Annotated in this window: 53 protein-coding genes (1 of these 53 only partly in view); 37 read left to right on the top strand and 16 right to left on the bottom strand. The window is 66.4% G+C overall.

What is annotated here, in order from left to right:
- Window positions 1–254 precede the first annotated feature (254 nt).
- The 3 genes from ASF14_RS09385 to ASF14_RS21870 form a co-directional block, all read right to left on the bottom strand.
- Window positions 255–1,061 carry a VCBS domain-containing protein gene (locus ASF14_RS09385; protein WP_056434383.1) on the bottom strand — a complete coding sequence of 269 codons (807 nt, stop codon included), beginning with the start codon at window positions 1,059–1,061 and terminating at the stop codon, window positions 255–257.
- A 247-nt stretch (window positions 1,062–1,308) separates the two neighbouring features.
- Entirely contained in the window at window positions 1,309–2,673 is a 1,365-nt protein-coding gene (locus ASF14_RS09380; protein ID WP_056434381.1) for a putative O-glycosylation ligase, exosortase A system-associated, read from the bottom strand.
- Window positions 2,666–2,827: a hypothetical protein gene (locus ASF14_RS21870; RefSeq protein ID WP_168371515.1), complete on the bottom strand. Its 162-nt coding sequence runs from the start codon at window positions 2,825–2,827 to the stop codon at window positions 2,666–2,668. Before ASF14_RS21870 ends, ASF14_RS09380 begins: the two co-directional genes overlap by 8 nt.
- Window positions 2,828–2,924: 97 nt before the next feature.
- On the opposite strand from ASF14_RS21870, the gene ASF14_RS09375 reads away from it, so the two are divergent.
- Together ASF14_RS09375 and ASF14_RS09370 are read left to right on the top strand one after the other, a co-directional pair.
- Window positions 2,925–4,127: a TIGR04063 family PEP-CTERM/XrtA system glycosyltransferase gene (locus tag ASF14_RS09375; RefSeq protein ID WP_056434379.1), complete on the top strand. Its 1,203-nt coding sequence runs from the start codon at window positions 2,925–2,927 to the stop codon at window positions 4,125–4,127.
- A gap of 4 nt (window positions 4,128–4,131) precedes the next feature.
- The gene (locus tag ASF14_RS09370) at window positions 4,132–4,812 is read left to right on the top strand and encodes a hypothetical protein (protein WP_056434377.1); all 681 of its coding nucleotides are present in this window, start codon (window positions 4,132–4,134) and stop codon (window positions 4,810–4,812) included.
- Window positions 4,813–5,056: 244 nt separating this feature from the next.
- Here ASF14_RS09370 and acnA read toward each other — a convergent pair whose 3' ends face one another.
- Window positions 5,057–7,744, bottom strand: a complete 2,688-nt coding sequence (gene acnA / locus ASF14_RS09365; protein ID WP_056434375.1) for an aconitate hydratase AcnA — start codon at window positions 7,742–7,744, stop codon at window positions 5,057–5,059.
- A 391-nt stretch (window positions 7,745–8,135) separates the two neighbouring features.
- Between acnA and ASF14_RS09360 the strand changes: the two genes are divergently transcribed.
- The 6 genes from ASF14_RS09360 to ASF14_RS09335 all read left to right on the top strand — a co-directional run bounded on the left by ASF14_RS09360 (window position 8,136) and on the right by ASF14_RS09335 (window position 10,895).
- Window positions 8,136–8,336, top strand: coding sequence for a hypothetical protein (locus ASF14_RS09360; protein WP_056434373.1), 201 nt, complete (start codon window positions 8,136–8,138; stop codon window positions 8,334–8,336).
- 152 nt (window positions 8,337–8,488) lie between these two features.
- Window positions 8,489–9,049 carry a helix-turn-helix domain-containing protein gene (locus ASF14_RS09355; protein WP_056434371.1) on the top strand — a complete coding sequence of 187 codons (561 nt, stop codon included), beginning with the start codon at window positions 8,489–8,491 and terminating at the stop codon, window positions 9,047–9,049.
- A 52-nt stretch (window positions 9,050–9,101) separates the two neighbouring features.
- Window positions 9,102–9,449, top strand: a complete 348-nt coding sequence (locus tag ASF14_RS09350) for a hypothetical protein (protein WP_056434369.1) — start codon at window positions 9,102–9,104, stop codon at window positions 9,447–9,449.
- Window positions 9,450–9,501: 52 nt separating this feature from the next.
- Window positions 9,502–9,960 carry a hypothetical protein gene (locus ASF14_RS09345; protein WP_056434367.1) on the top strand — a complete coding sequence of 153 codons (459 nt, stop codon included), beginning with the start codon at window positions 9,502–9,504 and terminating at the stop codon, window positions 9,958–9,960.
- On the top strand, window positions 9,957–10,415 hold the full coding sequence (locus ASF14_RS09340; protein ID WP_056434365.1) for a hypothetical protein: 459 nt from the start codon (window positions 9,957–9,959) through the stop codon (window positions 10,413–10,415). Before ASF14_RS09345 ends, ASF14_RS09340 begins: the two co-directional genes overlap by 4 nt.
- A 111-nt stretch (window positions 10,416–10,526) precedes the next feature.
- Window positions 10,527–10,895, top strand: coding sequence for a phasin family protein (locus ASF14_RS09335; protein WP_056434363.1), 369 nt, complete (start codon window positions 10,527–10,529; stop codon window positions 10,893–10,895).
- A 55-nt stretch (window positions 10,896–10,950) separates the two neighbouring features.
- Here ASF14_RS09335 and ASF14_RS09330 read toward each other — a convergent pair whose 3' ends face one another.
- Genes ASF14_RS09330 through ASF14_RS09320 form a run of 3 tightly spaced genes read right to left on the bottom strand, consistent with a single transcriptional unit; the run spans window position 10,951 to window position 16,971 of the window.
- A complete protein-coding gene (locus ASF14_RS09330; protein WP_082442154.1) occupies window positions 10,951–12,552 on the bottom strand; it encodes an efflux transporter outer membrane subunit in 1,602 nt (533 codons plus the stop codon).
- Complete coding sequence (locus ASF14_RS09325; RefSeq protein ID WP_056434359.1) at window positions 12,552–15,779, bottom strand: multidrug efflux RND transporter permease subunit; 3,228 nt, start codon at window positions 15,777–15,779, stop codon at window positions 12,552–12,554. Before ASF14_RS09325 ends, ASF14_RS09330 begins: the two co-directional genes overlap by 1 nt.
- A 7-nt stretch (window positions 15,780–15,786) precedes the next feature.
- The gene (locus tag ASF14_RS09320) at window positions 15,787–16,971 is read right to left on the bottom strand and encodes an efflux RND transporter periplasmic adaptor subunit (RefSeq protein WP_056434358.1); all 1,185 of its coding nucleotides are present in this window, start codon (window positions 16,969–16,971) and stop codon (window positions 15,787–15,789) included.
- A 264-nt stretch (window positions 16,972–17,235) separates the two neighbouring features.
- Here ASF14_RS09320 and rpiA point away from each other — a divergent pair, with 264 nt between their 5' ends.
- The 7 genes from rpiA to ASF14_RS09285 all read left to right on the top strand — a co-directional run bounded on the left by rpiA (window position 17,236) and on the right by ASF14_RS09285 (window position 24,323).
- Window positions 17,236–17,907, top strand: a complete 672-nt coding sequence (rpiA, locus tag ASF14_RS09315; RefSeq protein ID WP_056434355.1) for a ribose-5-phosphate isomerase RpiA — start codon at window positions 17,236–17,238, stop codon at window positions 17,905–17,907.
- Window positions 17,908–17,979: 72 nt separating this feature from the next.
- A complete protein-coding gene (gene tkt, locus ASF14_RS09310) occupies window positions 17,980–20,067 on the top strand; it encodes a transketolase (RefSeq protein WP_056434353.1) in 2,088 nt (695 codons plus the stop codon).
- Window positions 20,067–21,188: a transaldolase gene (gene tal, locus ASF14_RS09305; protein ID WP_056434351.1), complete on the top strand. Its 1,122-nt coding sequence runs from the start codon at window positions 20,067–20,069 to the stop codon at window positions 21,186–21,188. Before tkt ends, tal begins: the two co-directional genes overlap by 1 nt.
- 72 nt (window positions 21,189–21,260) lie before the next feature.
- Window positions 21,261–22,244 carry a phosphogluconate dehydrogenase (NAD(+)-dependent, decarboxylating) gene (gene gnd / locus ASF14_RS09300; protein ID WP_056434346.1) on the top strand — a complete coding sequence of 328 codons (984 nt, stop codon included), beginning with the start codon at window positions 21,261–21,263 and terminating at the stop codon, window positions 22,242–22,244.
- Window positions 22,241–23,074: a Cof-type HAD-IIB family hydrolase gene (locus tag ASF14_RS09295; protein WP_056434344.1), complete on the top strand. Its 834-nt coding sequence runs from the start codon at window positions 22,241–22,243 to the stop codon at window positions 23,072–23,074. The genes gnd and ASF14_RS09295 overlap by 4 nt, the downstream gene beginning before the upstream one ends.
- Window positions 23,071–23,817 (top strand): HAD-IIB family hydrolase, encoded by a 747-nt coding sequence (locus tag ASF14_RS09290; protein WP_056434341.1) that lies wholly within the window; start codon window positions 23,071–23,073, stop codon window positions 23,815–23,817. Before ASF14_RS09295 ends, ASF14_RS09290 begins: the two co-directional genes overlap by 4 nt.
- A gap of 53 nt (window positions 23,818–23,870) precedes the next feature.
- On the top strand, window positions 23,871–24,323 hold the full coding sequence (locus ASF14_RS09285) for a biliverdin-producing heme oxygenase (protein WP_236697007.1): 453 nt from the start codon (window positions 23,871–23,873) through the stop codon (window positions 24,321–24,323).
- A gap of 147 nt (window positions 24,324–24,470) precedes the next feature.
- Here ASF14_RS09285 and ASF14_RS09280 read toward each other — a convergent pair whose 3' ends face one another.
- Window positions 24,471–26,627, bottom strand: a complete 2,157-nt coding sequence (locus ASF14_RS09280) for a histidine kinase dimerization/phosphoacceptor domain -containing protein (RefSeq protein ID WP_056434339.1) — start codon at window positions 26,625–26,627, stop codon at window positions 24,471–24,473.
- A gap of 192 nt (window positions 26,628–26,819) precedes the next feature.
- On the opposite strand from ASF14_RS09280, the gene ASF14_RS09275 reads away from it, so the two are divergent.
- From ASF14_RS09275 to ASF14_RS09255, 5 genes are read left to right on the top strand one after another with little or no spacing between them, the layout of a single operon-like run.
- Entirely contained in the window at window positions 26,820–27,986 is a 1,167-nt protein-coding gene (locus tag ASF14_RS09275) for an acyl-CoA dehydrogenase family protein (protein WP_056434336.1), read from the top strand.
- A 16-nt stretch (window positions 27,987–28,002) separates the two neighbouring features.
- Window positions 28,003–29,601 (top strand): carboxyl transferase domain-containing protein, encoded by a 1,599-nt coding sequence (locus tag ASF14_RS09270; RefSeq protein ID WP_056434334.1) that lies wholly within the window; start codon window positions 28,003–28,005, stop codon window positions 29,599–29,601.
- A gap of 5 nt (window positions 29,602–29,606) precedes the next feature.
- Window positions 29,607–29,879 (top strand): barstar family protein, encoded by a 273-nt coding sequence (locus tag ASF14_RS09265; protein WP_168371514.1) that lies wholly within the window; start codon window positions 29,607–29,609, stop codon window positions 29,877–29,879.
- Entirely contained in the window at window positions 29,879–31,732 is a 1,854-nt protein-coding gene (locus tag ASF14_RS09260; RefSeq protein ID WP_056434331.1) for an acetyl/propionyl/methylcrotonyl-CoA carboxylase subunit alpha, read from the top strand. Before ASF14_RS09265 ends, ASF14_RS09260 begins: the two co-directional genes overlap by 1 nt.
- Window positions 31,729–32,178 (top strand): MaoC family dehydratase, encoded by a 450-nt coding sequence (locus ASF14_RS09255; protein WP_056434329.1) that lies wholly within the window; start codon window positions 31,729–31,731, stop codon window positions 32,176–32,178. The genes ASF14_RS09260 and ASF14_RS09255 overlap by 4 nt, the downstream gene beginning before the upstream one ends.
- A gap of 81 nt (window positions 32,179–32,259) precedes the next feature.
- Here the strand turns inward: ASF14_RS09255 and ASF14_RS09250 are convergent, their stop codons facing one another.
- On the bottom strand, window positions 32,260–34,323 hold the full coding sequence (locus ASF14_RS09250; protein ID WP_056434327.1) for a TonB-dependent receptor: 2,064 nt from the start codon (window positions 34,321–34,323) through the stop codon (window positions 32,260–32,262).
- Window positions 34,324–34,576: 253 nt separating this feature from the next.
- Here ASF14_RS09250 and ccmC point away from each other — a divergent pair, with 253 nt between their 5' ends.
- The 6 genes from ccmC (at window position 34,577) to ASF14_RS09220 (ending at window position 39,289) form a co-directional block, all read left to right on the top strand.
- Window positions 34,577–35,302 (top strand): heme ABC transporter permease CcmC, encoded by a 726-nt coding sequence (gene ccmC / locus ASF14_RS09245; protein ID WP_056434325.1) that lies wholly within the window; start codon window positions 34,577–34,579, stop codon window positions 35,300–35,302.
- A gap of 97 nt (window positions 35,303–35,399) precedes the next feature.
- Window positions 35,400–35,834 carry a cytochrome c maturation protein CcmE gene (ccmE, locus tag ASF14_RS09240; protein WP_056434323.1) on the top strand — a complete coding sequence of 145 codons (435 nt, stop codon included), beginning with the start codon at window positions 35,400–35,402 and terminating at the stop codon, window positions 35,832–35,834.
- Window positions 35,831–37,765 carry a heme lyase CcmF/NrfE family subunit gene (locus ASF14_RS09235; RefSeq protein WP_056434321.1) on the top strand — a complete coding sequence of 645 codons (1,935 nt, stop codon included), beginning with the start codon at window positions 35,831–35,833 and terminating at the stop codon, window positions 37,763–37,765. The genes ccmE and ASF14_RS09235 overlap by 4 nt, the downstream gene beginning before the upstream one ends.
- Window positions 37,762–38,289: a redoxin family protein gene (locus ASF14_RS09230; protein WP_056434319.1), complete on the top strand. Its 528-nt coding sequence runs from the start codon at window positions 37,762–37,764 to the stop codon at window positions 38,287–38,289. Before ASF14_RS09235 ends, ASF14_RS09230 begins: the two co-directional genes overlap by 4 nt.
- Entirely contained in the window at window positions 38,286–38,663 is a 378-nt protein-coding gene (locus ASF14_RS09225; protein WP_056434315.1) for a cytochrome c-type biogenesis protein, read from the top strand. Before ASF14_RS09230 ends, ASF14_RS09225 begins: the two co-directional genes overlap by 4 nt.
- Window positions 38,627–39,289, top strand: a complete 663-nt coding sequence (locus ASF14_RS09220) for a tetratricopeptide repeat protein (protein WP_056434313.1) — start codon at window positions 38,627–38,629, stop codon at window positions 39,287–39,289. The genes ASF14_RS09225 and ASF14_RS09220 overlap by 37 nt, the downstream gene beginning before the upstream one ends.
- A gap of 4 nt (window positions 39,290–39,293) precedes the next feature.
- On the opposite strand, the gene ASF14_RS09215 is transcribed toward ASF14_RS09220, so the two are convergent.
- Both ASF14_RS09215 and ald read right to left on the bottom strand, forming a co-directional pair.
- The gene (locus ASF14_RS09215; protein ID WP_056434311.1) at window positions 39,294–39,506 is read right to left on the bottom strand and encodes a DUF3072 domain-containing protein; all 213 of its coding nucleotides are present in this window, start codon (window positions 39,504–39,506) and stop codon (window positions 39,294–39,296) included.
- A gap of 378 nt (window positions 39,507–39,884) precedes the next feature.
- Window positions 39,885–40,991, bottom strand: a complete 1,107-nt coding sequence (gene ald / locus ASF14_RS09210) for an alanine dehydrogenase (protein ID WP_056434309.1) — start codon at window positions 40,989–40,991, stop codon at window positions 39,885–39,887.
- Between the two features lie 128 nt (window positions 40,992–41,119).
- On the opposite strand from ald, the gene ASF14_RS09205 reads away from it, so the two are divergent.
- From ASF14_RS09205 to ASF14_RS09195, 3 genes are all read left to right on the top strand, one after another.
- Complete coding sequence (locus ASF14_RS09205; RefSeq protein ID WP_042484883.1) at window positions 41,120–41,563, top strand: Lrp/AsnC family transcriptional regulator; 444 nt, start codon at window positions 41,120–41,122, stop codon at window positions 41,561–41,563.
- Between the two features lie 88 nt (window positions 41,564–41,651).
- Entirely contained in the window at window positions 41,652–43,325 is a 1,674-nt protein-coding gene (locus tag ASF14_RS09200; RefSeq protein ID WP_056434308.1) for an amidohydrolase, read from the top strand.
- A gap of 99 nt (window positions 43,326–43,424) precedes the next feature.
- Window positions 43,425–44,486, top strand: a complete 1,062-nt coding sequence (locus ASF14_RS09195; RefSeq protein WP_056434306.1) for a choice-of-anchor A family protein — start codon at window positions 43,425–43,427, stop codon at window positions 44,484–44,486.
- A gap of 88 nt (window positions 44,487–44,574) precedes the next feature.
- Here the strand turns inward: ASF14_RS09195 and ctrA are convergent, their stop codons facing one another.
- The 3 genes from ctrA to ASF14_RS09180 form a co-directional block, all read right to left on the bottom strand.
- A complete protein-coding gene (ctrA, locus tag ASF14_RS09190) occupies window positions 44,575–45,276 on the bottom strand; it encodes a response regulator transcription factor CtrA (RefSeq protein WP_042484892.1) in 702 nt (233 codons plus the stop codon).
- Between the two features lie 100 nt (window positions 45,277–45,376).
- Window positions 45,377–46,471, bottom strand: a complete 1,095-nt coding sequence (locus ASF14_RS09185) for an AI-2E family transporter (RefSeq protein ID WP_056434303.1) — start codon at window positions 46,469–46,471, stop codon at window positions 45,377–45,379.
- The gene (locus ASF14_RS09180) at window positions 46,468–47,391 is read right to left on the bottom strand and encodes a LysR family transcriptional regulator (RefSeq protein WP_056434301.1); all 924 of its coding nucleotides are present in this window, start codon (window positions 47,389–47,391) and stop codon (window positions 46,468–46,470) included. Before ASF14_RS09180 ends, ASF14_RS09185 begins: the two co-directional genes overlap by 4 nt.
- A gap of 141 nt (window positions 47,392–47,532) precedes the next feature.
- Between ASF14_RS09180 and ASF14_RS09175 the strand changes: the two genes are divergently transcribed.
- Complete coding sequence (locus ASF14_RS09175) at window positions 47,533–48,255, top strand: pirin family protein (RefSeq protein WP_056434619.1); 723 nt, start codon at window positions 47,533–47,535, stop codon at window positions 48,253–48,255.
- Window positions 48,256–48,284: 29 nt separating this feature from the next.
- Window positions 48,285–48,887 (top strand): NAD(P)H:quinone oxidoreductase, encoded by a 603-nt coding sequence (gene wrbA / locus ASF14_RS09170; RefSeq protein ID WP_056434299.1) that lies wholly within the window; start codon window positions 48,285–48,287, stop codon window positions 48,885–48,887.
- A gap of 156 nt (window positions 48,888–49,043) precedes the next feature.
- Here wrbA and ASF14_RS09165 read toward each other — a convergent pair whose 3' ends face one another.
- Window positions 49,044–49,826 (bottom strand): M15 family metallopeptidase, encoded by a 783-nt coding sequence (locus tag ASF14_RS09165; protein WP_056434298.1) that lies wholly within the window; start codon window positions 49,824–49,826, stop codon window positions 49,044–49,046.
- A 49-nt stretch (window positions 49,827–49,875) separates the two neighbouring features.
- On the opposite strand from ASF14_RS09165, the gene ASF14_RS09160 reads away from it, so the two are divergent.
- On the top strand, window positions 49,876–50,517 hold the full coding sequence (locus ASF14_RS09160) for an RluA family pseudouridine synthase (RefSeq protein ID WP_056434297.1): 642 nt from the start codon (window positions 49,876–49,878) through the stop codon (window positions 50,515–50,517).
- 11 nt (window positions 50,518–50,528) lie between these two features.
- Window positions 50,529–50,954, top strand: coding sequence for an alternative ribosome rescue aminoacyl-tRNA hydrolase ArfB (arfB, locus tag ASF14_RS09155; RefSeq protein WP_042484906.1), 426 nt, complete (start codon window positions 50,529–50,531; stop codon window positions 50,952–50,954).
- Between the two features lie 188 nt (window positions 50,955–51,142).
- On the opposite strand, the gene ASF14_RS09150 is transcribed toward arfB, so the two are convergent.
- Window positions 51,143–51,520 carry a hypothetical protein gene (locus ASF14_RS09150; RefSeq protein WP_056434616.1) on the bottom strand — a complete coding sequence of 126 codons (378 nt, stop codon included), beginning with the start codon at window positions 51,518–51,520 and terminating at the stop codon, window positions 51,143–51,145.
- Between the two features lie 125 nt (window positions 51,521–51,645).
- On the opposite strand from ASF14_RS09150, the gene ASF14_RS09145 reads away from it, so the two are divergent.
- The 4 genes from ASF14_RS09145 to metH all read left to right on the top strand — a co-directional run.
- Window positions 51,646–52,608 carry an ArsR/SmtB family transcription factor gene (locus ASF14_RS09145; RefSeq protein ID WP_056434296.1) on the top strand — a complete coding sequence of 321 codons (963 nt, stop codon included), beginning with the start codon at window positions 51,646–51,648 and terminating at the stop codon, window positions 52,606–52,608.
- Entirely contained in the window at window positions 52,605–53,546 is a 942-nt protein-coding gene (gene metF, locus ASF14_RS09140; RefSeq protein WP_056434294.1) for a methylenetetrahydrofolate reductase, read from the top strand. Before ASF14_RS09145 ends, metF begins: the two co-directional genes overlap by 4 nt.
- Before the next feature lie 268 nt (window positions 53,547–53,814).
- On the top strand, window positions 53,815–54,861 hold the full coding sequence (locus tag ASF14_RS09135) for a homocysteine S-methyltransferase family protein (protein ID WP_056434292.1): 1,047 nt from the start codon (window positions 53,815–53,817) through the stop codon (window positions 54,859–54,861).
- Between the two features lie 140 nt (window positions 54,862–55,001).
- A protein-coding gene (metH, locus tag ASF14_RS09130) for a methionine synthase (RefSeq protein WP_056434291.1) crosses the window boundary here: on the top strand, window positions 55,002–56,476 show its 5' portion. Its footprint extends 1,126 nt past the window's final position; only the first 1,475 of its 2,601 coding nucleotides appear in the window; the start codon lies at window positions 55,002–55,004; the stop codon falls past the right edge of the window.

Raw genomic sequence — 56,476 nt, 5'->3', positions numbered from 1 at the left:
CCAACGTGAGCCCCTCCCCTTCAGGGGAGGGGTTGGGGTGGGGCCTAGCCACGAACGCCGCGCTTGCGGATACGCCCCACCCCTGAAGGGGAGGGGTGGGTCCATCTCAGGTCATCGCAATCCAGGGCGGATCGATACTCGAATACGCCTTTCCCCGCGCGCCCGTCCCAAGGAAGGGTAAGCGATGAGGACCATCGATCCGCCCGGTCTCCATGCGGGCCTGTCGCAGACACCTCGCCACAGGCCCGACAGGGTCAGATCAACAGGTGAATATCGTCGAACAATAGGGTCGGAAGGCCGTCGAATTCGCCCCCCACGACATTCGGAATATAATAGGAGACGCGGTCGATCTTGCCCATTTCCGCAAGCGAGACATGCTGTTGGTCCGAGATGGTGGTCGCATCGAGATTGACCGTCTTGGTGCCCACCAGTCTGCCGTCGCGATATCCCTGAAATACGACAACTGCCGTGACGGGCGAGGAATTGCCGGTTGCGACCGTCATGTCGGTCAGCACGAAGTCAGTGCCCGTGCTCGAGAAGAATCCGAGACCCCATGGGTCGGCTTGCCAGTGCTGGTTGCCGTTTTCGCTGCCGAACATCATCTGATCACCGTCATACGTGGTGCCGAACGACAGGATGTCGAGCGTCGGGTTCTTGTCGAAGGTGTAGACGGTTTCGCGGACCTGGCTCGTCTTGCCGACATTGATGTCCATGGTGAGATAGGCGAAGTCGGTCTTCCCCATCTTGTCGCTGATCTTGTAGGGAATATTCTCGGTCAGGACCGTGCCGCCGGCTGTGGCGGCCTTGACGCTTTCATTCAGCGCATAAGTAAAGCTGCCATCGGCCTTGATTCGGAATGTGCCATATTTTCCCGCTACCTCAGTTGTCCCGGAATCGGTCAGGCTGACGCGGCTGCCGCCGAAGAAGCGGAGCGCTTTTTCGCCATTATCACCTTCGCGATCATTATTCAGGATGTTGCCTGACATGACATCGGTCGACGAAAACCTGTAATAATCATCCTTTGCGAACAAGCCGTAGCCGTACAGATTGTCGTGAACCAAGTTTGCCTCCCCTGTTAACCATCATGACGATACGGTCATTTCTGGTCCGGTCAATCGGCAAGGGGAATAGAGTCGGACTTCGACGCCATGGATTGATCCGGAAAACGGAAATTCGCCCCAAGGACGGGGCGGACATGAAGGCATGTCCACATCAATCGTATCGGATATGGATGCATCCCCGGTCCGGTACCCGGCGAAACTGGGGGCGATCTGGCTTCGTCTGTTTCTCTTTTCGGGGAAGATCGGATTATGCCGCCGATGAAAGTCGGCCAGGCATGGCGCGACCGGGCACCTTCAGGCGCGCCTCGCGGGACTTGCGGGTGAGATAGGTATCCAGCCCGATCTGCGCGGCGATCAGTTGATAGAGGAAGGGGTTGTACGCGATCCCGACAAAGGCCGCGCCGAGTAGATAGATCATATGCCCGTGCTGGAGCGCGCCCGCCAGCTGGCCGCCCCAGTGCAGCGAGTCGTCGGTGCTGCGATAACGCCGCCGCAGCGCCTCCATCCGCAGCAGTCCCGCGATGTTGATGCCCAGCCACAGGAACAGCCCCGGCCAGCCCTGTTCGCCCAGCATCTCGAAATAGCTGGAGTGATAGGCGCGGGCGCGGTCGGTCGTGACCTTTCGCTGGACCTTGCTGTCATGCGCCGAACCCTCGACCACGGTCAGGTCGTAGCGGAAGCTGTTCTGGAGATAGGCGTCGAACCCGCCGCCGAACGGATTGGAGGCGGCATAGTCGAGGGTCCATTTCCATACCGCCAGCCGGGTCGAGGCGGACTCGTCCCCCTGATAGCTGCGGATCGTGTTCATCCGCTCGGTATAAGAGGAGGGGAGCAGCGGCACGACCGCCATGCCCGCCACCGCCAGCATGCCGATATAGAGCAGCCGCCGCTTCACATCGCGCAGCATCAGGATGGCGAGTAGCCCGATACACAGCAGCCCCGTCCGCGCCGAGGTGCCGACCGGGATCAGCAGGCAGGCGAAGATCAGCCCGATCCCGAACGCCCGCACCCGCAGGTCGGGCGGATAGACCGTGCCGTATCGCATGAACCACAGGATGATCGGAATGACCGCGATCGCGGCGGTCGAGATGATGCTGCCCTCGTACAGCCCGGCATTGTTGCTGACCATCAGGTTCAGCTCGCCATAGCCGCCGCCGGAGAACAGCGTCTTGATGCCCCCGACGATCACGATCGACGCGACCGACAGCATCATGAACAGCAGCAGCGCCTCGATCCTGAGCCGGGTGCGCAGGGTCAGCGGCAGGAAGACGGCAAAGGCCAACGCCTTCCACACCCAGTCCCATTTCTCCTTCGCCTCGGTGGGGAAGTCGGCGCCGAAAAAGGTGGTGAGGGCGCAATAGGCCAGCAGCAGCAGGATCGCGCCCTGCCGCACGGTAAACCGGCTATCGCGCTTGTCGTCGGACATAGCCCAGCCGCCCACCGCCGCGATCACCGCCATCAACGAGATGGGCACGGTGTTGAGCAAATAATAGGTCAGCCGCTGCGGCGAGACGATGTCGATATAGATATAGGCTAGCACCATCAGGAACGGCCGCCGCAGCCCCAGCGCAAAGAGGCTGAACAGAAATCCGATCAGGAACAGGTCACGCATCGTCGAGGCGCCGCTTGGCCATGGGCTTCCGGCCATGTCTGCTCGCGGCGGGGCCGATATCGCCCTCATGGTCCAGGTCGCGCCGTCCGACCAGCCGCCAGGCCGCGATCAGCATCAGGCCATGGGTCAGCAGAAGGGCAAAGCTGTCGATCATCGCCCGTTTCCTCAAACCCTTAACGCTACTTCCGGGACCTGCTTATAAACCGGCGGTTGACGCGGCGTTAAGGGCTGGCATGACAGGTCGTAAGCTGATGCGTATCCTGCATATCCTAGACCATGGGCTGCCGCTGCAAAGTGGTTATACCTTTCGCACCCGTGCCATCCTGAAGGCGCAGGAGGGGGCGGGGCATGACGTCGCGGCGGTGACGGGCGTTCGGCAGGGGGCAGTGGACGCCGCCGTCGAGACGCTTGACGGCCTGACCTTCTATCGCACGCCGGTTGCGATGCGCGGGGGGCTGGTGGGCGAGGCCGCCGGACTGGCCGCGCATGTCCGGGCGATCGACCGGGCGGTGACGGCCTTCCGGCCCGACATCCTTCACGCCCATTCGCCCGTGCTCGACGCGCTGGCCGGGCTCGCTGTCGCGCGGCGGCGGCGATTGCCGCTGGTCTATGAGATTCGGGCCTTTTGGGAGGATGCCGCGGTCGGCAACGGCACCGGTACGGCCGGAAGCGCCCGCTACCGCGTGACGCGCACGCTGGAAAGCTGGGCCTGTCGGCGCGCCGATGCGATTGCGGTGATCTGCGAAGGCCTGCGCGGCGACCTGATCGCGCGGGGGCTGTCGCGGAACAAGATCATCGTTTCGCCCAATGGCGTCGATCTGGGGCTGTTCGGCCAGCCGCTCGCCCGCGATGAAGCGCTGGCCGAGGAACTGGGACTGGCCGATGCCGAGGTGATCGGCTTCATCGGCAGCTTCTATGATTATGAAGGGCTGGACGACCTGATCGCCGCCATGCCGCGACTCGTGGCCGCACGACCCAAGGCGCGCCTGCTGCTGGTCGGCGGCGGCCCGATGGAGGCGGCGCTTCGGGCACAGGCGGACCGTTCGCCCGTGGCGGCGGCGATCCGCTTCGTCGGGCGGGTGCCTCACCAGCAGGTGGAACGATATTACAGCATGGTCGATATCCTGGCCTATCCGCGCAAGAAGATGCGGCTGACCGATCTCGTCACGCCGCTGAAACCGTTGGAGGCCATGGCGCAGGGCAAGCTGGTCGCCGCGTCGGATGTCGGCGGGCATCGCGAGCTGATCGAGGACGGGCGGACGGGGACGTTGTTCGCGCCCGACGATCCGGCGGCGATTGCCGATGCGCTGGCCGCCCTGCTGGCCGATCGCGGCGGCTGGGACGCGCGGCGCGCGGCGGGCCGGGCGTTCGTCGAAAGGGAACGCAATTGGGCGTCGAATATCCGGCGTTACGAACCTGTTTACCAACGATTGTTAGACGGGGCGAAGACGTAAGATCATGACCTTCACCGCCATGCCCCCTCAACGACGCTTCGGACCTGCCTGGATCGGCGGGGCCGTCGGACTGTTCGCGATCCTGCTCGTCATGATCGTGCCCGACTGGCGGCTCGAGTCGCTGGTCTCGAGCCTGAGCCTCGGCGATATCCTGGCCGCCGCCCGACCGCCGCTGGGCATGAAGGCGCGGATGCTGCTCGCGCTGGTCGCGGGGCTGGGGGCGGGGGCCGTGACCTGGGCGGTCGTCTATCTGCTCTGGGGACCCGGTGGTCTGCTTGCGCGCCGCGCCAAGCCAGTGCGCGACGACGATGACGAGGATTATGTGCCCGCCGTACGCCGTTCCGACCGCCACCCGGACGCGCCGCCGCGCCGTCCGTTGAACGCCGCCGAACTGGGCGCCCCGCCGCCGCCGGTCGAGGAGGACATTGTCGAGCGGACGCTGCCCGCCGATCTGGACCAGCCGCTTTCGGCCTATGACCCGGAGGCGATCCTGTCGACACCGCGCGAGCCCATGCGCCCGGCTCCGGCCGAACCCATGCCGATCCCGCCGATGCGCGAGCCGGCGCCGGAGGAACGGGGTGCCGCCCTGCCGCTACCCGATCGACAGGATGAATCGATCGAGACGATGCTCGACCGGCTGGAGCGTGAGACGGCCCTGCGTAAGGCGCAGCAGCGCAAGATTTGACGGGAAGGGGGCTTGCCCCTCCACCACCGCTTTGCGGCGGTCCCCCTCCCCAAGCAGAGCTTGGGGAGGATTTGGTGCATCCTTATTCCTCCCTGTGCGAAGCACGGGGAGGGGGACCGCCCGGCGCAGCCGGGTGGTGGAGGGGCAAGCCTTTACCCATAAAAAAGGCCCGCCCGGATCGCTCCGGACGGGCCTTTTTGCGTAACCGCGAAGGCGGACCTTTCGGCCCGCCCCCATGGGCGACTTACGCCGCCAGGTTGCGCAGCACGTACTGCAGGATGCCGCCGTTCAGGAAATATTCCAGCTCGTTGACGGTATCGATGCGGCACTTGGTCAGGAAGGTCTCGGTCGAGCCGTCCTTGCGGGCCAGGATCACTTCGACATCCTGACGCGGGCGCAGGCCAGCGACGTTCTGGATGGTGAAGCTCTCGGAGCCGTCCAGCTTCAGCGTCTCGCGGGTCACGCCCTCGGCGAACTGAAGCGGCAACACGCCCATGCCGACCAGGTTCGAACGGTGGATACGCTCGAAGCTTTCGGTGATGACCGCCCGCACGCCGAGCAGATTGGTGCCCTTCGCCGCCCAGTCGCGCGACGAACCCGTGCCATATTCCTTGCCCGCGATGATGACGAGCGGCGTGCCGTCGGCCTTGTGACGCATGGCGGCGTCATAGATCGGCATCACTTCGCCGTCATACTGGGTCATGCCGCCTTCGACGCCGGGCACCATCTCGTTCTTGATGCGGATGTTAGCGAAGGTGCCGCGCATCATCACGTCATGGTTGCCGCGACGCGCGCCATAGGAGTTGAAGTCCTTCTTGGCGACCTGATGCTCCTGCAGGAAGGTGCCTGCGGGGCTGTCGGCCTTGATCGAACCGGCCGGGCTGATGTGGTCGGTCGTGATCGAGTCGCCCAGGATGGCGAGCGGCTTGGCCTCGATGATGTCGGTGACGGGCTTCGGCGTCATCTCCATGCCCTCGAAATAGGGCGGGTTGGCGACATAGGTCGAGCCGGTCGGCCAGGCATAAGTGTCCGAGCCGGCCACTTCGATCGCCGACCACTTGGCGTCGCCCGCATAGACATTGCCGTAGCGCGAGCGGAACATCTCGTCGTCGATGTTCGCATCCATCAGGCTGCGGACTTCGTCGTTCGAGGGCCAGATGTCCTTGAGGTAGACGTCCTGGCCGTCCTTGCCCTGGCCGATCGGCGTCTCACGCATGTCCTGCGTGACCGTGCCCTTCAGCGCGTACGCGACGACCAGCGGCGGCGAGGCGAGGAAGTTGGCGCGCACGTCCGGGGACACGCGGCCTTCGAAGTTGCGGTTGCCCGACAGGACCGAGGCCGCGACGATGTCGTTGCCGTTGATCGCCTTCGAGATCGGCTCGGCGAGCGGACCCGAATTGCCGATGCAGGTGGTGCAGCCATAACCGACCAGGTTGAAGCCGATCGCGTCGAGATCGGCGGTTAGGCCCGCCTTGTCGAGGTAATCGGTGACGACCTGCGAACCGGGGGCGAGCGAGGTCTTGACCCAGGGCTTGGGCTTCAGGCCCAGCGCGTTCGCCTTGCGGGCGACCAGACCGGCGGCGACCAGCACCGACGGGTTCGAGGTGTTGGTGCAGCTGGTGATGGCGGCGATCACGACGTCGCCGTCGCCGATGTCATGGCCACGGTCATCGACCGAGACGCGCGCGGGGGCGTCCTTCTTGTACACCTTGGCGAGGTCGGCGTTGAACACGTCGTCGACTTCGGTGAGGACGACCTTGTCCTGCGGACGCTTCGGCCCCGCCAGCGACGGCACGACCGTCGACATGTCGAGTTCCAGCGTGTCGGTGAAGACGGGGTCGGCGGCATCGTCATGACGCCAGAAGCCGTTCGCCTTGGCATAGGCCTCGACCAGGGCGACATTGTCGTCCGAACGCGCGGTCAGGCGCATATAGTCGAGCGTCTTGTCGTCGATCGGGAAGAAGCCGCAGGTCGCGCCGTACTCGGGCGCCATGTTGGCGATCGTCGCACGGTCGGCGAGCGTCATCGACGACAGGCCGGGGCCGTAGAACTCGACGAAGCGGCCGACCACGCCCTTGGCGCGCAGCATCTGGGTGATGGTCAGCACCAGGTCGGTGGCGGTGATGCCTTCCTGGAGCTTGCCGGTCAGCTTGAAGCCGACGACTTCCGGGATCAGCATCGACACGGGCTGGCCGAGCATCGCGGCTTCCGCCTCGATCCCGCCGACGCCCCAGCCGAGCACGCCCAGGCCGTTGATCATCGTGGTGTGGCTGTCGGTGCCGACCAGCGTGTCCGGATAGGCGATCGTCGCGCCGCCCTTGGCATGCTCGCCGCTCTCGGTCGACGACCAGATGGCCTGGCCGATATATTCCAGGTTCACCTGGTGGCAGATGCCGGTGCCCGGCGGAACCACCGAGAAATTGTCGAGCGCCTTGGAGCCCCACTTCAGGAACTCATAGCGTTCCATGTTGCGCTGATATTCGAGGTCGACATTATCCTCGAAGGCCTGCGGCGTGCCGAACTCGTCGACCATGACCGAGTGGTCGATGACGAGGTGGACGGGGACCTGCGGATTGATCTTGGCCGCGTCGCCGCCCAGCTTGGTGATCGCGTCGCGCATCGCGGCGAGGTCGACCACGCAAGGCACGCCGGTGAAGTCCTGCATCAGCACGCGGGCCGGGCGATACTGGATCTCGCGGTCCGAACGCTGGGTCTTCTGCCAGTCGACGATCGCTTGGATATCCTCGCGCGTGACGGTCTTGCCGTCTTCGAAGCGCAGCAGATTCTCCAGCAGCACCTTCATCGAGAAGGGCAGGCGGCTGATGTCGCCGAGCTGCTCGGAAGCCTTGGCGAGGCTGTAATAATCATAGCTCTTGCCGTCGACGTCGAGGGTCGAGCGGGTGTTCAGGCTGTCCTGGCCTATCGCAGTCATGGGCGTCCCTTCATGGTCGAGCCGGGCACGCCCAGTGGGACACGGCAGCATGCAGCCGCGAGCAGGCGCGCCGGGGAAATCTCCGGTTGACGCCAGCGGCCTTAGCAAGGGGTTGCCCGACAGGGAAGGGTGCAGCGCAGTGAAAGCCATTCGCAACTTCGGCCCGTAGCTAACCGCGTCCTGGCCCGGCAGGCCTGCGGCGGACGACTGGTCGCAAGCGTGAAAATGCGTGGAACAGCCATGGTCGATAGCGGGTTCAGATGGTCATGGATGGAGTTCGGACAATGCGTGCCCTGAAGAATGATCGGTCGATCACCTTATATGGTCCTGCGGGACGCACGGGATCGGCCGATGGGCGTGTGTTCGCCGTGCAGTACCGGCGGTGGCGGAAATGACCGGGAACCCGCCGCGCAAGGATGTCCGCCGTCCCGATCCGATCGTCGCGGTCGGCCTGTTGACCCAGCGCGATCTGGACGTTCTGGGGTCGGGATTTCGCCGGTCTTTTCCGGTCGAAGAGGACACGGCCTTTGACGACCTGCTTCAGGCTCTCGATTCGATCGAGGCGATTCATGTGCCGCACCGGAAGGACTGACCGGCCAGGAATAAGCGCCAAGAGCGATTAACCTTGATTATTAATGGTTCATCTCCCCCGCATCGGAGACGGAACCGCTTGGCGAGCCCCCGTCCGTCCGGCTAGGGCAGCGTCATGGCTGGACCGATTATCCGGCGCGACCGGAAAATGAGATGACGCCCGAACGCTTCGCCCTGCTCACCCGCCGCCACCGCGAATGTCTTCGCGGGGTCAAGGCGCTCAAGGGCTCGAAGGAAATCGCCACCGAACTCGGCTTGGGCAAGTCGACCGTCGACAGCTATCTGGCCGAGGCGGTGCGGCTGCTCGGCGCGCGCAATCGGCGCGAGGCGGCGATGGCGCTGGACGAATATGAGGCCCAGGCAGACGCCCAGTCGAATGACCAAGCTATTGAAGAACAAGAAGAAGCTACCCCGCATAAAATCATACCCGATTTTACGGGGCTAGTTCCCGAACCGCCGACCATGCCACTTCCGATGGCACCGGATGGGAGTACGGTCGGTGGGGCGGTGCAGGACGGCCATGTCCACGCATCGCCCCGCTTGTCCCTTCCCGTCCGGCGGCAAGGGCAGACACGCAACGACATGAGCATGGCCGAAAGGCTGCTCTGGGTTCCCACGATCGCCGTCGCACTCGCCATCGGCTTCGGCATGCTGGCGACGGGACTCGACGTGATGACCCGGGTGATCGGACGTTTGACGCATCTTGCCGGATGACCATCCTCCATGTCGCCCAGGGGCGCATGGACCAGATCAGGGGGCACAGGCGATGACGACGGAACATGAAGCGGCTCTTCAGGTGACCCAGCTCCTGTGGAAGCTGGAAAACGAACTCGACACGGCGTTCGCCACGGCAGGCGAACTGGCGATGGCGCTGCCCCGTGCGCGGGCCGAGGCGCGGCTGTCGGCGGTGGTCGGCCAGCACGCCTTCGAAATGCTGGGCCAGGCGATGATGGCCATCGGCCAGGCCCGGGGCCATGCGGTTCAGAGCCACCGGATTCTAGAAAAGGTCGGCCAGACCATCGGCTTCGATGCGGACGAATATGGCGACAACCGTCCCAAGCCGCCTCAGACGACCGGCATCGTCGAGGCCCTGCCGTTGCGCGCGGCTGCCTGATCCCGGCGCGACGCGGCGTGTCCTTCTCCCATCCTGGCCAGCGGGGCACGCCGTGACGCACATCTATATCTTCAACTTCCTTCAGGCGCTGGTCTGCCTCTATGCGCTGACGTTGGGCGGCTGGCCGGAGCGGGCGACGGCGGTCATCCTGCTTTGCGCCTCGGTGGCGACCATCGTGCTGCCCTTCGATCCCTCCACCAGTTTCCGCAGCGTTGAGACACTGGAACTCGTCATCGACGTGGCACTGATGGGCGGATTGATGGCGGTCGCGTTGCTCGCCAATCGATTCTGGCCGCTCTGGCTGGCCGCGCTGCATCTGCTGGCGGTCGGGATTCATGGGGTCAAGGGGTTCGACACCGCGCTGATGCCGTGGATGTATGCCCAGGCGGGCGGCAAGCTGGCCTATCCCATGCTCGTGTTGCTGGCGGCCGGGGTGCTGCGGCACCGGATCAGGCTGGCGCGATATGGCACGGACCCCGACTGGTCGCTGCCTTGGCGTGGTATCCGATGAATAGTGATTTGCGACTGCTGCACTGGCCCGCCGAGGACCGGGCGAGCTTCGGACGCTTCACCGCCGTGATGGCGGATGTGCAGGCGCGCATCCAAGCCATTTCCGGCGAGGCGAGCGGCGTTCCGGTGCCGCGCCCGCCGCGCGTGCCGACGCCGCGCGAATGCGCCGCGATGATCCTGAAGCACCGCCACGATGTCCGCGCGATCGCCGGGGGCGATGCCGATATGTTCGGCGATCCGGCATGGGAGATCGCGCTCGCCGTCTTTCATGCCGAAGGGCAGGAGAATGACGCCGCGCTGCTGGAAACGGCGGGGCTGTCGCCGAGCGGTCAGGTCGGCGAACGCTGGATCAAGCTGCTGCTGGCGCGCGGGTGGGTCGAGCGGCACGACGACGGCCATCTGCACGCGACCGAGAAGATGATCACCATCCTGAACGGCTATTTCACGCGCCTTTGAGCCGCGTTCGGGTCGGATTGTGAACTTTCATGTCACGGCGGTAACGCCGTGCAACTCCTGAACCCTCCGCGGGTTCAACCGACACGGGCATAACCACAGGAGAAGACGGACATGGCCGAGGATATCGGAACGGGCGGCGGCGCGGGTGCGATCGGTGGCGATATGGGCGCGGGCGCCTTCACCGACCGGATGAAGGGTGCGGGCGAGGCGATGCAGGCGACGGGTCAGAAGATGGCCGAGGGCGGCTCGCAGGTCACGCTCAAGATGCTCGAACAGGCCGAGACGAACACGCGCGAGGCCTTCGCCGCGATGCGCTCGGCAGCGTCGGCCAAGGACCTGGGCGATGTCATGCGCATCCAGACCGAGTTCCTCCGCGAGCAGGGCAACCGCTCCATGTCGCAGGCGCGTGAGATTGGCGAGATGATCGTCCAGTTCGGTCGCGACGCGGTCGGCGCGGCGCGCGGGCCGAAGCAGGACTGAAGCGCAAACCCTCACCCTTCCAGGTAAGTGGGAAGGGTGAGGGTCGCTCTGTCGCTTAATTGCCGGGGCTTAGCGCTACCGGTCCATTGGCGGTGGCCTCCAGCAGCGAGTCCCCACCGAGCACCCGGTACAGCGTCACCCGGTTGCTTGCCGCCGTCAGCTGCGTCGCGATCACCGTCCGCTGCGCCGAATAGAGCGAGCGCTGTGCATCCAGTGTATTGAGGAACGGCGTCACCCCGCCGCGATAGCTTGCTTCGGTCAGGCGATAGGTGTCGCTCGCGGCGTTCAGGAAACGACGATTGGCGCCCAGCTGGTCGTCGATCGTCCCCTGCCGCGCCAGCGCATCGGCGGTTTCCTGGAAAGCGGTCTGGATCGCCTTTTCATAGGTCGCGAGCGCGGCATCGCGCTGGGCCTGCGAATACTGGACGTTCGCCACGCCCGCGCCCGCCTGAAAGATCGGGTAGCTGACCGATGGCGCGACCGAATAGTTGAAGCTGCCGCCCGAGAAGAGCGAGGTCAGGGCGGTGCTGGCAAAGCCGACCAGCCCGGTCAGCGAGATGCGCGGGAACAGGGCCGCCCGCGCCGCGCCGATCTGGCCATTGGTGGCGCGCAGCAGATATTCGGCCTGCACCACGTCCGGACGGCGCAGCAGGATGCCCGAGTCCAGTCCGGCCGGCAGCGTCGCGACGGTCGGCGCGGCTTCTTCGATCGAGCGGGGCAGAAGCGTTGTGTCGATCGGCGCGCCGACCAGCAGTTGCAGCGCGTTGACGTCCTGCGCCACGGCGGTCTTCTGGAGCGCAAGGTCCGCCTCGGCGGTCGCCAGCACCTGTTCGGCCTGGCGTAGATCGGTGCGTGGCGAGATGCCGCCCTGAAGCCGGGCACGGGTCAGGGTGACGCTGCGCTCGGCGCTGGCGGCGGTCTGCTGCGCGATGGCGAGCAGGCTCTGGTCCGCGCCGTAATTCAGCCAGGCATCGGCAATGTCTCCGACCAGCGTCAGCCGGGTCGCGCGCGCCGCCGCCTCGGTCGCGAAATACCGGTCGAGCGCCGCGCCGGTCAGCGAGCGGATGCGTCCGAACAGATCGAGTTCGAAGGCGTTGACGCCCAAATTCACCGACCAGGCGCTACCGCTGCCATTCGCGCCGGTGACGATGCCGCCGGTCCCGCCCGTATCGACGCCGCCATTGCCGACGCCGGTCCCCGTGCCGCCATCGACGGTGCCGTTGCCGGTCCCGGTGCCCGTTCCTCCGGTGTTGCCGGTACCGCCCCCCGTGCTGCCGCCGCCGACCGCGCTCGATCCCGCGCCGCCCGACCCGCGATCCGTATAGCTGTATCGGCCCGTCGCGCTGACGGCGGGGAACAGGCTGCCGCGCTGGATGCGGTATTGCGCACGGGTGGAGGCGACGTTCGCCGCCGCCACGCGCAGGTCGCGATTATTGACCAGCGCCTGGGCGATCAACTGCTGCAACCGCGCGTCACGGAAGATGTCGCTGTAGCGAACGGTGGGCAAAGCTGCTTCCGACTGGCGGAGATAGGCATCGCCGACCGGCCAGGAAGGCGGCACCGGCGTCGCGGGCCGCTCATATTTCGGAGCCAGCGAGCAGCCCGACAGCGCGGTGGCGGCGAGCAGCAGGGCAGGGAGGGGGGACAGGATACGCATCAGGCCTTCTCCGCTCCGCCTTCGGGGGCGGGACGATGCCCCGCGCCATGCTCGCTCATCGGCTTGCCCCGCAGCCGGGCCAGACCGTTGCGGACCGACCGGCGGACCAGCACGAAGAACAACGGGATGTAGAAGATCGCCAGCACGGTTGCGGTCAGCATGCCCCCGATCACGGCGGTGCCGATGGCGATACGGCTGTTCGCGCCCGCGCCGGTCGAGATGGCGAGCGGCAGCACGCCGAAAATGAAGGCGAAGCTGGTCATCAGGATCGGCCGCAGACGGATCTTGGCGGCCTCCAGCGCGGCGTCGATGACGCGCTTGCCCTGTTTCTCCGCCTGCTCGGCAAACTCGATCATCAGGATCGCGTTCTTTGCCGCCAGCCCCATGGTCGTCAACAGACCGATCTGGAGATAGACGTCGTTGGTCAGCCCGCGCAGGGTCACGAAGGCCACCGCGCCGATCAGGCCTAGCGGAATGACCAGCAGCACCGCGAACGGGATCGACCAGCTTTCATAGAGCGCGGCCAGGCACAGGAAGACGACCAGGATCGACAGCCCGTACAGGATTGGCGCCTGTCCACCCGACAGCCGTTCCTGATAGGACAGGCCCGCCCAGGCGATCGACGTGCCGGGGATTTCCGCCGCCAGCTCGGTCATCCGCTTCATCGCGTCGCCCGAGCTATAGCCGGACGCGGCCGAACCCTGGAATTCATAGGACGGGATGCCGTTGAACCGCGACAGGGTGGTCGGCGCCACGCCCCAGTTGATCGTCGAGAAGGACGAGAAAGGCGCCATCTGGCCGCTCGACCCGCGCACGAACCACTGCTTCAGGTCCTCCGGCTCGGAGCGATAGGGCGCGTCGCCCTGGACGAAGACGCGCTTCACGCGGCCGCGATCGATGAAGTCGTTCACATATTGCCCGCCCCAGGCGGTCGACAGGGTCGAGTTCACCTGCTGCTGCGTCAGGCCCAGTGTGGACAGCTTCTGCTGGTCCAGATCGACGCGCAACGTGGCGATGTCGGGAAGCTCGGTCAGGCGGACCGAAGCCAGCATCGGGTCGGCATTGGCCTTGGCGAGCAGCTGGTCGCGCACCGCCTCGAACTTCTCCAGCGGCATGCCGGAGATATTCTGCAGCTCCATGGTGAAGCCGTCCGACTGGCCGAGGCCGCGAATGGCGGGGGGAACGAGGGCGAACACCTGCGCGTCGCGAAGCCCGCGGAATGCGGCGGAGGCGCGGCCGGTAATGGCGTCGGCACTGTTCTCCTTGCCCTTGCGGTCGGCCCAGTCGACGAAGTTGATGAAGCCCTGGCCGGTATTCTGACCGCTGGTGCCGCCCCCGCCGCCACCCGCGACCGAGAACAGGACCTTGACGTTCTTGCCCTCATGCTGGGCGAAATACTGCTCGACCTGCCGCTGCACTTCCATAGTGCGGCCCTGGGTCGCACCGGCGGGCAGGCGGAACTGGACGATGGCCGATCCCTGGTCCTCGGTCGGCAGGAAGCCGGTCGGCAGGCGTAGGAACAGCACCGCCAGCAGCGCGACGACGCCCGCATAGATCAGCAGGAACAGCCATTTGCGGTCGACGACGGTGCGCACGCCCGAGACATATTTGCCGACCATCCAATCGAAGCGGGTGTTGAACCCGTCCTTCGCCCGCTGGAGGACATGCGCCACGCGGGGCGCCTTTCGCTCCAGCCACGCGCCGTCCTCATGCTCCTTGGCCTTTTGCTTGAGCAGGCTGGCGGTGAGGGCGGGGGACAGGATGATCGCGACCGCGACCGACAGGATCATCGCCGAGACGATGGTGATCGAGAACTGGCGATAGATGACGCCGGTCGACCCGCCGAAGAACGCCATCGGCAGGAACACCGCCGACAGGACGAGCGCGATGGCGACAAGCGCGACCGTGATCTCGTTCATCGACTCGATCGTCGCCTCGCGCGGGGTCATGTCGGGATTTTCCTCGAGCAGACGCTCGACATTCTCCACGACCACGATCGCATCGTCGACCAGCAGGCCGATCGCCAGCACCAGCCCGAACAGGGTCAGCGTGTTGATCGAGAACCCGGCCAGATAGAAGATGGCGAAGGTGCCCAGCAGCACGACCGGCACCGCGATCGTCGGGATCAGCGTCGCGCGCCAGCTTTGCAGGAAGACGAACATGACGATGACGACCAGGATGATCGCCTCGATCAGCGTCTTGACCACCTCGTCGATCGACAGCTTGATGAAGGCGGTCGTGTCGTTGGCGTAGGCGATCTTCAACCCTTGCGGAAAGCCCTTGGCGACGCGGGTGATCTCGGCCTTGACCAGCTCGGCGGTCTTCAGCGCGTCGGCGCCCGGTGCCATCAGGACGGCGATACCGGCACCCGGATGCTGGTTGATCCGGCTGACCGCGGCATAGCTTTCGGCGCCCAGCTCGATACGCGCCACGTCGGACAGCTTGACGGTCGCGCCGTTGTTCAGCGTCTTGACGATGATCTCGCGGAATTGCTCGGGCGTCTGGAGCCGCGATTGCGAGGTCACGGTGGCATTCAGCATCTGGGTCGTTGCCGAGGGCGTACCGCCGACCTCGCCCGCCGCGACCTCGGTATTCTGGTTCTGGATCGCGGTCGTCACGTCCGAGGGCATCAGCTGGTAGGAGGCCAGCTTTTGCGGGTTCAGCCAGATGCGCATCGCATATTGCGAACCGAACACGTTGGTGTCGCCGACGCCTTGGATACGGCCCAGCGGGTCCTGGAGATTGGAGACGAGGTAATCGGCGACGTCCTGGTTCGTCATCCGGTTCGTCTCGTCATAGACGCCCGCGATCAACAGGAAGTCGGGGTTCGACTTGCGGACGACCAAACCCTGTTGCTGCACCTGCTGCGGCAGTCGCGCGACCGATTGCTGGACCTGGTTCTGGACCTGCACCTGCGCGATGTCGGGGTCGGTGCCCTTGGCGAAGGTGGCGGTGATCGTCACCGAGCCACGACTGGACGAGGAGGACTGGAAATAGAGCAGCCCGTCGATGCCGGTCAGTTGCTGTTCGATGACCTGGGTAACCGAGTTCTGCAGCGTCTGGGCGGAGGCACCGGGGAAGGTGGCGCGGATCGACACCTGGGGCGGCGCGACGTCGGGATATTGCGCGATGGGCAGGCCCATGATCGCGCCGACGCCCGCCAGCATGACGATGATGGCAAGGACCCAGGCGAAGATGGGACGATCGATAAATACGCGGCTGAGCATGGTCCGGTCAGCCCGCCTTGCCCTTGGCGGCCTGCATCTTCTTCAACTGTTCGGGCGAGGGGGGCTGGACCTTTTGCGGGCTGTTGGCGGGCACCGCGCGCACGCTCTGGTTGGGGCGCAGATTGTTCAGGCCCTGGGTCACAATCTTGTCACCGGGCTTCAGGCCGTCGGTGACGACCCAGAAGGCCCCTTGCGTCCGCTCGGCCTTGACCGTCTTCTGCTGCACCTTGTCGTTCGGGCCGACGACGAACAGCGTCGCATTGCCCTTCGGATCGCGCGCGATCGCCTGTTGCGGGACCAGGAAGGCGCTGGTGTCGATCGCCTGGGCAAAGCGGGCACGGACGAACATGCCGGGCAGCAGCAAGCCTTGCGGATTGGGGAAGCGTGCGCGTAGCGTCACGGTGCCGGTCTGCTGGTCGACGACGGCCTCGGCGAACTCGACCCGGCCGGTCTGGCCGTAATCGGTGCCGTCCTCCAGCCTAAGCGTCACATTGGCACTGGCGGGGATCAGGCCGTCGCGCGCCGACAGGCTGCGGCGCAGCGACAACAGGTCGGTCGCCGACTGCTGGATATCGACGAAGATCGGGTCGAGCCGCTGGATCTGTGCCAGCGGATCGGTCTGGCCCGCGCTGACCAGCGCGCCGACGGTGAACAGCGATCGGCCGATGCGCCCCGTAATGGGGGCGGGGACGGTGGTGAATTGCAGGTTCACGCGCGCCGTCTCCAGCGCGGCACGGGTCTGCGCCACCTGCGCGGCGGCCTGGCGGGCGCTGGCCTGGGCGTTGGTATAGTCCTGCTTCGAGATCGCCTCGATCTGCGCCAGCGGGCGATAGCGTTCGGCCAGCGTCCGCGTCGCCTCGGCATTGGCCTGCGCGCTTTGCAGATTGGCGGCGGCCTGGTTGACCGAGGCGCGATACAGGCGGGGATCGATTTCGTAGAGCGGCTGGCCGCGCTTCACCAGCGTGCCTTCGGTGAAGAAGCGGCGGCGGATCACGCCGGTCACCTGGGGCCGCACGTCCGAGCTTTCAAAGGCGGTGGTGCGTGCGGCGAGTTCGGTCACGATCGGCGCGTCGGTCGGCTGGACGGTCACGTAACCGACGGTCGGGGTCTGCTGCTGTCCGCCGGCTCCGCCCTTTGCCTTGCCCTTGTCTCCGCCGCCACAGGCCGACAAACTGACCAGCGCGAGAGCCATGGCCGTCCCGGCAAGCGCCGGGCGACCGCGAAAACCTGCAAAGTTCAATTCGTTCACCTGCCTGAATTGTGCCGCGGAGCCGGCCCGCGCCTTAATGCGCGAGACGGCGAAACGTTGCTGACCTGTGTCAAATTGCACGAACGGGGTTCGAAAAGGCAAGTGATCATGGCCTAAACCGTCCGTCTTAATTGTCGCAATTTGTCGCGGTGCGGCAAAAGCGCGGGCGGCGGGAGCCTTTGGGTTTCCGAAGCATTTTCAACGTACATGACCGATCGTGATGCCGATAAGCGCCTGGCTGCCGCCGCCGCGGTGGATGAGGTATGCGACAATATGCTCGTCGGGCTGGGCACCGGGTCGACGGCCGCCCATGTCATCGCGCTGCTCGCCGAACGGGGCCTGACCATCGAGACGGTGGCCACCTCCCGGGCCAGCACGGAGCTGGCCGAGCGATTGGGGTTGAAGGTCCGGCCATTCGACACGGTGGTGCGGGTCGACCTGGCGATCGACGGCGCGGACGCCATCGACGCCGACTTGTCCGCCGTGAAGGGCGCCGGCGGGGCCATGCTGCGGGAAAAGATCGTCGCGGCCGCCGCCGACCGGATGATCGTCATCGCCGACGGCTCCAAGCGGGTCGAGCGGCTGCAAGGCGCCAAGCTGCCGATCGAAATCCTACCCTTCGCCCGCGCCTTTGCGGTGGAACGGCTTTCCGGGCTTTTTGAGCGGCTTGACGAACGAACCGGTTATCTGACCGACAATGGCAACATCGTGGTCGATGGCCATGGCTGGAACGATGCCGACCTGCCGGGGCTGGCGGAGGCGCTGGCGGCAATTCCGGGCGTCGTCGGGCACGGCCTGTTCCTATCCGAGATCGACGCCGCCTATATCGCCGACAATGGGGTCGTTACCCGGCTGGAACGGGGACGGAACCCGCGCTAAGGCGACCCTGCATGGCAACCAGAGCGAGCGCGGAGGCGTTCGATCGCACATAAAGAGGATGAGGCCAGTTTCATGACCGATGCCACCACCACCGCCGTGGCCGACAGCCATCTCCACGAGGACGGGTCGATCGAGCGCCTGACCATCGACACCATCCGCACCCTGTCGATGGATGCGGTGCAGCAGGCCAATTCGGGCCACCCCGGCACGCCCATGGCGCTCGCCCCGGTCGGTCACACCATCTGGTCCAAGTTCCTCCGCTACGATCCCGCCCATGCCGATTGGCCCAACCGCGACCGCTTCGTGCTGTCGGTCGGCCACGCCTCGATGCTGCTCTACTCGTTGATCCACCTGGCGGGCATCGAAGAGATCGACGCGGACGGCAACAAGTCGGGCAACCCTGCGCTCAGCCTGGAGGACCTGAAGGGCTTCCGCCAGCTGAACTCCAAGACGCCGGGCCACCCCGAATATCGCCACACCACCGGCGTCGAGACGACGACCGGTCCGCTGGGCGCGGGTTGCGGCAATTCGGTCGGCATGGCGATCGCCGAGCGCTGGCTGGCCGCGCATTTCAACCGCGAGGGTTTCCCGATCTTCGACCATGACATCTATGTCGTGTGCGGCGATGGCGACATGATGGAGGGCGTCGCGTCGGAAGCCGCCTCGACCGCCGGACACCTCAAGCTGTCGAACCTGTGCTGGATCTACGACTCGAACCAGATTTCGATCGAGGGCGGCACCGACATCGCGTTCGACGAAGACGTCGCCAAGCGGTTCGAGGCCTATGGTTGGAACGTCCTGCACGTCGACGACGCCAATGACGTCGGCGCGCTGACCGCCGCGCTCGACAATTTCAAGGCGACGACCGACAAGCCGACCTTCATCGTCGTGAAGTCGGTCATCGGCTATGGCAGCCCCAAGGCGGGCAGCGAAAAGGCGCATGGCGAACCGCTGGGCGATGACGCGATCCGCGCCACCAAGAAGGCCTATGGCTGGCCCGAGGATGCCAAGTTCCTGGTGCCCGACGGCGTGCGCGAAGCCTTCCAGGGTGCCATCGAAGCGCGCGGCAAGCCGCTGCGCGACGAATGGGTCGCGATGGTCGACAAGTACCGCGCCGAATATCCCGAACTCGCCGCCGAGCTGGACGCGATGCTGGCGGACAAACTGCCCGAGGGCTGGGATGCCGATATCCCGGTGTTCGAGGCGGATGCCAAGGGCGTCGCCAGCCGCGACTCGGGCGGCAAGGTGCAGAACGCCATCGCCGCCAAGGTGCCGTGGCTGATCGGCGGCTCGGCCGACCTCGCGCCCTCGACCAAGACGCTGATCAAGGACGGCGGCTCGTTCCAGGCGGGCAGCTATGAAGGCCGCAACATGCACTTTGGCGTGCGTGAGCATTCGATGGGCGCGATCGTCGACGGCATGGCGCTGTCGCACCTGCGTTCCTACGGCGCGACCTTCCTGGTCTTCTCCGACTATATGCGCGCGCCGATCCGTCTCGCCGCGATCATGGAGCTGGGCGCGACCTTCGTCTTCACGCACGACTCGATCGGCGTGGGCGAGGACGGCCCGACCCACCAGCCGATCGAGCATCTGGCGACGCTGCGTGCGATCCCAGGCCTCGACACCATCCGCCCCGGCGATGCGAACGAAGTGGCCGAGGCTTGGCGCTGCGCCGTCGAGTCGGCCAGCCACCCGACCGCGCTCATCTTCTCGCGTCAGGCGCTGCCGACGCTGGATCGGAGCAAGTACGCACCGGCCTCGGGCGTGAAGAAGGGCGGCTACGTTCTTGCGGATTGCGATGGCACACCCGACATCATCCTCATCGCAACGGGGTCGGAACTGTCGCTGGTGACGGACGCCTATGAGACGTTGAAGGCCGAGGGCATCAAGGCGCGCGTCGTCTCGCTGCCCAGCTGGTATCGTTTCGAACTGCAGGATGCGGCGTATAAGGACAGCGTGCTGCCAAAGACCGTCACCAAGCGTCTGGCGGTCGAGCAGGCCGGTTCGATCGGCTGGGATCGCTATGTCGGCTTCGACGGTCGCACGATCACCATGTCGACCTTCGGGGCCTCCGCGCCGCTCGCCAAGTTGCAGGACAAGTATGGCTTCACCCACGACAATGTCGTGAAGGTGGCCCGCGAAATGCTGGAGACCAAGTGATGAGCAAGCTGTCGGAACTGGGCGCCAAGGGCTGCGCCCCCTGGCTCGATTTCGTCGATCGCAAGTTCCTCGAGGCGAAGGGGCTGGAAAAGCTCGTCGCCGAGGACGGGCTGACCGGCGTCACCTCCAACCCGTCGATCTTCGAAAAGGCGATGGGGCATGGCGACGCCTATGACGCCACGCTCGCTGCCTTCGACAAGGAAAATCCCGGCGCGGCGACCATCGACCGTTACGAGCATCTGGCGATCCAGGACATCAAGGCGGCGGCGGAAACGCTGAAGCCGGTCTATGATCGACTCGACGCCAAGGACGGATATGTCAGCCTGGAGGTGTCGCCCTATATCGCCGACGACACCGACGCGACCATCGCCGAGGCCGAAAAGCTGTGGCACGCGGTCGACCGCCCGAACCTGATGATCAAGATCCCGGGCACCGATGCGGGCGCCCCGGCGATCTCGGCAACCATCGCCAAGGGGATCAACGTCAACGTGACGCTGCTCTTCTCGGTCGACGCCTATATCAAGGTGGCCGAGGCTTATGCGGCGGGTCTGGAAGAGCGGGTGAAGGCCGGGCAGCCGATCGACCGGATCGCCAGCGTCGCCAGCTTCTTCATCAGCCGCATCGACTCGGCGATCGACAAGAAGATCGACGAGCGTATCGCGGCCGGTGACGCGGAGACGGACGCACTGAAGGCCGTGCGCGGCAAGGTCGCCATCGCCAACGCCAAGATGGCGTATCAGTGGTATCTGGACTTCCTGAAGTCCGACCGCTGGCAGGCGCTGGCCGCCAAGGGTGCGCAGCCGCAGCGTCTGCTCTGGGCGTCGACGGGGACCAAGGACCCGTCCTTCCCCGACACGCTCTACATCGACACGCTGATCGGGCCGGACACGGTCAACACCATGCCGCCCAAGACCATGGACGCCTTCCGCGACCATGGCACGGTGGCTGAAACGCTGACCGCCGATATCGACGAAGCCAAGCACGTCCTGGCCGAGGCCGAACGGCTGGGCCTGGACCTGAACGGCGTGACCGACACGCTGGTGGCCGAGGGGGTCGCCTCCTTCGTCAAGGCGTTCGACGATCTGCTCGGCGCGATCGGGCAAAAGCAGCCGGCGGCCTGAGGCCCCGGCGGCCCCCTCCCCCAGCGGGGAGGGGGCCTTTTCATTTCTCATGTCAGTTAATGGAGTTCCCGCATGAAGATCGGTCTGGTCGGCCTTGGCCGCATGGGTGGCAATATCGCACGCCGCCTGATGCAGGCTGGGCATCAGGTGGTAGCCTGGGATCGCAGCGACGAGGCGGTGCAGACGCTCGCCAAGGACGGCGCGGAGGCGGCCACCGGGCTGGCGGACATGGCGGCCAAGCTCGCCGATAAGGCGATCTGGTGGGTCATGCTGCCCGCCGGTGGCCCGACCGAGGACACGATTGCGGAAATCGCCAAGCTCGCAAAGGACGGCGACGTCATCATCGACGGCGGCAACAGCTTCTATAAGGACGACATTCGCCGCGCCAAGATGCTGGCCGAACAGGGCATCCATTATGTCGATGTCGGCACCTCGGGCGGCGTCTGGGGCCTGGAGCGCGGCTATTGCATGATGATCGGCGGCGACACGGAAACCGTCGACCATCTCGATCCGATCTTCGACGCGCTGGCACCGGGGCTGGGCACGATCGAGCGGACGCCGGGCCGCATCGCCGACAAGGTCGATCAACGCGCCGAGAAGGGCTATATCCATGCCGGGCCCGCAGGGGCGGGTCACTTCGTCAAGATGATCCACAACGGCATCGAATATGGCTTGATGCAGGCCTATGCTGAAGGCTTCGATATCCTGAAGTCGAAGAACAGCGACAAGCTGCCCGAGGACGAGCGCTTCGACCTGAACCTGACCGACATCGCCGAAGTCTGGCGTCGCGGCAGCGTGATCTCGTCCTGGCTGCTCGACCTGACCGCCATCGCGCTGGCCAAGGACGAGATGCTCGAGCAGTTCTCGGGCCATGTCGCCGATTCGGGCGAGGGCCAGTGGACGATCGACGCGGCGATGGAGGAGAAGGTCCCCGCCAACGTCCTGACCGCCTCGCTCTTCGCGCGCTATCGCAGCCGGGTCGAGCATACCTATGGCGACAAGGTGCTGTCGGCGATGCGCTTCGGCTTTGGCGGCCACACCGAAATCCCGCAATGAGCGATCCGGTTTCGGGGCCGATCCGGCTTGTCGTGTCGGACGTCGACGGCACGCTCGTCGACCCCGACAAGACGCTGCGCGCCGCCACCATCGCCGCCGTCAAGCGGCTGGAGGCGGCGGGCGTCGGCTTCACCATCATCAGCGCCCGGCCGCGTTCGGGGCTGGGCTGGCTGGCGGACGAGCTGTCCATCGACGCGCCGATCGGGGCGTTCAACGGCGGCACCGTGTTCCGCCGCGACGGCTCGGTCGATGCGCAATTCCGCGTGCCGGTCGATGTCGTCAACGCCGTGCTGGCGATGGCGGCGGACAATCCCGTCGCCATCTGGGTGTTTGCCGACGATCGCTGGTACGCCAGCAGCGGCGAGGGCAACCATGTCGATCACGAGCGCAAGGCCTCCGCACAGGAGCCGGTGGTAACGCAGGACTTCGCCGCGCTGGTCGACAAGGTCGACAAGATCACCTTGGTCAGCGACGATGCCGATCTGCTGCGCGGCCTGCATGACAAGGCGAATGCGGCGCATGGGGAAGCGGCGACCATCGCCCAGTCGCAGACCTATTATCTCGACGTGACCGCTTTGAAGGCCAACAAGGGCGACGGCGTGGCGACCCTGGCCAAGGCGTTCGGCGTCTCGCTGGAGGAAGTGGCGGTACTGGGCGACCAGGCCAACGACCTTCCCATGCTGACACGCGCCGGGCTGCCGATTGTGATGGCGAATGCGCCGGATGCCGTGAGGGAACAGATCTCGGTACACACCCGTTCCAATGCCGAGGATGGCGTAGCCTATGCCATCGACACCATCATCCTGCCCAGAATCGGAGTGCCTTCATGAAGCAACTGGTTGCGTTCGACCTCGACGGTACGCTGGCCGAAAGCAAGCAGCCCCTGGGCGAGCCGATGGGGGAGGCGCTGGCCGACCTGCTCGACGTCGCGCATGTCGCGGTGATCTCGGGCGGTGACTGGCCGCAGTTCGACAAGCAGGTCGCCAGCCGCCTGCCCGAGCGCGCCGATCGCACCAAGCTGTGGTTGATGCCGACCACCGGCACCAAGCTCTACACCTATCAGGACGGCAGTTGGACCCCGGTCTATGCCGAGCTGTTCGACGACGAAACCAAGGCCAAGATCCTGGAGGCGTTCGACGCCTCGCTGGAGGCGACCGGCTTCGTGCCCGAGCAGACCTGGGGCGAGCGGATCGAGGATCGCGGCAGCCAGATCACCTTCTCCGCGCTCGGCCAGCAGGCGCCGATCGACGCCAAGGAACATTGGGACCCCAAGTTCGAGAAGCGCAAGGTCATCCAGGCCGATCTCAAGCAGCGCCTGCCGGGCCTGTCGATCAACATGGGCGGCGCGACCTCGATCGACATCACCCGCGAGGGCGTCGACAAGGCGTACGGCCTGAAGAAGCTGCGCGACGCCAGCGGCATCCCGCTCGACGCGATGATGTTCATCGGCGACGCGATCTTCCCGGGCGGCAACGACTATCCCGCCAAGGAACTGGGCCTCGATACGGTGCGCGTGCGCGATCCCGAAGAGACGCTGGCGGTCATCGCCGGGATCGTCGCCTGCCTGAAGTAAGCGACAGCGCGTCTGCCGCCCTGCGGGCCCGCACGGGTCCCGCGCATGAGGCGGTGGACGCGGCTTATGGAGCCTATCGGCTGGACGATCGGGAAAGCTATACGGCGTTGCTGATCGCCCATGCCCGCGCACTGCCCGCGGTCGAGACGTGGCTGGCGGAGCGAAGCATCGCTTTTCCGTGGCGGTCGCGACGCGCGACGCTGGCTGGGGATCTGGCCGCACTCGGGCGGGAGATGCCCGAGCCCTTGCCGTTCGATCCGGCCGATGACGAGGCGGCGCGCTGGGGCGCGCTCTACGTGACCGAGGGCTCGCGACTGGGCGGCGTGATGCTGGCCCGGCAGGTGGGGGAGGGGCTTCCCCGCGCCTATCTGGAATCCGGTTTCGGGGCGGGGGAGTGGCGGGATTTTCGCCATGCGCTTGATGCTGCGGCTGGTGATGAAGCATGGGTCGAGCGTGCTGTCGTGGCGGCTGAGCAGGTCTTTGGACTATATCGTAGGGCCGCCTAGGACAGGGTGGCATCCTAGCCCCTCCCCTTCAGGGGGTGGGGTGGGGTGGGGCCTTTCCACGAACGCCACGCTTGCGGAAGCGCCCCACCCCGGCCCCTCCCCTGAAGGGGAGGGGTGGGGCCATTTCAGATCATCACAGTCCAGCCCTCAATCCGCGATCGGCGCGACCACGATGGCGCGCAGGCCCGGCTGATTGTCGTCATATTCGATCGAGCCAGACAGTCGCTGCATCATCGCCGCCATCATGCGGCTGCCGAATCCGCGACCCTGACCGGGCTCTTCGTCGCCCTTGCCACGGCCCTGATCCGCGACGATCAGGCGCAGGCGGTTGCCATATTGCTCCAGCGTGATCGTCACCGGGCCCACCGCGCCGCCATAGGCATATTTGGTAGCGTTGATGATCAACTCCGTCGTCACCAGCCCCAGATTGATCGCCCGGTCGGTCGGCATCAGCACCGGCGCCAGATCCAGCCGCATCATCGCCGCCCAGTCGCGGCCGAGCGACTGCTTCATGTCACCGACCAGATCCTCCAGATAGCGCGCCAGATCGACCGTCTGAATCTGATCGTCGCGGTACAGGCGGCGATGGACCAGCGCCACGGCCGACAGCCGGGCCTGCGCCTCGGCCAGCTGCTCGCGCACGCGGGGGTCGTCCGCCGCCTTGGCCTGGAGCGACAGGAAGGACGAGACGAGTTGGAGGCTGTTCTGGACCCGGTGGTCCACCTCCTTCATCAGGACGTCCTTCTGCAGGAGCAGCGCTTCCTTGTCGTCGAGCGTGCGCTGCAACGCGGTGTTCAGCCCGCGCAGCCGGTAATTCTGCGCGGCATCGTGCAACGCCCGGCGCAGGCGGTGTCCCGCCTCGACCTCTTCCATCGTCCAGCGGCGCGAGCGGCCGCGCACCGTCTCGCGCCAGCTTTCGAACGAGGTGCGCGGGTTTAGCGTCGCATCGGGCGTCAGCGCGACCGACTTGTGCGGATTGCCCGCCCATTCGACCTCTTCGACATGCTCGGCCCGGAACCAGAGCAGGGTGACGCCGCCATCGACCAGCGGCAGCGCCAGCACACCTGCCGCCGTCGTCGCCAGCGGTGCGGCATCGGGCATCTGGGCGGGCAATTCATGGGTGAAGAACACGTCGCCCGCGCCCCGGATCAAGGCCCAGCCGGCGATATCGGGGATCGCCAGATCATGCGGGCAGGTGCCGTGGCGATACACCTTGCCCTGATCGACGACGGCGAAGCCGGTCGCGCCCATCATCGCCATCATCTCGGGCATCAGGCGGCGCATGGCGGGGACCAGATCGCCCATGCCGATGATGCGCGGCAACAGGCTGTCCTCCGCAGCGCGCAGGCGCAGGCGCTCGCGATACAGCTCGGCCTCTTCCTTCGCCCGGATCTGCCGCGCCAGCGCGCTGGCCAGACCGGCGGCGGCCGCGCGCAGGTCGGGCGACAGGCGACGGGGTGTATAATGGTGGCAGGCGATCATGCCCCACAACACGCCGTCCTTGACGATCGAGATCGACGCCGAAGCCGCCACGCCCATATTCTTCAGATAGCGGACATGGATCGGCGACACGCTGCGCAGGCCGACATCGCTGAGGTCCAGCGTCTCGAAACCCTCGGGCCGGAGCGGGGCGGGGACGTAATCGACATCCGGGATGCTGCGCGTCCGGTTGCGGACATAGAGCGCACGCGCCTGTTTCGGGATGTCGGAGGCCGGGAAATGATGATGGAGGAAGGATTGCAGTCCGGCCGACCGCGCCTCGGCGACGACGCGGCCCGCATCCTCGTCCAGAAAGCGATAGAGCATGACCCGATTGAACCCGGTCAGCATCTGGAAGGTGGTGGCGGCCCGTTCGAACAACATGGGCAGGTCGGCGGTCCGCTCGAAACTGGTGACGGCGGCGTCGAGCCAGTTGAGCGGGCTACCCTTGCCCCAGGGTGCGTCGATGCTCCCGGCTTCCAGCTCGATCAGCACACGCTCGCCCGCGACGCGGTGCGCGGTAACCGAAAAGCGTTCCGAGATACCCTCGACCGGCACGGCGGCGACGGTCGTCCCAGGGCCGATCGGCATGTCCGAGACCATCTGCGCAACCTCGTCGCCCAGCAAGGCGGCCAAGGGTCGGCCTAGCCAGTCGGCGGCCAATCGCTCCTCGATCGGCCCGGCGCCCGCGATCACCTCCAGCGTCGTTGCGTCGACCACAAGCAACAGCCCATGCGGCTGAACGGCGCCGGGAATATGGATAGGCTCCCGATCGCAAGCGGTAATGTCCAGGTTGGGATCAGTGGCGACGGGGCGAGTGGCCATCGGGCAAAAAATTCCTCTCAATCCGTCACATGGCGCGTTTCATACGGGGTTGCAAATCCCTGAACCCTGCAATCGATCCGATATGGGATCGACGGCAAAGGGGTAATTTGAAGAGACGGAACGAAGATTGCGCGTTTGGGTAATATACGGTTAAAGCGAGCCGACGGACTCAAAGAGCCGCTTGGAGAGGACATGATCGACGATTTCGACTTCGCGCTCGGCGAAAGTGCGGACATGATTCGTGAGGCGACGCGCCGTTTCGCGGCCGACCGGATCGCGCCGCTCGCCGTACGGATGGATGCGGAAGACTGGTTTCCCCGTGACATTTGGCCCGAAATGGGCGCGCTGGGCCTGCACGGCATCACCGTCGCCGAGGCCGATGGTGGCCTGGGGCTCGGCTATCTGGAGCATGTCGTCGCGATCGAGGAAGTGTCGCGGGCTTCGGCCTCGCTGGGACTGTCCTATGGCGCGCATTCCAATCTCTGCGTCAATCAGATCAGCCGCTGGGGCAATGCGGAACAGAAGGCGAAATATCTGCCCGGCCTGATCTCCGGCGAGCATGTTGGCAGCTTGGCCATGTCGGAGGTGTCGGCGGGCTCGGACGTGGTGTCGATGAAGCTGCGCGCGGTGAAGGCGGACGGCGGCTGGGTGCTGAACGGCACCAAATTCTGGATCACCAATGCGGCCTATGCCGAGACGCTCGTCGTCTATGCCAAGACGGGCGAGGGGAGCCGGGGCATCACCGCCTTCCTGATCGAGAAGGACATGGCGGGCTTCGCGATCGGCCAGAAGATTGACAAGATGGGCATGCGCGGCAGCCCGACCGCCGAGTTGGTGTTCAACGACTGTTTCGTCGGCGACGCGCAGGTGATGGGGCCGGTGAATGGCGGTGTCGGCGTGCTGATGAGCGGGCTGGATTATGAGCGCGCGGTGCTGGCGGGCATCCAGCTGGGGATCATGCAGGCGTGCCTCGACGTGGTCGTGCCCTATGTCCGCGAGCGGCGGCAGTTCGGCCGCCCGATCGGCGAGTTCCAGCTGATCCAGGCCAAGATCGCCGACATGTATGTCGCGCTCAACTCCGCCCGGGCATACGTCTATGCGGTGGCGCGTTCCTGTGACGCAGGCCGTACGACCCGGTTCGACGCGGCAGGCGCGATCCTGCTGGCGAGCGAGAATGCGGTGAAGGTCTCGCTGGAGGCGATCCAGGCGCTGGGCGGGGCGGGCTATACGAAGGACTGGCCGGTCGAACGTTTCGCGCGCGACGCCAAGCTGCTCGACATCGGGGCGGGGACCAACGAGATTCGCCGGATGCTGATCGGCCGCGAATTGATCGGCAAGCTCGAAAAGGTGGCACAATGAGCCTCGGGGTGAAGTGATGGGTGCGGTGATTTCCTCCCGGATCGCGCGCGATGACGCCACGTTCCGCACCAACGCCGATCACAACCGGGCGCTGGCCGAGCGGCTGCGCGCCGATGTCGCCAAGGCCGGGCTCGGCGGTAACGAGGCTTCGCGCGAGCGCCATGTGTCGCGCGGCAAGCTGCTCCCCCGCGACCGGGTGGAGCAGTTGCTCGACGCCGGTTCGCCTTTCCTCGAAATCGGTCAGTTGGCGGCCAACGGCCTGTATGACGATGCCGTGCCGGGTGCCGGGGTGATCGCCGGGATCGGTCGTGTGCATGGTCGTCAGGTGATGATCGTCGCCAATGACGCGACGGTGAAGGGCGGCACCTATTACCCGCTGACCGTCAAGAAGCACCTCCGCGCGCAGGAGATCGCGCTCGAGAACCGGCTGCCCTGCATCTATCTGGTCGACAGCGGCGGCGCGAACCTGCCGCATCAGGCGGAGGTGTTTCCCGACCGCGATCATTTCGGCCGCATCTTCTTCAACCAGGCGCAGATGTCGGCGGCGGGCATTCCGCAGATCGCCTGCGTGATGGGCAGCTGCACGGCAGGCGGCGCTTACGTCCCCGCCATGTCGGACGAGACGGTGATCGTGCGCGGGCAGGGGACGATCTTCCTCGCCGGACCGCCGCTGGTGAAGGCCGCGACGGGCGAGGTCATCTCGGCCGAGGAACTGGGCGGTGCGGATACCCATGGGCGCAAGTCCGGTGTGGTCGATCATGTCGCGCAGGATGACGATCATGCGCTGTCGATCGTCCGCGACATTGTGGAAACCCTGCCGCCGCAGGCCATGCCCGATGTCAACCTCGCCGAGGCGGACGAACCGCTCTATCCGGCGGAGGAACTCTATGGCCTGATCCCGCAGGACGTGCGCGCGCCCTATGACGTGCATGAGGTGATAGCCCGGCTGGTCGACGGATCGCGCTTCCACGAATTCAAGGCGCTGTACGGCGCGTCGCTTGTCTGCGGCTTCGCGCATATCCATGGCAAGCCGGTCGCGATCCTGGCGAACAACGGCGTGTTGTTCTCGGAGAGCGCACAAAAGGGTGCGCACTTCATCGAACTGGCCTGCCAGCGGCGTATCCCGCTGCTGTTCCTCCAGAATATCTCCGGCTTCATGGTCGGCGGCCGCTATGAGGCCGAGGGGATTGCCAAGCACGGCGCCAAGCTGGTGACGGCGGTGGCGACGGCGCAGGTGCCCAAAATCACTGTGCTGATCGGCGGCAGCTTCGGCGCGGGCAATTACGGCATGTGCGGGCGCGCCTATAGTCCTCGCTTCCTGTTCACCTGGCCCAATGCGCGGATCAGTGTGATGGGCGGCGAGCAGGCGGCGAGCGTGCTGGCGACCGTCCACCGCGACGCCGATAGCTGGACGCCAGACGAGGCAGAGGCGTTCAAGGCCCCCGTCCGCCAGCGTTACGATGATGAAGGCAACCCCTGGTACGCGACCGCGCGGCTGTGGGACGACGGCATCGTCGATCCGGCGCAGACGCGCGATGTGCTGGGCCTGGCGCTGGATGCGTGTTTGAACGCGCCGATCGCGGAGGCACCCCGGTTCGGGGTGTTCCGCATGTGATGGCGATGGACCTGACCATCGACGGTGCGACCGTCGCGGACGAGGCCGATTTCCATGCCCGTATCCGCGAAGCCTCTGGCGTCGAATGGTATGGCGGTAGTCTGGATGCGCTGTTCGACCTGCTGATTGCGGTCGTCGAGCCGCCCATCATGCTGACCCTCACCAATGCTGCCGCTGCGCGCAAGGTGATCGGTGAGCGGTTCGACCGCATCCTGACCGTGATCTTCGATGCCATCGCCGAACGACCGGGTGCCATCACGTTGAAGCTGGAATCCTGATGATGAAGAGCCTCCTCATCGCCAATCGCGGCGAGATCGCCTGTCGCATCATCCGCACCGCGCGGGAGATGGGCCTGCGCACGATCGCGGTCTATTCCGAAGCCGATGCGCAGGCGCTGCATGTGCGGCTTGCGGACGAAGCCATGCTGATCGGCCCGGCCCCGGCGCGTGAAAGCTATCTGGACGCCAAGCGCATCCTGGCGGCCGCGCGCGAAAGCGGGGCGGAGGCGATCCATCCCGGCTATGGTTTCCTTTCCGAAAATGCCGAGTTTGCGGAAAGCGTGATTGCTGCCGGGCTGGTCTGGGTCGGCCCCGACCCCGACAGCATCCGCGCCATGGGGCTGAAGGACGCTGCCAAGGCGCGGATGATTGCCGCCGGTGTGCCCGTCACGCCCGGCTATCTGGGCGAGGACCAGTCGCCCGACTGCCTCGCCGCAGAAGCCGATGCGGTCGGCTATCCCGTGCTGATCAAGGCGGTGGCGGGCGGCGGCGGCAAGGGGATGCGCCGTGTCGACGAGCCCGCCGCCTTTGCCGAGGCGCTGGCATCCTGTCGTCGCGAGGCGGCGGCGTCGTTCGGCGACGACCGGGTGTTGATCGAGAAATACATCCTCTCGCCCCGCCATATCGAGGTGCAGGTCTTCGGCGACCGCCATGGGCAGGTGGTCCATCTCTTCGAGCGCGATTGTTCGCTGCAACGCCGCCATCAAAAGGTGATCGAGGAAGCCCCCGCGCCCGGCATGGACGATGCGACGCGGGAAGCGGTCTGCGGTGCCGCGGTCCGTGCGGCGCAGGCGGTGGACTATGTCGGCGCGGGGACCATCGAGTTCATCGCCGACGCCTCCGAAGGACTTCGTGCCGACCGCGTCTGGTTCATGGAGATGAACACCCGTCTCCAGGTCGAGCACCCCGTCACCGAGGCGATCACCGGAGTCGATCTGGTCGAATGGCAGCTGCGCGTCGCGGCGGGCGAGCCCCTGCCGATGGCGCAAGCCGATCTGTCCATCCACGGCCATGCGATCGAGGCGCGCCTCTATGCCGAGGATCCGGCCAAGGGTTTCCTGCCCGCGATCGGCACGTTGGAAGTGTTCGACCTTGGCGACGATCCCGCGATCCGCATCGACACCGGGGTCGAGGAAGGGGCGGAGATCACCCCCTGGTACGACCCGATGATCGCCAAGGTCATCGCGCATGGCGACACCCGCGACGAAGCGCGCGAGGCGTTGGCGGATGCCCTGGACGAGGCGGTGATCTGGCCGGTGCGCACCAATGCGGGCTTTCTGGTGCAGGCGCTCGACCATCCCGATTTCGCGAGCGGCCAGGTCGATACCGGTCTGATCGCGCGCGAGGGCGAGGCGCTGATGCCGCCGACCGAGCCGTCCGAAGAGGCCTTGGCCGAGGCCGCCGCCGCGTTGATCGGGCATGACGCGCTGTCGGGCTTCCGCCTGAACGCAGCGCCCCGGCGTACCGCGCGCTTCCTACTCGATGGGCGGCCGATCACCGTCGATTTTGCGCACGCGGGCGATGTCCCCCCGGCGCCGACCGACGAGGTGCTGATTTCGGAGGGCGGGCAGAGCTGGTCCTTCACCCGCTGGCGCGCCGATGGGCTGGCGGCGGGCGGGGCGGGGGACGGCGCGATCCTGTCGCCCATGCCCGGCCGGATCATCGCCGTCGCCGTGATCGAGGGGCAGGCGGTGAGCGCAGGCCAGCCGCTCGTCACGCTGGAGGCGATGAAGATGGAGCATGTCCTGACCGCGCCCTTCGATGGCGTAGTTACCGACCTGAAGGCCGAGACGGGCGGTCAGGTGGCCGAAGGCGTCGCGCTGGTTCGTATCGTTGCGGAGGACGCGGCATGAGCGGGCGCTTCTTCGATGACTGGACCATCGGCGACCGGATCGAACACCCCATCCGCCGCACCGTGACCGAGACGGACAACCTCCTGTTCTCGACCATGACCCACAACCCGCAGCCGCTGCACATCGATGCGGAGGCAGCGAAGGCCAGCGAGTTCGGCCAGATTCTCGTCAACGGCACCTTCACCTTCTCGCTGATGGTCGGGCTGTCGGTGGGCGAGACGACGCTGGGGACGCTGGTGGCGAACCTCGGTTACGACGAACTGGTGATGCCTGCGCCGGTCTTCCTGGGCGACACGCTGCGCGCGACCAGCGAGGTGACGGGCCTGCGCGAGAGCAAGTCGCGGCCGGAGGCGGGGCTGGTGACGTTCCGGCATGAGGCGCTGAATCAGCGGGGTGAGGTGGTGTGCCGGTGCTTGAGGACGGCGTTGGTGAAGAAGCGAGGGTAGCGCGCCCTTCGACTTCGCTCAGTGCGAACGGGGTCCAGTACCCAGTTCCGTTCAGCCCAAGCGAAGTCGAAGACCAAGGGATTACAACCGCGTCCGAACCCCGATCCAAAGCGTCCGGGGTGTCGCCCGCTCGATCAGCCCCGCGCCGCTATACGCCGCCTCGACCCGCGCATCGGCGAGGTTCTCGGCCCGCGCCTCGATCAGCCAGCCGCGCACTACCGGCATCGCCGCATAGGCATCGACCGTCGTCGCGGGGGCGAGCGAACGGATATTCTGGTCGTCCTCATACTGCCGTCCGACATGGCGCAGCGTCCCGCTTAACACCGCCCCGCGCCGCTCGACCGCCAGGGTCCCCGAAAACTGGTCGCGCGGTGTCTGGGCCGGGCGCAGGCCGTCGAGCGGGGCGGCAGTGCCCGATGCTTCCACCCGCGCATCGACATGCGACCAGGACCCGCGCGCGCTGAGCGGACCATAGGTCCAGTTCGCCTCCAGCTCGAACCCCTGAGAGCGGATCGCGTCGAGATTCCGCCGCATCCGGTACACGCCGTTCGCCGCGACGAAGCCGACGCCCGGAAATGTCCCCGGCCCGCGCCCCAAGGTCACATTGGCGATCGCATCGGTCAGCCGGTTGAGGAAATAGGTGCCCGACAGCCGCAAGCCCGCCGCCGGGGTCAGGTCGAACCCGCCCTCCACGCCCTCGACATGTTCGGGGTTCAGCGCGGCATTGGCGGCGGTGGCGTCCGCTCCGGCGCGGAACGGCCGGTAAAGTTCGTTGAGCGTCGGCAGCCGCCACCCGCGATAGGCCGCCGCGCGCAAGGTCAAGGGCTGCACGATCCGCATCGCCGCCCCCAGCCGCCCGGTAAACTCCTGCCCCGAGCGATCGGGGAAATCGGTATCGGTCAGCACGGCCCCGGTCGCCAGCACGCCCTCGTCCAGCCGTCCGTTGCGGATGCGCCAGTCATCCACCCGCGCGGCGGCGGTGACGGTCAGCGCGCCCGCCTCGACGCTGCCATCGGCGAACAGCCCCATGGTCCGCGTCGCGCCGCCCGCCTCGCGCCGTCGCGTGGGTAGTCCCGCGACATAGGTGTAGCGTTCCTGCGTCCGTCCGCCGGTATCGCGAATGTCGCCGCCCAGCCGCAGCTTCACCGTATCGCCCAGCGGCGGCGACACCTCGACCCGTCCACCCAGTCCGGTGGCGGGGACATTATATTGGTCGAGCGTCAGCGTGGCCGCCGTTCGCGCCGCATTCACGCTGGCATAGCGCGACGCGAATTGCCGCGTCTGGACATAGGCCAGCGCCGACCAGCCCCAGGCTCCTCGCCCGACCAGCCGGACGCTGGCATCCGCGCCGTCCGAGCGATTGTCGGTAAAGTCGGTCCCCCGGTCGCGCGCGTCGTGAAAGGCGGCGAGGGTCAGCTGCAACTCGGTGGCGGGCGCGATCCCGACGACCCCGCGCGCCGCGCCCGAATATTGTTCGTAAGGCGCAGGCCGATCGGCGGGTCCTCGCTGGCCCTCGACGACCGGAATGAAGCCGTCGCCGCGCGCATAGGCGCCGGACACGGTCAGAAAGCCGCCATCCCGCACCAGCGAGGCCGACCCTTGCGCATCCACCGAATCGCGGCTGCCATAGGAAAGAGCCATGTCCAGCGGGGACAGCTGGTCGGGCGTCGCACTGTCCATCTCGATCGTGCCCGCCAGCGCGCCCGGCCCCCAGAAACCCGATCCGCCACCGCGCGTCACCCGGATTCGCCCCAGCCGTCCGGTCGCATAGGCGGGAAACACCACCCAGCCGCCGAACGGATCTGCCTGCGGCACGCCGTCCAGCACCAGCAGCGCGCGGCTCGACGCATTGCCGCCCAGCCCGCGCAGGGTGATCCCCTGCGATGTCGGATGCGCCGAGCGGCTGTCCGAGCGGCGGAACTGCTGGAGCCCCGCGACATCGGCGAGGACGTTTTCCAGCCGTTGCGAGGCGTTCTGCGTGATCCGGTCGCGGTCGATGGTCACGACGTCCAGTGCGCTGTCGCCCGGCTGGTCGGCCAGGCCCCGGCCGGTGACGACGACGGTTTCGGGTTCGGTGGTTTGTGCGGAAAGCGTGGCAGGCGCGAGCGCGAGGGCGAGCAGAGGCAGGCGGTGAAGTGCAGGCATGATGATGTGATGGTCCCCTTTGCTCCCCTGATAGGGATGTCAGGAGGTGAAGACGAATCAGGATATGAACAGGTCCCGCCCTTAATGGATTTCACGCCCCTCCCGTAAACGGGAGGGGATGGGGGAGGGCAGGCCACAGGCGATGGTCTCTGTGAGACACCATGCCCTCCCCAAAGCCCTCCCGCCTGCGGGAGGGGCTTAAAGGGAGAAGGCGGATGACGCGCCCGAAAAACCGCCTTACAGTCCTGTCATCGTGGCCAGTCTACACATCCTTGCGAACCCCGCGCGTTTCCTGAAGATCGCTCGTCCGCTGACCGGGATTTTCCTCGGGCTTGGCATCGTGCTGATCGCGGTCGCGGTCTGGGCGGGGCTGGTGATGACGCCGCCAGATTACCTTCAGGGCGAGACGGTGCGCATCCTCTATATCCATGTCCCCGCCGCCTGGCTGGGCATGGGGGGATGGAGCGGCATCGCCATCGCCAGCCTGTCGCTGATCGTCTGGCGGCATCCGCTGGCGCAGGTCGCGGGCCGCGCCATTGCCTGGCCGGGGGCGGTGTTTACCGCACTCTGCCTCGCCACCGGATCGATCTGGGGACGGCCGACCTGGGGGACATGGTGGCAGTGGGATGGGCGGCTGACCTCGATGCTGCTGCTGCTGTTCGTCTATCTGGGCTATATCGCGCTCGCCCGTGCCGATGCTGATCGCGGCGGGGACGGGCGGATCCCGGCGCTGTACGGGCTGGCGGGCACGGCGTTGCTGCCGGTCATCCGCTATTCGGTGGTCTGGTGGAACACGCTGCACCAGGGCCAGTCGATCGGACTGACCGGTTCCAGCATCGACACATCCCTGCTCTGGCCTTTGCCCATCGCGCTGGGCGGTTTCACCTTTCTGTTCACCGCCATCGTGCTGATGCGGATGCGCACCCTGTTGGCGCAGGCCAAGGCCGAGGCGCGGATGCGACGGATGGCGCGCGCATGAACCAGATGAGTTTCGTGGCGGCGGCCTATGCGGTGATGCTGGGGGGCGCGGGCGCGTTGACCCTCATCAGCTATCTGGCGATGAAGCGCGCCGAGAAATGACGCCCAAATCCCAACGTCTGACGCTGGCGCTGCTGGCGCTGGCCGCGATCGTCGCGGCGGTCCTGCTCGCCATGTCGGCGATGAAGGACCAGGCAGCGTTCTTCTACACGCCCTCCGATGCAAAAGCACAGGGCCTGCCGCTGGGCAAGGCGGTGCGGCTGGGCGGAATGGTCGAGGCCGGATCGGTCCACCGCGCGCCCGACGGGGTGACGGTGCGCTTCGTCGTCACCGACGGCAAGGCGACGACACCCGTGACCTTTGCCGGGATCACCCCCGACCTGTTCCGCGAGAAATCGGGCGTTGTGGCGGAGGGGCAGTTCCAGCCCGATGGCCGCTTCGTCGCGACCAACCTGCTCGCTAAGCATGACGAGAAATATATGCCCCCCGAAATGGCGGGCAATATGCACGAGAGCCGGAGCCTGGAGCCGTGATCGCCGAAGCGGGCTTGGCCGCTCTGTGGTTCGCGGCGACGCTGGCGGGGTTGCAACTGCTGCTCGGCGTGCTCGCGCTCCGGCGCAAGGATGTGGCGGGCGAGCAGGCGATGGCGGCGATCGGGCCGATCGCGATTCTACAGGGCGCGCTGGTCGCCATCGCCATGGGTGCGCTGATCGCGGTGTTCCTGAACACCGATCTGTCGGTCAAGCTGGTCGCCGAGAACAGCCATTCGGCCAAGCCCTGGATCTACAAATTCGCCGGAGCCTGGGGCAATCACGAAGGCTCGATGCTGCTCTGGGTCACGATCCTGGGCGCGGGCGGCGCGCTGGTCGCGTGGAAGGAGCGGACGCTCGACCGGGCGACCCGTGTCGCGACGCTGGCCGCGCAGGGTGCGATCGCGCTGGGTTTCTATGCCTTCCTGCTGTTCGCCTCCAACCCGTTCGCGCGGCTGAACCCCGCGCCGATCGAAGGGCAGGGGCTCAATCCATTGTTGCAGGACCCCGGTTTGGCCTTCCACCCGCCGACGCTTTACGCAGGCTATGTCGGGCTGTCGGTCGCCTTTTCCTTCGCGGTCGGTGCGCTGGTGACGGGGCAGGTCGGCCCGGCCTATGCCCGCGCGATGCGGCCCTGGGTGCTGGGCGCCTGGGTGCTGCTGACCATCGGCATCACGGCGGGCTCCTATTGGGCCTATTACGAGCTGGGCTGGGGCGGCTGGTGGTTCTGGGACCCGGTCGAGAATGCCTCGTTAATGCCGTGGCTGGCGGCGACGGCGTTGCTCCATTCGGTCAACGTGCTGGCGGCGCGGGACGGCTTGCGGGCGTGGACCGTGATGCTGGCGGTGGTCGCTTTCTCCATGTCGATGATCGGCACCTTCCTGGTGCGGTCGGGCATCCTGACCAGCGTCCATGCCTTCGCCGTCGATCCCCGGCGCGGGGCGTTCATCTTGGCGTTGCTGGGCATCTATATCGGAGGTGCGCTTGCGCTGTTCGGCGCGCGGATCGGGCAGGTGCGGGCGGGGCGCAGCTTCACCTTCGTCAGCCGCGAGGGCGGGCTGGTCGTCAACAACCTGCTGCTGTCGGTGATTCTCGGCATCGTGCTGATCGGCACGCTCTATCCGTTGGTCGCCGCCGGGTTCGGCGTGCGGCTGTCGGTCGGGCCACCCTTTTTCCACGCCGCCGCCGGGCCGATCGCGCTGGCGCTTGTCGCGGTGATGGCGGTCGGGCCAGCCCTGCGCTGGCGGAGCGATGACGCGGAGGCTGTGCTGATCCGGATGCTGTGGCCGATGGTCGCGGCGGCGGGGACCTTTGCGCTGATGCTGACCCTGACCGGGGGCATGGGCGTGTTGTCGCTGCTCGGCCTGTCCTTCGGCGTGGGGCTGATCGTCGCCAGCGTCACGCCGATCACCCGGCGCAATTGGCGGCGCACGCCCTTGCCCATCTGGGGCATGGTGGTCGCGCATGTCGGGCTGGGCGTCAGCATGATCGGCATGGCCTGCGACAGCGCCTTCACCGCCGAGCGGCTGGTCGCGCTCTATCCGGGGCAGGCGACCATCGTCGGCCCGTGGCGGGTGGAGCTGAACCGCATCTATCCCAATATCGGCGCGAACTGGTCGGCGCTGGAGGCGCGGCTGACCGCGACCCGCGAGGGCGACGGGGCCACCCTGCGTCCGCAGCAGCGCTTCTTCACCGATCCGCCGACCACGACGAGCGAGAGCGCCATCGCGACCCGCTGGGACGGGCAGCTTTATACCGTTCTGGGGCAGCAGGATGCCGCGACCGGCCGCTGGCAGTTGCGACTGTGGTGGAAGCCGTTCGTGACCTTGATCTGGCTGGGCGGTGCGCTGATCGCCTTGGGCGGCGTGCTGGCGCTGGTCGGGCGGTGGTTCAAGGCATGGCAGCAACGACGGCGGGAGGCTCTGTGGGGATGAAGCGCGCGCTGATCTGGTTGCCGCTGGGGCTGTTCGGGGTGTTCTTCGCGGTGGTCGCGGCCGGGCTGATGCGCCCCGCCGACACGACGGTGCATTCGACGTTGGTCGACAAGCCGCTGCCGGTCTTCAAGCTGGAGCCGATGGTGCCGGGCAAGCCGGGCCTGGCGAGCGGCGACTTCAAGGGCGGCAAGCCGCGCCTGCTCAACGTCTTTGCCAGCTGGTGCATCCCCTGCATCGCCGAAGCGCCGCAGCTGATGGCGCTGAAGGCGCGCGGCGTGCCGATCGACGCCATCGCCATCCATGACAAGGGCCCCGCCATCGCCGCCTTCCTGCGCCGCAACGGCGACCCTTATGCCGCGATCGGCGATGACAGCCGCAGCCGTGTGCAGATGGCGCTCGGCTCGTCGGGTGTGCCGGAGACCTTCCTGATCGACGGGCGCGGGCGGATCGTGCGGCAATATATCGGCGATATCCGCGCCGATCAGGTCGACCAGATCGTCCGCGACATGGCCGCCGCTCGATGAGCCTGTCGCTCGCTTTGTTGCTGGCGGTCGCCACCACCACGCCCGATTACGGCAACACCCAACTGCCCGACCGTCAGGCAGAGGCCCAGGCGCGGGCCCTGATGGGCGAGTTGCGTTGCGTCGTGTGCCAGGGCCAGTCGATCGCGGACAGCGATGCCGACATGGCGGCCGATATGCGCGCCCTGGTCCGCCAGCGGATCGCGCGCGGCGAAAGCCCGGAGGCGATCCGCGCCTGGCTGATCGAGCGGTACGGCGATTATGTCAGCTATGACCCGCCCTTATCGGGTGCCACGGCGTTGCTCTGGGCGACGCCGATCCTGTTGTTGGCGGTCGGCGCATGGATCGCGCGATCCAGCTTTCGAAAGCGCCGCTGATGGGCTGGCTGATCCTGCTGCTGATCGCCGCCGGAGCCTTGGGCGCGGCGCTGTGGCTGCGTTTTCCGCGACCGCTCTGGACGATGCTCGGGGCCGCACTCGCGCTGGGGGGCGTGGGCTATGCGTGGCAGGGGCGGCCGACCCTGGCGGCCAGCGCGCCCGCGCCGCGCCCCGATGCGCTGCTCGATAATGACGCAATCGCCGAATTGCGCGGGCAGTTGATCGGGCGTTATGGCGGTGAGGCAGCGATGTTCACCGCCGCCGATGCCCTGTCGCGCTCTGGTAACAAGCGCACGGCGGTGCAGATCATGCTGGGCGCGGTCGGCGGCGACCGGACCAGCGTTCCGTACTGGACCGAGCTGGGTAACGTCCTGTTCGCGCATGACGGTTATCAGATGTCGCCCGCCGCCCGCTTCGCCTTTCGTCGCGCGCGGACGCTGGGACCTCGCGATCCCGCGCCATTCTTCTTCGAGGGGCTGGCCTGGATGCGGGCGGGCGATTTTCGCAAGGCGCGGGTGTTCTGGAACCGTGCCCTGGCGCTGTCGCCCGCCAATGCGCCCTATCGTCCGGCTATCGAGCAGCGGGTGATGCTGCTCGATCAGGCTATTCGCATGATGGGGGAATAGGGACTTACTGGCCCCGGCCGGTCTTTTCCTGAAGCGCGTCGATCCGCTTCGAGGCGTCGGCCTTGGTCAGCGTATCGTCAAATGGCTCGCCCGCCTCTTCGGACAGGGTCTTCAGATAACTGGCCTGTGCGCCGGTCATCTTTTCGTCGCCGGTGGTCCAGTCATCGGGGTTCTTCTCGGCGTTGGAGAAGGGTTCGGTCTTGGGGTTGTCTGTCATCGGATGATCCTTTCGGGGGGATCAACGGCGATGTTCCAGTTTTGTTTCTTTGTTTGGTTCGCGCGGAGACGCGGAGGCGCAGAGAGGTTCGGGATGGGTCGGCGGTGCGAGTCCGTTCCGCCGGAGGCTTCGCCGCACCCTTGATATGGGAGGCCAGCCTGGCGGCTGGATACGCCATCTCCGCGCCTTCGCGTTTCCGCGCGAACCTATTCGGGCCTTCGTGGCGTGGGGCAGGGCATGCGCTTCGACTTCGCTCAGCATGAACGGAGGGTGGAGTAAAACCACAACGCCGTTCAGCCTGAGCGAAGTCGAAGGCCATGGGCAGCCTTGCGACCATGGCCCGGATCGACTTCGCTCAGTGCGAACGGCAGGAGCGATTTAGCCCGCCCAGGCCTCGAACGGCAGGTCGAGCGCTTCGGCGACCGCCGCGTGGCGGATCTTGCCGCCCGAGACGTTCAGGCCATTCGCCAGATGCGCGTCGGCCTTCATCGCGGCCTCGGCGCCCATGTTCGCCAGCTTCACCGCGAAGGGCAGCGTCGCGTTGTTCAGCGCAAAGGTCGAGGTGCGGGCGACAGCGCCGGGCATGTTGGCGACGCAGTAATGGATCACGCCGTCGACCTCGAACACCGGGTCCTGGTGGGTGGTGGCATGGCTGGTCTCGAAGCAGCCGCCCTGGTCGATCGCGATGTCGACCATCACCGAGCCGCGCTTCATCGTCTTCAGCATGTCGCGGGTGACCAGCTTCGGCGCCGCCGCGCCGGGCACCAGCACCGCGCCGATGACGAGATGCGCGTTCTTCACCGCCGCCGCGATCGCCGCCTTGGAGGCATAGGCGGTCTTGATCTGGCTGGAGAAGAACATGTCCAGCTCGGCCAGACGATCGTTGTTGATGTCATAGATGGTGACATCGGCGCGCAGACCCACGGCCATCTGCGCCGCGTTCACGCCCGAGACGCCGCCGCCCAGGATCGCGACCTTGGCCGGTGCCACGCCCGGCACGCCGCCAAGCAGGATGCCACGGCCGCCCTGCTGCTTTTCCAGATAGTGCGCGCCGACCTGCACCGCCATGCGGCCCGCGACTTCCGACATCGGCTTCAGGAGCGGCACGCCGCCGCGGGGGCTGGTGACGGTCTCATAGGCGATGCAGGTCGCGCCCGACTTCATCAGGCCCTCGGCCTGCGGCTTGTCGGCGGCGAGGTGGAGATAGGTGAACAGGACATGGTGGGGGCGCAGCATCGCGACCTCGACCGCCTGCGGCTCCTTGACCTTCACGATCATCTCGGCCTGGTCGAACACCTCGGCGGCGGTGGCGACGATGCGCGCGCCCGCGTCGACATAGTCCTGGTCCTCGAAATCGATGCCGGTACCGGCCTTGGTTTCGACGATCACCTCGTGACCGGCGGCGACCAGCTCGGCGACCGAGGGCGGGGTCAGGCCGACGCGATATTCGTGGTTCTTGATTTCCTTGGGAACACCGACGCGCATGATGAACTCTCCTGAAAAGCGTTGCCCCGATAATAGCGCCGATGGGGTGGGAGAGGTGTGCAAAGCGGTCCCGTCGCATCGTATAATTTGGGATATTCGTGCGTCTTCGGCCGGTGTATCGGGATGAAATGTCCGACGCGATCGACCGCCGCATCCTGGCCCAGCTGGCCCGTGATTCCGACCTGACCAGCGCCGCGCTGGGCGAGAAGGTCGGCCTGTCCGCCAGTGCCGCGCATCGCCGCGTGGCGCAGCTTCGCGAAAGCGGGGTCATCGCCGGATATCGCGCGATCCTGAGCCATGAGGCGCGCGGGCGGCCCTCGACCGTGATGGTCAACGTTACGCTGAAGGACCAGCGGCAGGATACCATGGCGGCGTTCGAGCGCGAAATCCTGCGCTGTCCCGAGATCGTCGAATGCTTCCTGATGAGCGGCGAGGCGGACTATATGATCCAGGTCGAGGTCCGCCGCGACGACAGTTACGAGCGTATCCACCGCGAAACGCTGGCGCGCCTGCCGGGGGTGACTCGGCTGGCGTCGCACTTCGTGATTCGCGAGGTGGTGCGACGGTCGTGAAGGATGGAGAAACTTCCTCCCCTCGCAGGGGAGGAATGATGACGGCCCCCGCTTCCCACCTTCGCCTTCAGCCGATAGGGATCGGCCCATGGTAAAGCAGGCTTCCTTCCCCCGCATCCTCCGCGCCACGCTGACCGCGCTGGCGATTGCGCTGACCCCGGCTGCGGCCTTTGCCGATGCGCTGGTCGACAATGTCACGGGCCTGACGCTCGACAAGGACGGCAAGGTCGTGCGCTTCACCGGCCTGTTGCTGACCCCGGACGGCAAGGTCGTGAAGCTGCTGGGCGCCAAGGACAAGCGCCCCGAAAAACTCGATTGGCGGGCGGATATGAAGGGGCGGGTGATGCTGCCCGGCTTCGTCGATTCGCATGGGCATGTGATGGCGCTGGGCTTCCGCCAGATCGAGCTGGACCTGGCGACTACCAAGTCGCTGGACGAGGCGAAGGCGCGGATCGCCGCCTATGTCGCCGCCAACCCCGAGCGGAAATGGATATTGGGCGGCGGCTGGAACCAGGAAAGCTGGGCGCTGGGGCGTTTCCCCACCGCCGCCGATATGGACGCCGCCGTCGCCGACCGTCCCGTCGTCATGGAGCGCGCCGATGGCCATGCGCTCTGGGCGAACAGCGCGGCGATGAAGGCGGCGGGGATCACCGCCAAGACCGTCTCACCCGCTGGCGGCCGGATCGAGAAGGTCGGCGGCCAGCCCTCCGGCGTGTTCGTCGATGCGGCCATGGCGTTGATCCAGAAAGCTATTCCGCAGCCGCTGGCCAAGGATCGCAACGCCGCCTTTCTGAAGGCGCAGAACGACTTGCTGAGCCACGGCATCACCGCGACCGCCGATATGGGCACGACGCTGGACGAGTGGATGACCTATCGCCGGATGGGCGATGCCGGAAACCTGCGCGTGCGGATCATGAGCTATGGCGGCGGCGTCGACGATACGGTGCGGATCGGCGGCACCGGGCCGACGCCCTGGCTGTACAACAACAGGCTGCGGCTGGTCGGCGTGAAGCTGTACGGCGACGGCGCACTGGGATCGCGCGGCGCGTGGCTGAAACAGCCCTATGCCGATGCGCCGGGCCAGACCGGCCTGGGCTTCATGTCGGACGACGTGATCCGCAACCTGATGAGCCGCGCGGCGATGGACAAGTACCAGATCGCCGTCCACGCGATCGGCGACCGTACCAATGCGCAGGTGCTCGACGCGATCGACGAGCTGGCCGAGACCTATAAGGGCGATCGGCGCTGGCGGATCGAACATGCGCAGATCGTCGATCCGGCGGACCTGCCGCGCTTCGGCAAGCATGGCATCGTCGCCTCGATGCAGCCGGTGCACGAAACCAGCGACCGCCAGATGGCCGAGGCGCGGCTGGGCCCGGCACGACTGACGGGCGCCTATGCCTGGAACACCATGCTGAAGAACGGCGCGACCCTAGTATTCGGTTCGGACTATCCGGTCGAGCGGCCGGACCCCTTTGCCGGCTGGGCGGCGGCGATCACCCGGCAGGGCCCGGACGGCCAGCCCTATGGCGGGTGGCAGCCGCAGGAGATCGTCGGGCGCGAGGCGGCATGGCGTGCCTTCACCATGGACGGCGCCTATGCCGGGTTTGCTGAGGACCTGTTCGGGCGACTGGGGCAGGGGCAGCAGGCGGACTTCATCATCGTCGACCGCAACCCGCTGGACATCAACCCCAGCGAATTGCGTGCCACCCAGGTCGAGGAAACCTGGATCGGCGGGCAAAAGGTGTGGGAGCGCCGCTGACGCAAGTGTCCAGATCGGCCGTAAAAACCCTCCGAATCGGATGGCCCGGCGGCTGAGAAGCTAATAATTTGGCAGGACTTGCTCTCGTAATCTGAGAACATGAATAACCGTCTCCTCGCCATCGGCCTGATCGCGGCCGCCATCCCTTCGCTGGCCGTCGCGTCGCCCGTGGTCGGCATAGATGCTCTCAAGGAATGGAACCTCATCGTGCTGGGGGACCTGACCTCCAGTTCGGAGGTGGAGGGGCGGACCTTTGTCGGCGGTAATCTGAGCGGCAACTCATCCAATTACCAGATCGCCTCGGTGCCCAGTTCGACCTATGCGGTGCCCGGCCTGACCGTGGTTGGGAATGTCTTGGGCGGCACGAAGAACCTCAACAACGGTTCGGGCGCACTGATCGGCGGCAACGTGGCGAGCGGGTTCAACTTGAACGGCGGGATCCAGACGGTGAAGGTCGGCGGTCTGCTGTCCAACACCAACATCAATCAGAATATCGTCCTGTCGGGTCTGGGCGTGAGCGATCCCGGCTTCGTCACGGGGCTGAACCAGCAAAAGTCGCTGCTGACCAGCAGCATGACCGACCTGTCGAACAGCTATGCCGCCCTGTCCGCCACGGCGCAGGTATCGATCAGCGGCAACCGCGCGACGTTCAACACCGTGGCGGGGGCGAACGGCGTCGCCGTGTTCAAACTGAACGCGGCCGACCTGACGCGGTTCGGCGAGATCGCATTCAATCCGAACGGTGCCGATACGGTCATCGTCAATGTGCATGGCAGCACGGTGCGGCTGGACGACAATTTCCTGAATGGCGCGACCGGCCTGGGTCAGCATGTCATCTGGAACTTCCCCGACGCGACCAGCCTGGAATTGACCACTGCCTGGAAGGGATCGATCCTCGCGCCCAAGGCGGCGGCGACCACCGGCAATTATATCGAGGGCTCGGCCGTGTTCGGCAGCCTGATCCAGAATGGCGAGTTCCATTTGGGGACCTATATCGGGACCTATGTGCCGGGCACGTCCAATCCGCCGAGCAGCTCGGGCGGGACCGGGAGCAGCGGAGGGAGCCCTGCGCCAGTGCCGGAACCGGCCAGCATGGCGTTGATGGCCGGGGGATTGGCGTTGCTCGTCCTGGCGCTTCGGCGGCGGCGAGCCCCAGTCTGATGGGGTAGGGAGGGACGTGGGAAACCCCCATTAAAAAGGCCGGTCCGCGCCTCCCGCGAACCGGCCTTGTTCATAACGGACAGGAAGATCAGGCGACCTCGGCCTGCTCTACATCGTCGGGCTCGCGCAGCACATAGCCGCGGCCCCACACCGTCTCGATATAATTCTCGCCATCGCAGGCCAGGCTGAGCTTCTTGCGCAGCTTGCAGATGAAGACGTCGATGATCTTCAGCTCCGGCTCGTCCATCCCGCCATAAAGGTGGTTGAGGAACATTTCCTTGGTCAGCGTGGTGCCCTTGCGGAGCGAGAGCAGCTCCAGCATCGCATATTCCTTGCCGGTCAGATGGACGCGGGCATTGTCGACCTCGACCGTCTTGGCGTCGAGATTGACGGCCAGCTTGCCGGTGCGGATGATCGACTGCGAATGGCCCTTCGACCGGCGGACCACGGCATGGATGCGCGCGATCAGCTCTTCGCGGTGGAAGGGCTTGGTGACGTAATCATCGGCGCCGAAGCCGAAGCTGCGCACCTTCGAATCCATCTCGTTGATGCCCGACAGGATCAGCACCGGCGTCGAGACGCGCGCGACGCGCAAGCGCTTCAGCACGTCATAGCCGTGCATGTCGGGCAGGTTCAGGTCGAGCAGGATGATGTCGTAATCATACAGCTTGCCGAGATCGAGGCCTTCCTCGCCCAGGTCGGTCGTATAGACGTTGAAACCTTCGCTGCCGAGCATCAGCTCGATCGCCTTGGCGGTCGTCGGTTCGTCTTCGATCAGCAATACGCGCATCGACAGTCCCCATTTGCGAGTGATCGCCCCCCTTGCCCCGGCGACCTGACGCTCCAATCATTAACCAACGTGGATGTGAACGTAAAAGGTTAATTCGTCCCTAACCTGCATTATCATTATCTTGTCTCACCCGGGCTCCGGGGCCAAGCAGGCTTTGATGCTCGACGGCCGGAATATTCTCGCCCAGAACTTCGCGCAGATACAGGCTGCGGATCAGCGTGAAGGCGACGATCAGCAGCGCGGCGGAAAAGAACAGCCCGAACAGCCCGAAGATGGTGCCGATGCCGATGATCGCGAACAGGGTGACGGCGGGCGGGATCGCGACGACCCGGCTGGTGACGAAGGGGGTGATCGCGTTGGTCTGGACCAGCCGGACGACCGCGAAGGTGATGAGTGTGCCGATGATCGCGCCATTGCCGCCCTGCGCCGCCAGCCCCAGCGCGGGCAGCATCGCGGCTATCGGTCCGACATAGGGCACGAACTCGCTGAGTCCCGTCAACAGCCCCAGCGCGGCGGCCGAGGGCACGCCCGCAATCGCCAGGCCGACGCCGACCAGCACGCCCATCGTCGTCATCTGGATCAGCTGAGCGCGCAACCACAGCCGCAGGGTCGAGCCCGTGTCGAACAGCGCATCCTCCATGGCGGGGCGCATCGAACGGGGAATCAGCAGCAGGAAACCGCGCTCATAGATTTTCGGATCGGCGGCGAAGAACAGCGCACCGACCAGCAGCAACAGGCAGTTGAGCACGAACTCGCCCGCCCCGGAAACGAGGCCGCCTATGTCGCGCGCCACGCGGCTGCCCGCAAAGGCGGCACGCACCGCGTCGACCACCTTGGCCCCGACCGGCGACTGCGACGCCCAGGCGGCAAGCTGGTCGATCAGCAGCGGCAATTGCGTGACCAGCGTGTTCAACTGCTGGCGAAAGGCGACGCCGAACAGCCAGGCGAGGAAACCCAGCACCGCCAGCACCGTCGCGATCGACAGGGTCAGCGAACGCTTGGGTCCGATTGGCAGGTGATCGGCATAGAGGTCGGCAATGGCATGGATGACGATCGCGCCCAGGATCGACCCGAAGGCCAGGATCAACAGGTCGCCCGCGCGGAACAGCGCGGCGGTCAGTGCCAAGATCAGCAGGGTCAGGACGATGCGGCGGATGAAGCGCGCATCGCCTTCGTCGGGACGCAGCCGGTTCATCGCACAGTCTCCGTTGCGTGCGCGGCGATGCAGGGGTCGCGCACGCGGTCGGCCAGCCAGGCGATCAGCGCCTCGACCCGCGCGGGGCGCAAGGGGCTGGGCGGGGTGAGCAGGTGGAGCCCGATCGGCGGCGGCGTCCACTCCTCCAGGATCGCGACCGCACGGCCCGAGGCGAGATGCGGTCCGATGATGAAGCCCGGCAGCCGCGCGATGCCAAGCCCCGCCAGGACGGCGGGCACCAGCGCATCGCCGCTATTGGCGGTGAGCGGACCCTGCGGCCGCACCGACACTTCCGCGCCGCCGGGATGGCGGAAACGCCAAGGGCCGGTGATATTGGCATAGCCCAGCAGCCGGTGCTCGCCCAGTTCATTGGGATGGCTGGGCGTGCCATGCTCGGCCAGATAGGCGGGCGAAGCGATGACATGGGTGGAGATCCCGCAGAGCTGCCGCGCGCGCAGCGAGCTGTCGGGCAGGTCGGCGATGCGTAGCGCGATGTCATAGCCTTCGGCGACGATATCGACTCGCGCGTCGGACAGGCTGAGTTCGATTTCGATGCCGGGATGCGCGGCCAGGAAGTCGGCGATGACGGGCGCGATATTGGTGACGCCGAACGACATGGGTGCGGCCAGCCGGATGCGGCCTGCGGGCGCGCTGGCGGCGTCGCGTGCGGCTTCCTCGGCGGCGCGGGCCTCGGCCAGGATGCGCGCGGCATGCTCGGCGAGCGGCTTTCCCGCCTCGGTCAGGGCCAGGCGGCGCGAAGTGCGGTGGAACAGTGACTGGTTGAGCTGCGCCTCCAGCCGGGTGATCGCCTTGGACACGGTGGCCTTGGACAGGCCGATCGCATCGGCGGCGGCGCTGAACGATCGATGCTCGACCACGGCGGCAAAGATCGCCCAGGCTTCCAGATCCGGCAGACGCATCGACACCCCTCATGCCTCTCGCGCGACCCGGCAATGGCTCGGCTTCGCGCTACAATGAACGTGGAAACGATCGGTTTCCAGCGTTTCCGTTTACGCGATCATAATCGGCCCTATCTTGTGGGCAACCAAGGGAGAAATTCCATGACTGCCATTACCGCCGAAAAGGCCATCGACCGCCGCAGCTTCGAAAGTCTGGGCCATGCGAACCATGGCTGGCTGGACGCCCGGCACCATTTCTCGTTCGCCAATTATTATGATCCCGCCCGCATGGGCTGGGGCGCGATCCGGGTGTGGAACGACGACGTCATCGCGCCGAATGCGGGCTTTCCGCCGCATCCCCATGCCGACATGGAGATCATCACCTATGTCCGCACGGGTGCGATTACGCATCAGGACTCGATGGGCAATGTCGGCCGCACCGCGGCGGGCGACGTGCAGGTGATGAGCGCGGGCTCGGGCGTGCGCCATGCCGAGTACAACCTCGAGTCTGAGCCGACGACGCTGTTCCAGATCTGGATCGAGCCGCGCAGCCGGGGCGGCCAGCCGAGCTGGGGCGCCAAGCCGTTCCCGAAGGGCGAGCGTTCGGGCAAGTTCGTGACGCTGGCCAGCGGGTTCGACGAGGATGGCGATACGCTGCGCATCCGGGCCGATGCCCGCGTGCTGGGCGCGACGCTGCGCGCCGGGGAGAGCCTGGAGCACAGCGTGGGCGAGGGGCGTCACGCCTATCTCGTGCCCGCCACCGGGCGGATCGAAATCGACGGTGTGCCGTTCGCGGCTCGGGACGGTGCGGCCCTTTTGGGTGGCCGGACCGTGACGATCACCGCGATCGAGGATGCCGAGATCGTTCTGGTCGATTCGGAATAAGTTCGTTTTTCACGAAGGGAGTTACTGACATGGCCAAGGTTCTGGTCCTTTACTATTCGTCTTACGGCCATATCGAGCAGATGGCCGACGCCATCGCCGAGGGCGCGCGTGCCGGTGGTGCGGAGGTGGACATCCGCCGCGTCGCGGAAACCGCGCCCGCCGAGGTGGTCGCCGCCGCGCACTTCAAGACCGACACCGCGCATCCCGAGATCGAGGGCCCCGACGCGCTGACCCAGTATGACGCGATCATCGTCGGCACCCCGACCCGCTATGGCCGGATGGCGAGCCAGATGGCGGCCTTCTGGGACACCACTGGTGGCGTCTGGATGAAGGGTGGTCTGGTCGGCAAGGTCGGCGGCGCCTTCACCTCGACCGCCAGCCAGCATGGCGGGCAGGAAACCACCTTGTTCTCGGTCCTGACCAACCTGATCCATCACGGCATGACCATTGTCGGGCTGGATTACGGCTTCCAGGGCCAGATGGGCGTCAAGGAAGTCCATGGCGGTACGCCCTATGGCGCATCGACGCTGGCCGACGGCGACGGCAGCCGCCAGCCGAGCCAGGTCGACCTGGACGGTGCCCGCTATCAGGGCAAGCGCATCGCCGAGACGGCCGCCAAGCTGTTCGGGTGATCGGAGGACGGGGGTGCCGATGGGTGCCCCCGTTTTTCCTATTTGGCGGGGTGCGGAGCGTAGCCTTCGACTTCGCTCAGGCTGAACGGCTGTTGGGTGCGATCCCAATCCCCAACAACCGTTCAGCCTGAGCGAAGTCGAAGGCCAAGGGAAACCCTATCGCCGCCGCCCCTTCTTCCTCACCGGCGCAGGGGGCGCTGCTACCGGAACCATCGGCACCGGCGGCTGGCTTTCCACCACGACCTTCAACGGATCGCGTATCCCCGGATCGGCCGGAAACTGCGCCCGCGCTTTGGCGAAGATCGCCCGCGCCTGCATCGCGCCCGGCTCACCGGGGCCGGTCCCGACCCAGCGCCAATGCCACGGCTCCCACTTCACCCGCTGCCTGTTGCCCGCCGGAAAGCTCATCTCGAAGCCGAAACGCCGCGCATTGGCGATCAGCCAGCGCGCCGCTGGAGAGGCGGCCATGCACGCCTCCGCATCGGGGCAGCCACCGGCTGGCCGCACCGCGAAGTCGATCGCATAGCCGGTCGCATGTTCGCTATAACCCGCCGGTGCGACCGAGATGGCGCGCTCGGCGGCGGACACGCTGCGGTCGCGGCAGAAGACGTTGCGCTGGCGGGCGACCTCGCGGTGGCAGGACAGGCCGCGCAATTCGCCGCCCACCGCCGGATCGGCCCTGGCCGCATCGAGCAGCCGTTGCAGGTCCGCCAGCATCGCACGGTGGACCTTGCAATAGGGCTTCAGCCCGAACCCGGCGGGGGCGGGCACGATGTCCTGCGCCGATGCGTCGCCATAGGGGAAATGCCCCGCAACCCGCCCGTCAGGTCCCGGCGGCGGCAGCGCGCCGTCGCAGGATTGCGCCTGCACCGCGACGGGCAGCGCGGCGAAGATCAGCAGCGCCAGAAAACGCAGGAAAGCGGCAGGAGCGGTCGGCATGACGCGCGCGGCTCTGGCATGTCGGCGCGCACGGTGGCAAGGGAGCGCGATGCACGGAGATCGCGTTCTTTTCATCGACGGCGAAGCGCTGGTAATCGACAAACCGGCGGGCTTGCCCGTGGATCGGCCCCGCAACGGGTCGATCAGCCTCGAAAACCATCTGGAATCGCTGAAGTTCGGCTTCAAGCGCTGGCCCCATGCGGTCCATCGGCTGGACCGCGACACCAGCGGCTGCCTGCTCCTGTCGCGCAACCCCAAGGCGCATGCCCGTTTCCAACAGGCGTTTGAGGGCGGTCTGGTCGAGAAGCGCTACCTCGCGGTGCTGAACGGCCTGGTCCAGGGGGAAGGGATGATCGACCTTCCGCTCGCCAAGGTGTCGACCATGGAAGAAGGCTGGCGGATGGTCGGCGACCCGTCGGGCAAGTCCGCGCGGACCGGCTGGCGCGCGCTGCGTCATGAGGATGGCCGCACGCTGGTCGAGTTCCGGCCCGAAACCGGTCGCACGCACCAGATTCGCGTCCATGCCGCCACCGGCCTGGGTGCGCCGGTCGTCGGCGATCCGGTCTATGGCGCGGGCGAGCCGGGGGGCATGCTGCTCCACGCCGCCAGCCTGACCGTGCCGCGCGGCGAGAAGGATCCGATCATCGCCGAGGCGCCGGTCCCGGAACGCTTCGGCATCTTCCAGAACTAGGCGGACATGCGATGGCGCTGATCCCCGTCACCCGCGCCATCGCGATCGACGAGCGCGAGATCGCCGAAAGCTTCACCCGCGCCTCCGGGCCGGGCGGGCAGCATGTCAACACGACCGACAGCGCGGTGCTGTTGCGCTTCGACGTAGGCGGCTCGCCGAGCCTGCCCGAGGCGGTGAAGATGCGCCTTGCGGTGCTGGCCGGGCAGCGGCTGAGCAAGGACGGCGTGCTGACCCTGCGCGCCGATGCCAGCCGCTCGCAGGAAATGAACCGGCGCGAGGTGCGCGAACGGCTGATCGAGCTGATCCGCGAGGCGACGATCGTGCCGAAGAAGCGGCGACCGACCAAGCCGACGCGGGCGTCGCAGACGCGGCGGGTGGATGCCAAGAAGGGGCGGGCCCAAGTGAAGGCGGGGCGGGGGAAAGTCCGGTTCGACTGACCTTTGGGGGCGTTCGGGCGTGGCCTTCGACTACGCTCAGGCTGAACGGAGGTTGGGATATGGGGCCACAAGCTCCTCAATCCGTTCAGCCTGAGCGAAGTCGAAGGCCAAGGGAAAACCGCTCGCCAACAAAAAACGGGCCGACGATCCCTCGTCGACCCGCTTCCATACCCCGAAGGATAAAGCCCTTAGCGGCGGACGTCCTCGCCCGCACGGACCAGCGCGTTGCCGGTCGCCTGGCGGGCATTGGCCGCACCGTTCTCGATCTTGTCGCCGGCGCGGTCCAGGCCACGGTCGATATTGTCACCCGCACGATCGGCCTGCGCGGCGGCGCGGTCCCCGGCGCGGTCCAGCTTGTCGCCCGCCTTGTCCATGGCGTTCTCGGCCGAGTTCAGCGCCTTGGCGGTCGCGGCCTCGACATCGTCGGACGCGTTCTGCGTCGTCGCCTTGACGTCCGAACCGATCGCGTCGGCGGCCTGCTTGGTCTGCTGCTGGCTGTTTTCGCTGCATGCGGCCAGCGACATCGCGGCGGCACCGGTCAGGGCGAGGATAAGGGCCTTCTTCATGGCAAACACTCCCGTTTCGAACATTTGATCGGCGTGCCAACGCAGATCAACCGTTTCGGGTCCGAGCTGTTCTTCATGAATTCGCTCCGTTGACCGCATATAAAGATATCTTTATATCGTGATCCATGGCCAACGCGCTCGAAATCTTTCGCGCCCTCAGCGATCCGACGCGGCTGCGCATCCTGGCGCTGCTCCGCTCGATGGAGCTGTCGGTGGGCGAACTGGCGCAGGTGCTGGGGCAAAGCCAGCCGCGCGTCAGCCGCCATGTGAAGATCCTGGTCGATGCCGAACTGGCCGAGCGGCGCAAGGAAGGCAGCTGGGTCTTCGTCGCGTTGGGCGACCGGGAGGCGGTGGAGCCGATGACGGCTGCGCTCGATCGCTGGACGGCCAATGAGCCCGACCCCTGGATGGTGGCGGACATTGCGCGTCTCGCGGCGGTGCGGGCCGACCGGGCGGCGAGCGCGGCGGCCTGGTTCGAGGATCATGCGGGCGAGTGGGACGCGATCCGTTCGCTCCATGTCGCGGACAGCGAGATCGAGGAGGCGATGGCGGGCCTGATCGGCCAGGGTGATCTGGGCGCGTTGATCGACATCGGCACCGGCACCGGGCGGATGCTCGAGCTGTTCGGCGACCGGGCCGAGAGCGCGCTGGGCATCGACCGCTCGTCGGAGATGCTGCGGCTGGCCCGCGCCAAGCTGCACGGCCGCGCCAATACCGAGCTGCGGCAGGCGGACCTTTATGCGCTCCCCATGGGCGACGGCGCGGCGGATATCGCGATCCTGCATCATGTCCTCCACTTCGCCCAGCAGCCGGGCGCGGCGATCGCCGAGGCGGCGCGGGTGCTGGGGCCGGGCGGGCGGTTGCTGATCGCCGACTTCGCGCCGCACGACCGCGAGGAATTGCGGCAAAAGGCGGCGCATAGCCGCCTGGGCTTTGCCGACGAACAGATGGCCAGCTGGTTCGGCCCCGCCGGGCTGACACTGGCCGAGACAAGGACGCTGGAGGGCGGCGAACTGACCGTCAAGCTCTGGCTGGGTGTGAAGAAGGGGCTTCGGCCCGTCGAGACGAATAGGGTGAAGGCGGCATGACGAACACGATCCTGACCCAGGCCGAAGCGGCGCTGGCGCATGACGAACCGCTGTTCGCCGATGTCGGCGGCGATATTGCGGTCAGCTTCGAATTCTTCCCGCCCAAGACGGAGAAGATGGACGCGCAGCTCTGGGACGCGATCCGCACGCTGGAGCCGCTGGACCCGCGCTTCGTCTCGGTGACCTATGGTGCGGGCGGCTCGACCCGCGAACGTACCCATGCGACCGTCGCGCGCATCCAGCGCGAGACGACGATGGACGCCGCCGCGCACCTGACCTGTGTCGAGGCGACCCGCGAGGAGATCGATCAGGTCGCGCAGGAATATTGGGCGGCGGGCGTGCGGCATATCGTGGCGCTGCGCGGCGATCCGCCCGCCGAAGGGGCGCGCTTCGTCAGCCATCCGGGTGGCTATGAGAATGCGGCTGATCTGGTCGCGGGCCTCAAGAAGCTGCACCCGTTCGAGATTTCGGTCGCGGCCTATCCCGAATGCCACCCGGACTCGGTCGACAAGCAGGCCGATATCGACAATCTGAAGCGCAAGATCGATGCGGGCGCGACCCGCGCGATCACGCAATTCTTCTTCTCGCCCGAAGCCTATTTCCGCTTCCGCGATGCGGCGGCGGCGGCGGGGATCACGGCCGAGATCGTGCCGGGCATCCTGCCGGTGTCGAACGTGGCACAGACCCGCAAGTTCGCCGCCATGTGCGGGGCGTGCATTCCCGACTGGATGGACCGGCTGTTCGAAGGGCTGGACGACCATCCCGCCGCGCGCCAGCTGGTCGCCGCGACCATCTCGGCCGAGATGTGCCGTCGGCTCTATGCGGGCGGGGTGAAGGGTTTCCACTTCTACACCTTGAACCGCGCCGAACTCGCCTATGCGATCAGCCATTTGCTGGGCGTGCGGGGGAAGAAGGCCGAGGCGGTCGCGGCGGCGTGACGATGAGCCCCCTCCCGCAGGCGGGAGGGGGTTGGGGGAGGGGCGTTCCACGGGCTGTATCGCTTGCGGCTTTCCCTCCCCCGGCCCCTCCCGCCTGCGGGAGGGGAGAGATGAATTCGAGGGTCGGGGTCTGCGACAGCGCATAACCCACGATCCAGGCACGCCCCTCCCGCAGGCGGGAGGGGATGGGGGAGGGAAGGCCACGGGCAAACCGCCCGAGGCTCACCACCCGGATGAAAAGAACGCTCGCCAGAGCAGGAGCAAGACGATGACGACCCGCGACACCTTCCTGGCCGAAGCCGCCAAGCGCATCCTGATCACCGATGGCGCGTTCGGCACGGAAATCCAGAACTGGAAGCTGGACGAGGCGGCCTATGCGGGCACGCTGGGCCTGACCCATGACCAGAAGGGCAATAACGACATCCTGGCGCTGACCAAGCCGGAGGTGCCCGAGGCGATCCACCGCGCCTATTTCGAGGCGGGGGCGGATATCGCCGAGACCAACACTTTCTCCGCCAACCGGATCAGCCAGGCCGATTACGGCGCCGAACATCTGGTGCGCGAGATCAATGTCGAGAGCGCGAAGCTCGCTCGCCGTCTGGCCGACGAATATCAGGCCAGGGATGGCCGCCCCCGCTTCGTCGCGGGCGCGATCGGGCCGACCAACAAGACGTTGTCGCTGTCGCCGGACGTCAACGATCCGGGTTATCGTGAGATCGACTTCGATTACCTCAAGGACGTCTACCGCGAACAGATTGATGCGCTGGTCGAGGGCGGCGCGGACTTCATCCTGATCGAGACGGTGTTCGATACGCTCAACGCCAAGGCCGGGATCATGGCGGTGATCGAGGCGGGCGAGGCGCTGGGCCGCGAAATCCCCATCATGCTGTCGATGACGCTGACGGATTTGTCAGGCCGCAACCTGTCGGGCCATACGGTCGAGGCTTTCTGGCACGCGGTGCGCCATGCCCGGCCGGTGACGATCGGGCTGAACTGCTCGTTCGGCGCGGAGCAGCTGCGCCCGCATGTGAAGACGCTGAGCGAAATCTGCGACACGCTGATCATGATCTACCCCAATGCCGGACTGCCCAACGAACTGGGCGCCTATGACGAAGCGCCCGTCACCACCGCCGGACTGGTCGGCGAATGGGCGGTCGAGGGGCAGGTCAATGTGCTGGGCGGCTGCTGCGGCTCGACGCCTGCGCATATCAAGGCGATCGCCGACAAGGTGCGCGGCATGAAGCCCCGCACCATCCCGACCCCGCCGGTCGTCACCCGCCTGGCGGGGCTGGAGCCGTTCACCATGGCGGCATGACCTGCAAAGCCCCTCCCCTTCAGGGGAGGGGGACCAGCGAAGCTGGTGGAGGGGTGTCCCCCCTCTCGATAGCGTGACACCCCTCCGTCAGGGCTCCGCCCTGCCACCTCCCCTGCAAGGGGAGGAATAGAGATCGAAAAATGACCCAGACCGCCTCCTCCACCAATTTCGTCAATGTCGGCGAGCGGACCAACGTCACCGGCTCGGCGGCGTTCAAGAAGATGATCCTGGCGGGCGACTATACCCGCGCGGTGGAAGTGGCGCGCAGTCAGGTCGAGAATGGCGCGCAGGTCGTCGACGTCAACATGGACGAAGGGCTGCTCGACGCCGAATATGCCATGACCACCTTCCTCAAGCTGATCGCCGCCGAGCCCGACATCGCGCGCGTGCCGATCATGATCGACAGCTCGAAATGGAGCGTGATCGAGGCGGGGCTGAAGTGCGTGTCCGGCAAGCCGATCGTCAACTCGATCAGCATGAAGGAAGGCGAGGAGGCGTTCCTCCATTATGCCCGCCGCTGCATGGCGTACGGCGCGGCGGTGGTCGTCATGGCGTTCGACGAGGTCGGTCAGGCCGACACCAAGGACCGCAAGGTCGAGATTTGCGCGCGCGCCTACGACCTGCTGATGGGGATCGGCTTTCCCCCTGAGGACATCATCTTCGACCCCAATGTCTTCGCGGTCGCAACCGGCATCGAAGAGCATAACAATTACGGCGTCGACTTCATCGAGGCGTGCCGCGAAATCAAGGCGCGCTGCCCGCACGTCCATATCTCGGGCGGCCTGTCGAACCTGTCGTTCAGCTTCCGCGGCAACGAGCCGGTCCGCCGCGCGATGCACTCGGTGTTCCTCTACCACGCCATCCCGGCGGGCATGGACATGGCGATCGTCAATGCGGGTCAGCTCGACGTGTACGACACGATCGATCCCGAGCTGCGCACGGCCTGCGAGGATGTCGTGCTCAACCGCGATCCCGAAGCCGGTGAACGGCTGGTCGCGCTGGCTGAGCGCTATCGCGGCACCGATGCGGTGGCGGAGAAGCAGGCGGCCGAATGGCGCAGCCTGCCCGTCACCAAACGGCTGGAATATGCGCTGGTCAAGGGGATCGACGCGCATGTCGTCGACGATACCGAAGAGTGCCGGCAAGCGTTCGCACGGCCCATCGAGGTGATCGAAGGCCCGCTGATGGACGGCATGAACGTCGTCGGCGACCTGTTCGGATCGGGCAAGATGTTCCTGCCGCAGGTGGTGAAGTCCGCCCGCGTCATGAAGAAGGCGGTGGCGCACCTGCTGCCCTTCATCGAGGCGGCGAAGGAACCCGGCGCCAAGGGCAAGGGCAAGATCGTGCTCGCGACCGTGAAGGGCGACGTGCATGATATCGGCAAGAACATCGTCGGCGTCGTGCTCCAGTGCAACGGCTTCGAGGTGGTCGATCTGGGCGTCATGGTGCCGTGGTCGAAGATCATCGCCTCGGCGGTCGAGCATGATGCCGACATGATCGGCCTGTCGGGCCTGATCACCCCGTCGCTCGACGAGATGGTGACGGTGGGTGAGGAGATGCAGCGCGCGGGCATGACCATGCCGCTGCTGATCGGCGGCGCGACGACCTCGAAGGT

Source organism: Sphingomonas sp. Leaf257 (assembly GCF_001422185.1).
Lineage (GTDB): Bacteria > Pseudomonadota > Alphaproteobacteria > Sphingomonadales > Sphingomonadaceae > Sphingomonas > Sphingomonas yabuuchiae.
The sequence above is the reverse complement of the archived record's forward strand: the minus strand, read 5'-3'. Positions and strand labels throughout refer to the sequence as shown.

Coding starts and splice junctions, on each gene's coding strand:
- ASF14_RS09195 (WP_056434306.1), top strand. CDS start 43,425: ATGAATAACCGTCTCCTCGCCATCGGCCTGATCGCGGCCGCCATCCCT.
- metF (WP_056434294.1), top strand. CDS start 52,605: ATGACGAACACGATCCTGACCCAGGCCGAAGCGGCGCTGGCGCATGAC.
- ASF14_RS09135 (WP_056434292.1), top strand. CDS start 53,815: ATGACGACCCGCGACACCTTCCTGGCCGAAGCCGCCAAGCGCATCCTG.
- wrbA (WP_056434299.1), top strand. CDS start 48,285: ATGGCCAAGGTTCTGGTCCTTTACTATTCGTCTTACGGCCATATCGAG.
- ASF14_RS09350 (WP_056434369.1), top strand. CDS start 9,102: ATGACGACGGAACATGAAGCGGCTCTTCAGGTGACCCAGCTCCTGTGG.
- ctrA (WP_042484892.1), bottom strand. CDS start 45,276: ATGCGCGTATTGCTGATCGAAGACGAACCGACGACCGCCAAGGCGATC.
- ASF14_RS09200 (WP_056434308.1), top strand. CDS start 41,652: ATGGTAAAGCAGGCTTCCTTCCCCCGCATCCTCCGCGCCACGCTGACC.
- ASF14_RS09255 (WP_056434329.1), top strand. CDS start 31,729: ATGAGCGGGCGCTTCTTCGATGACTGGACCATCGGCGACCGGATCGAA.
- ASF14_RS09165 (WP_056434298.1), bottom strand. CDS start 49,826: ATGCCGACCGCTCCTGCCGCTTTCCTGCGTTTTCTGGCGCTGCTGATC.
- ASF14_RS09215 (WP_056434311.1), bottom strand. CDS start 39,506: ATGACAGACAACCCCAAGACCGAACCCTTCTCCAACGCCGAGAAGAAC.
- ASF14_RS09185 (WP_056434303.1), bottom strand. CDS start 46,471: ATGAACCGGCTGCGTCCCGACGAAGGCGATGCGCGCTTCATCCGCCGC.
- ASF14_RS09380 (WP_056434381.1), bottom strand. CDS start 2,673: ATGCGTGACCTGTTCCTGATCGGATTTCTGTTCAGCCTCTTTGCGCTG.
- ASF14_RS09250 (WP_056434327.1), bottom strand. CDS start 34,323: ATGCCTGCACTTCACCGCCTGCCTCTGCTCGCCCTCGCGCTCGCGCCT.
- ASF14_RS09290 (WP_056434341.1), top strand. CDS start 23,071: ATGAAGCAACTGGTTGCGTTCGACCTCGACGGTACGCTGGCCGAAAGC.
- ASF14_RS09275 (WP_056434336.1), top strand. CDS start 26,820: ATGATCGACGATTTCGACTTCGCGCTCGGCGAAAGTGCGGACATGATT.
- gnd (WP_056434346.1), top strand. CDS start 21,261: ATGAAGATCGGTCTGGTCGGCCTTGGCCGCATGGGTGGCAATATCGCA.
- ccmE (WP_056434323.1), top strand. CDS start 35,400: ATGACGCCCAAATCCCAACGTCTGACGCTGGCGCTGCTGGCGCTGGCC.
- ASF14_RS09370 (WP_056434377.1), top strand. CDS start 4,132: ATGACCTTCACCGCCATGCCCCCTCAACGACGCTTCGGACCTGCCTGG.
- ASF14_RS09160 (WP_056434297.1), top strand. CDS start 49,876: ATGCACGGAGATCGCGTTCTTTTCATCGACGGCGAAGCGCTGGTAATC.
- ASF14_RS09335 (WP_056434363.1), top strand. CDS start 10,527: ATGGCCGAGGATATCGGAACGGGCGGCGGCGCGGGTGCGATCGGTGGC.
- ASF14_RS09260 (WP_056434331.1), top strand. CDS start 29,879: ATGATGAAGAGCCTCCTCATCGCCAATCGCGGCGAGATCGCCTGTCGC.
- tal (WP_056434351.1), top strand. CDS start 20,067: ATGAGCAAGCTGTCGGAACTGGGCGCCAAGGGCTGCGCCCCCTGGCTC.
- ASF14_RS09375 (WP_056434379.1), top strand. CDS start 2,925: ATGCGTATCCTGCATATCCTAGACCATGGGCTGCCGCTGCAAAGTGGT.
- ASF14_RS09295 (WP_056434344.1), top strand. CDS start 22,241: ATGAGCGATCCGGTTTCGGGGCCGATCCGGCTTGTCGTGTCGGACGTC.
- ASF14_RS09355 (WP_056434371.1), top strand. CDS start 8,489: ATGACGCCCGAACGCTTCGCCCTGCTCACCCGCCGCCACCGCGAATGT.
- arfB (WP_042484906.1), top strand. CDS start 50,529: ATGGCGCTGATCCCCGTCACCCGCGCCATCGCGATCGACGAGCGCGAG.
- ASF14_RS09330 (WP_082442154.1), bottom strand. CDS start 12,552: ATGCGTATCCTGTCCCCCCTCCCTGCCCTGCTGCTCGCCGCCACCGCG.
- ASF14_RS09150 (WP_056434616.1), bottom strand. CDS start 51,520: ATGAAGAAGGCCCTTATCCTCGCCCTGACCGGTGCCGCCGCGATGTCG.
- ald (WP_056434309.1), bottom strand. CDS start 40,991: ATGCGCGTCGGTGTTCCCAAGGAAATCAAGAACCACGAATATCGCGTC.
- ASF14_RS09180 (WP_056434301.1), bottom strand. CDS start 47,391: ATGCGTCTGCCGGATCTGGAAGCCTGGGCGATCTTTGCCGCCGTGGTC.
- acnA (WP_056434375.1), bottom strand. CDS start 7,744: ATGACTGCGATAGGCCAGGACAGCCTGAACACCCGCTCGACCCTCGAC.
- ASF14_RS09145 (WP_056434296.1), top strand. CDS start 51,646: ATGGCCAACGCGCTCGAAATCTTTCGCGCCCTCAGCGATCCGACGCGG.
- tkt (WP_056434353.1), top strand. CDS start 17,980: ATGACCGATGCCACCACCACCGCCGTGGCCGACAGCCATCTCCACGAG.
- ASF14_RS09340 (WP_056434365.1), top strand. CDS start 9,957: ATGAATAGTGATTTGCGACTGCTGCACTGGCCCGCCGAGGACCGGGCG.
- ASF14_RS21870 (WP_168371515.1), bottom strand. CDS start 2,827: ATGATCGACAGCTTTGCCCTTCTGCTGACCCATGGCCTGATGCTGATC.
- ASF14_RS09325 (WP_056434359.1), bottom strand. CDS start 15,779: ATGCTCAGCCGCGTATTTATCGATCGTCCCATCTTCGCCTGGGTCCTT.
- ASF14_RS09265 (WP_168371514.1), top strand. CDS start 29,607: ATGGACCTGACCATCGACGGTGCGACCGTCGCGGACGAGGCCGATTTC.
- ASF14_RS09270 (WP_056434334.1), top strand. CDS start 28,003: ATGGGTGCGGTGATTTCCTCCCGGATCGCGCGCGATGACGCCACGTTC.
- ASF14_RS09175 (WP_056434619.1), top strand. CDS start 47,533: ATGACTGCCATTACCGCCGAAAAGGCCATCGACCGCCGCAGCTTCGAA.
- ASF14_RS09220 (WP_056434313.1), top strand. CDS start 38,627: ATGGATCGCGCGATCCAGCTTTCGAAAGCGCCGCTGATGGGCTGGCTG.
- ASF14_RS09225 (WP_056434315.1), top strand. CDS start 38,286: ATGAGCCTGTCGCTCGCTTTGTTGCTGGCGGTCGCCACCACCACGCCC.
- rpiA (WP_056434355.1), top strand. CDS start 17,236: ATGACCGATCGTGATGCCGATAAGCGCCTGGCTGCCGCCGCCGCGGTG.
- ASF14_RS09360 (WP_056434373.1), top strand. CDS start 8,136: ATGACCGGGAACCCGCCGCGCAAGGATGTCCGCCGTCCCGATCCGATC.
- ASF14_RS09205 (WP_042484883.1), top strand. CDS start 41,120: ATGTCCGACGCGATCGACCGCCGCATCCTGGCCCAGCTGGCCCGTGAT.
- ASF14_RS09320 (WP_056434358.1), bottom strand. CDS start 16,971: ATGGCTCTCGCGCTGGTCAGTTTGTCGGCCTGTGGCGGCGGAGACAAG.
- ASF14_RS09280 (WP_056434339.1), bottom strand. CDS start 26,627: ATGGCCACTCGCCCCGTCGCCACTGATCCCAACCTGGACATTACCGCT.
- ASF14_RS09230 (WP_056434319.1), top strand. CDS start 37,762: ATGAAGCGCGCGCTGATCTGGTTGCCGCTGGGGCTGTTCGGGGTGTTC.